Here is a 54415-nt window from a genome sequence, read left to right on the forward strand (position 1 = left end):
ACCCCCCACCCCCCGCGAATTGGCTTTTCTACGGCCTTTAAACCCCCCCCACCAAAACAAACCGGCCCCCACCCCCCCCAAACCCCCAAAACACCCCCCCCCCCCCCCCCCGCCCCCCGCCCCCCGCGGCAATGATTGCCGCGCTCGATACTGCCGCCAACCCGTCATCGGTCCATGCCGAAGGTCGTGCCGCTCGGCGGCTGATCGAGAATGCAAGGCGCGATGTGGCGGCGCTGGTCAACGCCAGCGCCCAGCATGTCGTGTTCACCTCAGGTGCGACGGAAGCCGCCTCGACGCTGCTTACGCCTGATTGGCAGATGGGGCGCGGCACTGTCCGCATGAGCCGGCTCTACGTCTGCGAAGCCGATCATCCTTGTGTGCTGAACGGCGGGCGTTTTCCGGCAGCCCAGGTGACGCACTTCGGTGTCGACGCCGACGGCGTCGTCAGGCTGGACGCGTTGGCGGCGGCGCTCGGCGCCCACGACAAGGCAGACGGCCTGCCGCTGGTGGCGATCCATGCCGCCAACAACGAGACCGGCGTCATCCAGCCGGTCGAGCGCATCGCCGAAATCGTCAAGGCGGCGGGCGGCATCCTGGTCGTCGACGCCGTGCAGGCAGCCGGTCGCATTCTGCTCGATATGTCAGCGGGTTATGCCGATTACTTGATTCTGTCTTCGCACAAGATCGGCGGTCCCAAGGGCGTTGGTGCCATTATCGCCGCCTCGGACCTGATGATGCCCAGGCCCTTGATATCAGGCGGTGGCCAGGAAAAGGGTCATCGCGGCGGCACCGAAAACCTGGCCGCGATCGCCGGTTTCGGCGCGGCGGCGCGCGAAGCCCTGATCGGATTGAAGCGCATCGAAGCGGTCGGCAGCCGTCGCGACGAGATCGAGGCCATCGTGAAAACACTGGTGCCGGATGCGGAAATCTTCGGAACCGGCGCGCCGAGGCTTGCCAACACGACATTCTTCGCTATTGCGGGCATCAAGGCCGAGACGGCGCAGATCGCCTTCGATCTGGCGGGCGTGGCGCTGTCGGCCGGTTCCGCCTGTTCGTCGGGCAAGGTCGGCCCGAGCCATGTGCTGAAAGCCATGGGATACAATGACAGCCCTGGCGCCTTGCGTGTGTCCATCGGCCATGCAACGAGCGCCGAGGACATCGAACTGTTCCGCACTGCGCTGGCAGGTATTGCCTCACGCCGCGCAGGCAGGGAAGAAGCCGCCTGAGCGCGGCAAACAAACGCAGGCTTTTTGGCCTGGTAGAGCCGTGCGTTTCATGGTGGCCGGGTGAATTCCCGGCAGGGACGCACTATATGGAACTTACGCCGCGTCGGTCGCCTTAAGGCGCTCGTTTCGGGGTGCCATAGTTTGAAAACTGCCGGGCCTTGACCCCGGCGTGGATGGAGAACGCTAATGCCTGCTGTGCAGGACACGATCGATCGGGTCCGAAAGATCGACGTCGACCAATACAAATACGGATTCCAGACCGAAATCGCGATGGACAAGGCCCCGAAGGGCCTGAGCGAAGACATTATCCGCTTCATTTCGGCGAAGAAGGACGAGCCGTCCTGGATGCTGGAATGGCGTCTGGAAGCCTATCGGCGTTGGGTGACGCTGGACGAGCCGAAGTGGGCGCGCGTCCATTATCCGAAGATCGATTTCCAGGACCTCTACTATTACGCGGCGCCCAAGAGCACGCCGGGACCGACATCGCTGAGCGACGTCGATCCTGAACTGTTGAGGGTCTATGAAAAGCTCGGCATCCCGCTGAGGGAACAGGAGATCCTCGCCGGTGTGCAGAAGACCGACGCATCGGAACTCGAGGAAGCCAGCGACAACGTCTACAAATCGGGCCGCGTCGCCGTCGACGCCGTGTTCGACTCCGTGTCCGTCGTCACCACCTTCAAGAAGGAGCTGGCGCAGGCCGGCGTCATCTTCTGCTCGATCTCGGAAGCCATCCGCGAGCACCCGGAACTGGTGAAGAAATATCTCGGCTCGGTCGTGCCGACCTCCGACAATTTTTACGCCACGCTGAATTCGGCGGTGTTCACCGACGGTTCCTTCGTCTTCGTGCCCAAGGGCGTGCGCTGCCCGATGGAACTGTCGACCTATTTCCGCATGAACGAGAAGAATACCGGCCAGTTCGAGCGCACGCTGATCATCGCCGAGGAAGGGGCTTACGTCTCCTATCTCGAAGGCTGCACGGCGCCGCAGCGCGACGAGAACCAGCTTCACGCGGCAGTGGTCGAACTGATCGCGCTCGACGATGCCGAGATCAAATACTCGACGGTGCAGAACTGGTACCCCGGCGACGCCGAGGGCAAGGGCGGCATCTACAATTTCGTCACCAAGCGCGGCGACTGCCGCGGCCACCGCTCGAAGATTTCGTGGACGCAGGTCGAGACCGGCTCGGCGATCACCTGGAAATATCCGAGCTGCATCCTGCGCGGCGACGATTCCAGCGGCGAATTCTACTCGATCGCCGTGTCGAACGGCTACCAGCAGGTCGACAGCGGCACCAAGATGATCCATCTCGGCAAGAACACGTCGAGCCGCATCATCTCCAAGGGCATCGCTGCCGGCTACTCGCAGAACACCTATCGCGGCCAGGTCTCGGCGCACCGCAAGGCGACCAACGCCCGCAACTTCACCAATTGCGACTCGCTGCTGATCGGCGACCAGTGCGGCGCCCACACCGTGCCCTACATGGAAGCCAAGAACGCCACGGCACAGTTCGAACACGAGGCGACGACGTCGAAAATCTCCGAGGACCAGAAGTTCTACGTCATGCAGCGCGGTATCCCCGAAGAAGAGGCGATCGCGCTGATCGTCAACGGCTTCGTCAAGGACGTCATCCAGCAACTGCCGATGGAATTCGCGGTCGAGGCGCAGAAGCTTATCGGCATCAGCCTCGAGGGCTCGGTCGGCTGACCGGACAGAAAATTTTCAGGAAAAGAAAAAAATGCTTGAAATCAGAAATTTGCATGCACGCATCGTCGATGACGGCACCGAAATCATCCGCGGCCTAAACCTGACGGTGAAAGCCGGCGAGGTCGCCGCCATCATGGGGCCAAACGGCTCGGGAAAATCGACGCTGTCCTACATCCTCGCCGGGCGCGAGGACTATGAGGTGACCGAAGGCGATATTCTCTACAACGGCCAGTCGATCCTCGAAATGGATCCGGCCGAGCGCGCCATATCAGGCATCTTTCTCGCCTTCCAGTATCCGATGGAGATACCGGGCGTGGCGACGATGGAATTCCTGAAAGTGGCGATGAACGAGCAGCGCAAGGCGCGCGGTGAGGAGCCGCTGAAGATCCCGGAATTCCTGAAGCGCGTTAAGGATGCCGCTGCCTTGCTCGACATGGACATGGCGATGCTGAAGCGGCCGCTCAATGTCGGCTTTTCCGGCGGCGAGAAGAAGCGCGCCGAGATCCTGCAGATGAAGCTGCTGGAGCCAAAACTCTGTGTGCTCGACGAGACTGATTCCGGCCTCGACATCGATGCGCTGAAGATCGTTTCGGAAGGCGTCAACGCGTTGCGCGCGCCGGATCGCGCCATCGTCATCATCACCCACTACCAGCGGCTGCTTCAGTACATCGTTCCGGATAGTGTGCACGTGCTGTACAGGGGCCAGGTGGTCAAGTCCGGCGACAAGTCGCTGGCGCTCGACCTCGAGGCCAATGGCTATGCCGGCGTGATCGGCCAAGCCGCGTGACATGCCAGAAGGCCAAGAAGGCAAGCCAGACAAGGCGAAACTGATGAACATACACACCACACCCCAGCGGACGCCGGCCGAAACGGCGCTGATCGACGCCTTCGGCGACCGGCTGTCGCTGCTGCCCGGCGACGGCACGGTGATGCTGAAGCGCGACGACGCCATCGAGGCGATCAAGAGCGGCCTGCCGACGCGGCGCGTCGAATCCTGGCACTACACCGACCTGCGCCGCCTGCTGACTTCGGTGCCGGAGTTCGATCCCGCAGCCGCCCCGAAAGCCATTGCGCCCGTAGTCGAAGGGTCCGCTGTCCTGCCGGTGCTGAACGGCGTGTCGAGCACGAAACTGCCTGATATCGACGGTATTGCCGTGCAGCGCCTGTCGGAAAAGCTGACCGACGGCAGCATCGCGCCGGGGCTCGATGCCTATGGCGCCGACGATGCCATCGGCGCGCTGAACACGGCTTTCGTGGCCGACGGCTATTTTGTCGACATCGCCGACGGCACCGAACTGGACAAGCCGATCGAATTGCAGAACCTGCAGGCCGGCGGCCAGACGCATGTGCGCTTCAGCGTCCGCGTCGGCGCCGGCGCCAAGGCCGTTATCGTCGAGCGCCAGGCGGGCGAGGGCGCCGCACTCGTCAGCTCGGTCAGCCAGCTTCTGCTTGAAGAGGGCGCCGACGTGATGTGGCTCATCGTGCAGGAGCAGGCGGATACGGCCACGCATCTTGCCCAGTTCAAGGCGCATCTCGGCAAGGATGCGAAGCTGACCCTGTTCGTGATGAATGCCGGCGGCAAGCTGGTGCGCCAGGAGGTCGTGGTCAGAACGACCGGCGAAGGCGCCGATTTCACGCTGCGCGGCATCAGCCTGCTTGCCGGCGACACCCATACCGACGTGACCATGGTGCTCGACCATGCCGTGCCGCACACCGCCTCGACGGAAGTGATCCGCAACGTGGTGACGGGAAGAGCGCGCGGCGTCTTCCAGGGGCGCATCAACGTCCACCAATATGCGCAGAAGACCAACGCCAAGATGGCCTGCAACACGTTGCTTCTGTCGGATGACGGCGAGTTCTCGACCAAGCCGGAGCTCGAAATCTTCGCCGACGACGTCGTCTGCGGCCATGGCGCGACCGTCACCGAGATCGACCATAGCCACCTGTTTTACCTGATGGCGCGCGGCATCGACGAGAAGTCGGCCCGTGGCCTGCTCGTCAAGGCGTTCGTCGCCGAGGTGATCGAGGAACTGGACGACGAGGCGATCGTCGAGGCGCTGGAAACCAGGCTCGACGGCTGGTTCGCGGCGCACGGGTGACAGTGGGAGGGTTTGGCGCTTCGGCCAGCACCCCTCCGTCGCCTTCGGCGACACCTTCTCGCACAAGGGGAGAAGGAAGGGCGCCTCTCCTTCTCCCCTTGTGGGGCCCGAAGGGCGGGCGAGGCGCGTGACTCGCCCCGGGGCGGTGGCCGAGTGAAGCTCGGTCGGATGAGGGGTGCTGGACGGAATGAGGCGATGCCTCGAGAGAGCTTATGATGGACCAGAAAGTCGAAAACATCCCCTACGACGTCGAGGCGATCCGCCGCGACTTTCCGATCCTGTCGCGGGAAGTCTACGGCAAACCGCTGGTCTATCTAGACAACGGCGCCTCGGCGCAGAAGCCGCAGGCCGTGCTCTACGCCATCCAGCACGCCTATTCCCAGGAATATGCCAACGTCCATCGCGGGCTGCATTTCCTGTCGAATGCCTCGACCGACGCCTTTGAGAACGCGCGCAAGATAGTGCAAAGATTTCTCAACGCGCCAAGCACCGACAACATCGTCTTCACCTCGAACACGACCGCGGCGATCAACACCGTTGCTTATGGTTATGGCATGCCCAATATCGGCGAGGGCGACGAAATAGTCCTGTCGATCATGGAGCACCATTCCAACATCGTGCCGTGGCATTTCATCCGCGAGCGCCAGGGCGCAAAGCTGGTCTGGGTGCCGATCGACGATCTCGGGGTCTTCCACATCGAGGAGTTCGAGAAGCGGCTGAGCGACCGTACAAAACTGGTCGCCATCACGCACATGTCGAACGCGCTCGGCACGGTGACGCCGATCAAGGAGATCGTCCGCATCGCGCATGCGCGCGGCATTCCGGTGCTTGTCGACGGCAGCCAGAGCGCCGTGCACATGCCGATCGACGTACAGGACCTCGACTGCGATTTCTTCGTCTTCACCGGCCACAAGGTTTATGGGCCCTCGGGCATCGGCGTGCTCTATGGCAAGAAGGACATGCTGGAGCGCATGCGCCCGTTCATGGGCGGCGGCGAGATGATCGAGGAGGTGACACAAGACATCGTCACCTACAACGATCCGCCGCACCGTTTCGAGGCCGGCACGCCGCCGATCGTCCAGGCGATCGGGCTGGGTGCTGCGCTGGAATACATGGAAAAGATCGGCCGCGAGCGCATCGCCGCGCATGAGGCCGATCTGAAGGACTATGCCCATCAGCGGCTGCGCGCCATCAATTCGCTGCGCATCTTCGGTGATGCGCCGGACAAGGGCGCCATCATCTCCTTCGAGCTGCAGGGCATTCATGCCCACGACGTGTCGATGGTGATCGATAGGCAGGGCGTGGCCGTGCGCGCCGGCACCCATTGCGCCCAGCCGCTGTTGAAACGTTTTGGCGTAACCTCCACATGCAGGGCATCGTTCGGCATGTATAACACCAGGGCCGAAGTCGACGCTTTGGCCGATGCGCTCGAAAAAGCGCGAAAGTTCTTCGGATGACGATCATGGATGATTCAGGCCACACCGCAGAGACCGCTTCGGAAACGGCAGCCAATGAAGTGGTTTCCGCCTCGGCCATTCCCGCCGACGAACTGGCGCGGCTGACCGACGACATCGTCTCGGCGCTGAAGACGGTCTACGACCCGGAAATCCCGGCCGACATCTATGAGCTCGGCCTGATCTACAAGATCGACATCGAGGACGACCGCTCGGTCAAGATCGACATGACGCTGACCGCGCCGGGCTGCCCGGTGGCCGGCGAAATGCCGGGCTGGGTGGAGAATGCCGTCGGCGCCGTCGAAGGCGTTTCAGGCGTCGAGGTCAACATGACCTTCGATCCGCCCTGGTCGCCCGACCGCATGTCGGAAGAGGCGCAGGTCGCGGTGGGCTGGTATTGAGGCGCACTTGCGCCAGGCAGAAAACTTCACCATTTTAGGTGAAGACTCATTCCGCAGGCCTTGAACCTGCGTGAACGCGGAGACTAAAGAATGGGACGCTTCGCCGTCATCACGATGACCGAAAAGGCTGCCGACCGGGTTCGCGAGATCGTCGCGACCCGTGAGAATGCGCATGGCATTCGCCTTGGCATCAAGAAGGGCGGCTGCGCCGGCATGGAATATACGGTCGACCTGGTGACCGAACCCAACACCAAGGACGATCACATCGAGCGCGACGGCGCCCATGTCTATGTCGCGCCTGAGGCAGCGCTTTTCCTGTTCGGCACCGAAATGGATTTCGAGCAGACGACGCTTCGCACCGGCTTCACCTTCCGCAATCCGAACCAGAGCTCGGCCTGCGGCTGCGGCGAATCGGTTGAACTCAAGCCGGCCGATTTGAAGGCCTTGGCCGAGGCGCGCGCGTCGGCCTGATCTTCTCCCCGTGCCCCCTCATCCGGCCCTTCGGGCCACCTTCTCCCCGCTGGGGAGAAGAGGCTTGCATCAACGCTGGCGACCTCCTCTCCCCTCGGGGAGAGGTCGGATTGCCCCGAATTGCCCTTCGCAATTCGGTTGGCAATCCGGGTGAGGGGCTTAGCCTATGCGAGCGGGGAGAAGGACCTAATCCACCCACATCCCCGTCCGCTTGTGCCAATCGGCGATCGACTCCTCGGGATAGACGTCGAAGCTCTTGTCTTTCCTGCCGATGTCGGGCTCGACCCAGTTCGCCTTGTATTTCAGCATGAGATGCACCTTTTCAGGCGGTTTCGGCAGGTCTGTGTCGATCGCCGAGGCGAAGGGGTGGACCAGTTCTGGCCAGGTCCGGTCATAGAGCCACAGTGCCGAACCACATTTTTTGCAGAAATTCCGCTCGCCTGACGAGATCTCGCATTGCGGATGCTCGTCGTCCTCGATCTCGGCCTGGTAGACGCCAAGATTGCGCTTGCCCTTGATTTTCAGCGTCTCGTAATCGGCGCCGAGATTGATGGCAAAGCCACCGCCACCCTGCTGCTTGCGGCAGATCGAGCAGTAGCACAGCATGAACGGCACCGGCGTGTGGCTCTCCACCTCGAAGCGGACGGCATTGCACCGGCAGGACCCTTTGAGCAGAAGCGGCATGAAAAACCTCCGACGAAATTTGTTCCAACTGTCAGGATGGTGCCGGTTGCGGCGATGACAAGGGGAAATCCGGATGACATGATCGCGGCATGGACAATGAACGCATTGCCGAACTGTTCGAAGGCCTCGGCCCGGTCAGCATTCGCAAGATGTTCGGCGGCAAGGGCATCTATTTCGACGGCGTCATCGTCGCCATCGTCATTCGCGGCGAATTGATGCTGAAAGCCGACGCGGAAAGCGCGCCCGAATTCGAGGCGGCCGGCTGCCGGCAATGGACCTACACGGGGTCGCGGCATGGCAAGCTGGTGTCGATGCCGTATTGGAGCGTTCCCGACAGCGCCTTCGACGATCCGGATGAGATGGCGGTCTGGGCACGCCGGGCCTATGAGGCGGGGCTGCGGGCCGGCAAGTAGGTATGTCCGCTAGCCGCTCAGCTTTAGATAATCGCTTCAGGTTGTTGAGGGGCGGCGCCAACATCCGGGATTTCATGCCAGGTCGCGCGCCTCGGGCACGAATGCCAGCGCCTCGGCAAAGACAGCGCTCGTGAAGGCGGCGCTCTCGACGGCGAGCTGTGCTGCGGCAACGCCTTCGCGTAACGCTGCGCGCAGCGTCAGGCCGCGCAGCAGGGCGGCCATCGTCGCGCCGGCCAATGCGTCGCCGGCGCCGGTCGCATCCGCCGGCTTTTGTGACGTAGGCGGCAGGATCGAGAAGGCGCCGGCTTCGTCGAAACCGAGCACTGGACCCTCGCCAGCGGTGACCACGCCGCTTTTCAGGCCGTCGCGTCTTAGGCCGTCGACAATGCCACGATCGTCAGCATCGACGTCGGCGCCGGTAAGCGCGCCGGCCTCGCGCCGGTCCATGAAGGCCAGCGCCAGGCTGCCCAGCACCGGCGCGAGCCGCGCCGCCTTGTCGGGCGAGACTGCGAGGCCGAACACCGGCTTGCCGGCGGCGAGCGTCACCAGCCGCTCCAGCGCCATCGGCGGCAGGTTGGCGTCGCACAGGACCGCATCGGCGGTGCTGATCGCCTCGCGCACCTTGGCACGGCGGATCTGCTTGGCAAGCGCCAGGTCGTAGAGCGCCATGTCGGCAAGGCTGGCGATCAGGGCGCCGTCGCCGTCGATCAGCACTGTGGTGCTCGGCGTCGTGCGATCGAGGAACACCACGGAAAGATCGGCAATACCGGCCGCAGCGACGGCGCGCGAGACCATGTCGGCCAGAACATCGCCGCCGCGAACCGAAAGCAGCGCGCCGGAGACGCCGCGGCGCACGGCGCAGCGCAGCGCATTGAAGACGGCGCCGCCGACAGCCTCGCGCATCGTGCCGGGATTCGACACCGCCGGCACAAAGGCGCCCAAAACTTGGCCGCGCCGCTCGATATAGGCGCCGCCTACGGCCAGAACTGTCGGCGACTTCAGCATGCCCGGTGAGATGACCTTGTTGCCCGGGTGAAGACTAGGTTGTCCGGCGGAACCCGGCAACCAGAAGCCGCGATTCGGAAGATGCCCAGCCGAATCCTGCGGGCGAAGCGGGATACATCCTGGGGTGGAAATCCAAAACAAAAAAAGAACAAATACGGATATTGTTGGTTTTTCAATTGGTTGTCTCCCCTTGCCAAACGAGAACAAAAAACGTACAAATTGATAGGGATTACGGATTGTCCGGCCTTCATTGACGACCACGGGGTGATGTATCATGGCTCAGAATTCTTTGCGGCTTGTAGAGGACAAAGCAGTGGACAAATCAAAGGCTCTGGATGCGGCGCTGTCGCAAATCGAGCGTGCCTTCGGCAAGGGCTCGATCATGCGGCTCGGCGCAAACGAGCAGGTCGTCGAGATCGAAACGGTGCCGACCGGTTCGCTTGGCCTCGACATCGCGCTCGGCGTCGGCGGCCTGCCGCGCGGCCGCATCGTCGAGATCTACGGGCCGGAAAGCTCGGGCAAGACGACGCTGGCGCTGCACACGGTGGCGGAGGCCCAGAAGAAGGGCGGCATCTGCGCCTTCGTCGATGCTGAGCACGCGCTCGACCCGGTCTATGCCCGCAAGCTCGGCGTCGACCTCGAAAACCTCTTGATCTCGCAGCCCGATACCGGCGAGCAGGCGCTGGAGATCTGCGACACGCTGGTGCGTTCCGGCGCCATCGACGTGCTGGTAGTCGATTCGGTCGCGGCGCTGACGCCGCGCGCCGAAATCGAAGGCGAGATGGGCGATTCGCTGCCCGGCCTGCAGGCCCGCCTGATGAGCCAGGCGCTGCGCAAGCTGACCGCCTCGATCTCGCGTTCCAACACCATGGTCATCTTCATCAACCAGATCCGCATGAAGATCGGTGTCATGTTCGGTTCGCCCGAGACCACGACCGGCGGCAACGCGCTGAAATTCTATGCTTCGGTGCGCCTCGACATTCGCCGCATCGGCTCGGTCAAGGACCGCGACGAGGTCGTCGGCAACCAGACCCGCGTCAAGGTGGTCAAGAACAAGCTGGCGCCGCCCTTCAAGGTGGTCGAGTTCGACATCATGTATGGCGAGGGCGTGTCCAAGACCGGCGAGCTGGTCGACCTCGGCGTCAAGGCCGGCGTGGTCGAAAAGTCGGGCGCCTGGTTCTCCTACAATTCGCAGCGTCTCGGCCAGGGCCGCGAGAACGCAAAACTGTTCTTGCGCGACAATCCCGACACGGCGCGCGAGATCGAATTGGCACTACGGCAGAATGCCGGGCTGATTGCGGAGAAATTCCTCGAGAATGGTGGTTCCGAAGGCGGAGACGATGGTTTCGAGGACGAAGCTGGCGCCATGTAGGCTTCGGCATTGGTCGGAGTTTGGCCATGAGTCCGGCTCATCACCTCCAGCCTGTGTCTGTATTGTTGCGTTTCGAACCGCCGGCCTAGCGCCGGCGGTTTGCATTTGAGATGACCGGCAAGCCCCGCAAATTGGCCCAATTCCGTGTTTCTGGACAGGCTGCGACGCGGCGGCTAAAAGGCCATGTCCATTTGTCATCGGCCGGGCCGACGGCTCTCTCCAAAAACTAAAAGGCAGTATTATTCATGAGTGGCGTGAACGAGATCCGGTCGACATTCCTCGACTATTTCCGCAAGGAGGGTCACGAGGTCGTCGGGTCGAGCCCGCTGGTGCCGCGCAACGACCCGACACTGATGTTCACCAATGCCGGCATGGTGCAGTTCAAGAACGTTTTCACCGGCCTGGAAAAGCGACCCTATTCGCGTGCCACGACGGCTCAGAAGAGTGTTCGCGCCGGCGGCAAGCACAACGACCTCGACAATGTCGGCTACACCGCGCGCCACCTGACCTTCTTCGAGATGCTCGGCAATTTCTCGTTCGGCGACTATTTCAAGGAGCGCGCCATCGAGCTTGCCTGGAACCTGATCACCAGGGAGTTCGGGCTGAAGAAGGACAAGCTGCTGGTCACGGTCTATCACACCGACGACGAGGCTGCCGGCTACTGGAAGAAGATCGCCGGCTTTTCCGACGATCGCATCATCCGCATTCCGACCTCGGACAATTTCTGGGCAATGGGCGACACCGGACCTTGCGGTCCGTGCTCGGAGATATTCATCGACCGTGGCGAGCACATCTGGGGCGGCCCTCCCGGCAGCCCCGAGGAAGATGGCGACCGTTTCCTGGAATTCTGGAACCTGGTGTTCATGCAGTACGAACAGGTGACGAAGGACGAGCGCATCGACCTGCCGCGCCCGTCGATCGACACTGGCATGGGCCTGGAGCGCATGGCCTCGATTCTGCAAGGGGTCGAGAGCGTCTTCGAGACCGACCTGTTCCGTCACCTGATCGAGGCTGCGTCATCCGCGCTCGGCCGCGGTCCGGATGCCGACAGCGTCGGATCGTTCCGCGTCATCGCCGACCATTTGCGTTCGTCCTGCTTTCTGGTGGCAGACGGCGTGCTGCCGTCCAATGAGGGCCGCGGCTACGTGCTGCGTCGCATCATGCGCCGCGCCATGCGCCATGCGCAGCTTTTGGGCGCCGGTGATCCTCTGATGTGGCGGCTGGTGCCGGCGCTGGTGCGCGAGATGGGCCAGGCCTATCCGGAGCTGGTGCGCGGTGAACAGATGATCACCGAGACGCTGAAGCTTGAAGAAACCCGTTTCCGCAAAACGCTGGTGCGCGGCTTGGGCCTGCTTTCGGAGGCGACGGAAAAGCTGGGCGCCGGCGACACGCTGGATGGCGAGACCGCCTTCAAGCTCTACGACACCTATGGCTTTCCGCTCGATCTGACCCAGGACGCGCTGCGTCAGCGCAACATCTCGGTCGATCTTGCCGGCTTCACCAATGCGATGGAGCAGCAGAAGGCCGAGGCGCGCAAGAGCTGGGCTGGTTCCGGCGAGGCCGCGACCGAAACAGTGTGGTTCCCGGTGCGCGAGAGGCATGGCGCCACCGAGTTCCTCGGCTACGAGACCGAGCAGGCGGAAGGCCTCATCCAGGCGCTGGTCAGGGACGGCAAGATCGTCGACAGCGCCGCCAAGGGCGACGCGGTTGCCGTAGTCGTCAACCAGACGCCGTTCTACGGCGAATCCGGCGGCCAGGTCGGCGATACCGGCGTCATTTCAGGCGAAGGGTTCTTGATCGAGATCTCCGATACGCAGAAGAAGGCCGATGGGCTTTTCGTGCATCTCGGCAAGGTGGCCGACGGCACGGTCGACACGGGCGCGACCGTCGAGCTGAAGGTCGACCATGCGCGCCGCTCCAGGCTGCGCGCGAACCATTCCGCAACGCATCTGATCCACGAAGCGCTGCGCGAGGTGCTAGGCACCCATGTCGCGCAGAAGGGCTCACTGGTCGCGCCCGAGCGTCTGCGCTTCGACATTTCGCACAACAAGCCGATCTCGCCTGACGAGATCGAAGAGGTCGAGCGGATGGCGAACGAGATCGTCGTCCAGAACAGCCCGGTCACCACGCGGCTGATGTCGGTCGACGATGCCATTGCCGAAGGCGCCATAGCGCTGTTCGGCGAAAAGTACGGCGATGAAGTGCGCGTCGTTTCGATGGGCACGGGCTTGCATGGCGCCAAGGCCAACCGGCCCTATTCGGTCGAGCTATGCGGCGGCACCCATGTCAGGGCGACCGGCGATATCGGCCTGGTGCGCATCGTGTCGGACAGCGCCGTCGCTGCCGGCGTGCGCCGCATCGAGGCGCTGACCGGAGAGCCGGCCAGAAAGCATCTCGACGAGCAGGACAAACGGCTGAAGGCGGCCGCGGCCGCGCTGAAGATCTCGCCGGCCGACGTGCCGGCGCGCGTCGAGGCGTTGTTGGACGAGCGCAAGAAGCTCGAGAAGGAACTGACCGAAGCGCGCAAGAAACTGGCGCTGGGCGACCGCTCGCCAGCTGGCGTGCCTGCCGAGAACGAGACCATTGCCGGTGTCGGCTTCCTCGGCAAGGCGGTATCGGGCGTCGCGCCGAAGGATTTGAAGCCGTTGGCCGATGCCGGCAAGAAGTCGCTCGGCTCCGGCGTCGTCGTCTTCGTCGGCGCCGGCGAGGACAACAAGGCCAGCGTCGTGGTCGGCGTCACCGACGACCTGACCGGCCGCTTCAGCGCTGTCGATCTGGTGCGTGTGGCGTCGGCGGCATTGGGCGGGCAGGGCGGCGGCGGTCGGCCTGACATGGCCCAGGCCGGCGGCCCGGACGCCTCGAGGGCCGAAGACGCGATCGCTGCGGTGAAGGCCGCCCTGGAGGCGGCCTGATCGGTTTGCTGGGGATTCTTCCCTTCTCCCCTTGTGGGAGAAGGTGGATCGGCGCGCAGCGCCGAGCCGGATGAGGGGTGCTGGCCGGAGTGCTGTTGGTGCCAAGCTGGAGCACCCCTGCCATGAAAGTAACTTCAAACTCTGTTTCATTTCAATCAGATAGCGGCTTGGGCCAAGGGCTCGATTTTAACCGAGAAACCGAGCTTTTCGAGGTACTTGACGTGGCGGGCGGCGGATCGCTTGACGTTGATTTTGTCGAGATAGGTCTCGCCGAGATCGCGGAAGGGTGAGCCGCGCAGCACGTGATAGACGGCCAGCAGCAGCTTGTGGGCGAGGGCAAGCGCGGCCTTGCCGCCGCCGCGGCGGGCCTTGAGCTTGTGGTATTTGGCCTTGTAGTAGCTGCCGGTCTTCTTTGAGGCGCTGATGGCAGCATTGCACAGGGCGGTCTTGAGATGGCGATTGCCCTTGCGCGCTTTGGTCGGCTTGCTCTTGCCGGCGCTCTGATGGTTGCCCGGACAGACGCCGGCCCAGGCGGCAAGATGAGCAGCGGTCGGGAACATCGAGACGTCGATGCCGATCTCGGCGATCACGGTGATGGCCACCACGCGGTCGAAGCCAGGCATACGCAGCAAGGCCGCCACCTGCTCGGCATAGGGATCGAGGCGGCGATCGATCTCGACGTCAAGCGCGGCGATGTCGGCCTCGGCGCTCTCGACCCGCTGCAGCTGGCATTCCAGCATCAGGCGCTGATGACCTTCGAGCCGCACATCGAGGGCCTTAACAAGGGCTGCATACTTCTTGCGCGCTGTGCCGCGGGCGAGCGCTGCCATTTGCTGCGGCGTATGGGTGCCGGCAATCAGCGCCCGCACGATGGCCCGGCCGCTGATACCGAACACGTCACTGAGCACGCCGGCCAGCTTGATGCCGGCGCCTTCCAGCAGCTTGATCAGCCGCTGCCGCTCCGACGCCTGGGTCTCGACGAGGCTGCGCCGATAGCGCGTGAGCTCGCGCAGCTCGCGGAACGGCCTGTCCGGCACGAAGCTGTTGCGCACCAGGCCCAGGCGGACCAGATGGGCAAGCCACTCGGCATCCTTCACGTCGGTCTTGCGGCCGGGCACGTTCTTAATGTGGCTGGCGTTCACCACGATCGGCGGCGCGACCGCCTCGCTCGCCTCCAGCGTGGCAAAGACCGGCATCCAGTAGACCCCGCTCCCCTCCATGCACGCATGGGTGACTTCTTCTGCCTTCAGCCATGCCACAAGCGACTGCAGCTTCTCGCGCGTCGTACCGAAGGTCCTGATCGTCTTGCCGGGGCGGCTTCTGCTCCCCCGGTTGCTCTTGCCGCCCAACACACAGGCCACGATCGTGCCCTGGTGCACATCAAGACCCGCGCAACAGTCGATGACAACGTCCACCATGCTTCCTCTCCTCGGTTCGGGTGGACGGGCGAGCTGCGCTGCGACGGTAAAGCAGAGCCTGCCATACGTGCTCGCCGGGTTCCCGGCGGCGACAATCGATGATACCTAAAAGCAGCGCGGGCCAGTCTCATCGCGTGCTCGCTAGCAACAATGGGTGTCGGCCTCGGATGCTCGCGCGTCCAAAGCCGATATACCAGAGAAAGCGGCCCGCGCACCTTTCATCTACGATGGCGCCCGGCGCCGGGCGATGTGTCTCATCCGACCTCGCTTCGCGAGGCCACCTTCTCCCACAAGGGGAGAAGGGGGAGCCGCACGGGACCCTCTGCTGTCACCCGGCGTTTTCAGTGGTGGCAAAACTCTCCCGTCCGGCGATGCGAGCCCACCAGGCCTGGATATCGGCGAACTCGGCCAGCAGGTTTTGTCCGTCGGCCACCTTGGCGAAATAGCCGATGATCGGTGCTGCATGCAGGTCGGCCAGCGTCAGTTGCGATCCCAACAGCCATGGCCCCTCGGCCTTCAGCGATGAGAGCGCCTTAAGCGTCGTTCTCGCCTGCAGAAGCCCATTGGCGATCAAAGCCTCGTCAGGCGTCGTCTTTTCCAGCCGCTCGACGGCGACATCCCAGACCATGGCCCGATAGGCATAGGCGTCGAGCATGCCGATGATCTGGTTCATGCGCGCGCGAGGCCGGGCATCGATCGGTTGCAACGCCGGGCCGTCGAACGCTTCGTCGACATAGCGGGTGATCGCGCTGGTCTCGTGGAGGCGGAACCCGTCATGCTCGAAGGCCGGGATGCGGCCGAACGGCTGATGGTCGAAATACCAACTGGGAATGCCGTCCGCCGCAAAGATGTCGACCGGCACAAGTTCGTAGCCGATGCCTTTTTCCTCGAGTGCGAGGCGGACGATGCGCACATAGACGCTGTAGTCCGCCCCGTAGACGACGGGCCTGCTCACAACGCGGCCTGGTCAGGCCATCGCCTTCTGCAGGTTCTCGTCGATCTTGTCGAGGAAGCCGGTGGTCGAAAGCCATGGCTGGTCGGGACCGATCAGCAGCGACAGGTCCTTTGTCATGAAGCCGGCTTCGACGGTCTGGATGCAGACTTTTTCCAGCGTCTCGGCAAAACGCATCAGCTCGGCATTGTCGTCGAGTTTGGCGCGGTGCGCCAGGCCGCGCGTCCAGGCGAAGATCGAGGCGATCGAATTGGTCGAGGTTTCCTCGCCCTTCTGGTGCTGCCGATAATGACGGGTGACGGTGCCGTGCGCGGCCTCTGCCTCCACCGTCTTGCCGTCCGGCGTCATCAGCACCGAGGTCATCAGGCCGAGCGACCCAAAACCTTGCGCCACCGTGTCCGACTGCACGTCGCCATCATAGTTCTTGCAGGCCCAGATATAGCCGCCCGACCATTTCAGGCTGGAGGCAACCATGTCGTCGATCAGCCGGTGCTCGTACCAGAGCTTCTTGGATTTGAACTCGGCTTCGAACTCTGCCTCGTAGACTTCCTGGAAAATGTCCTTGAAGCGGCCGTCATAGGCCTTGAGGATGGTGTTCTTGGTCGAGAGGTAGACCGGGTAGTTGCGCAGCAGGCCGTAATTGAGCGAGGCGCGGGCGAATTCGCGGATCGACTCGTCGAGATTGTACATGGCCATGGCGACGCCGGCGGCCGGCGCATCGAACACATCATGCTCGATCACCTCGCCGTCCTCGCCGACAAACTTGATCGTCAGCTTGCCCTTGCCGGGAAAGCGGAAGTCGGTGGCGCGGTACTGGTCGCCGAAGGCATGACGGCCGACGATGATCGGCTTGGTCCAGCCGGGCACCAGCCGCGGCACGTTCTTCATGATGATCGGCTCGCGAAAGATGGTGCCGCCGAGGATGTTGCGGATGGTGCCGTTTGGCGACTTCCACATCTTCTTCAGCCCGAATTCCTCGACACGCTGCTCGTCGGGCGTAATCGTCGCGCATTTCACGCCGACGCCATGCTTCTTGATCGCATTGGCCGAATCGATGGTCACCTGGTCGTTGGTAGCGTCGCGGTGCTCAACGCTGAGGTCGTAATATTCAAGCTTGAGGTCGAGATAGGGGTGGATCAGCTTGTCCTTGATGAACTGCCAGATGATGCGGGTCATCTCGTCGCCGTCGAGTTCGACGACCGGGTTCGCCACCTTGATCTTCGCCATGGAAAGAATGCCTCATTGTTGGGGATCGGAACGGCCTTGCCCGCATGGTTTTGGCCGGGGATGCGGCCCGTATATCAAAGCATTTTTGGCCGCGCAAACGGCGATCCGCGCCAGCGGGCTCGCCTTGGCGTCGGGCGTTGCCTGCCAAAGCTTCATTTTCGCGGCCGGATATGGCAGGGGACGCTGAAATGCCGCAAACAGCAGTTCATTGAGACAATGCAAGCCAGCAACGACGTCCTTCCTGCCACCGGCCCGGCGATCATCCTGGTCGAGCCGCAGCTCGGCGAGAATATCGGCATGGTCGCGCGCGCCATGGCGAATTTCGGCCTTGCCGAGCTGCGCCTCGTCAACCCGCGCGACGGCTGGCCAAGCGAAAAGGCGCGCGCCGCCGCAAGCCGCGCCGATCACGTCATCGATGCCGCTGTAGTGTTTGACGATCTGGCCTCGGCGGTCGCCGACCTGAACTTCGTCTTCGCCACCACGGCGCGAGCGCGCGACAATTTCAAGCCGGTGCGCGGACCGGTCGAGGCGGGCAGGGCGCTTAGAGCGCGGCAGCGATCCGGACAGCGCACCGGCATCCTGTTCGGCCGCGAGCGGTTCGGGCTCTATAATGACGAGGTCGGCCTCGCCGACGAGATCGTCACCTTCCCGGTCGATCCCGCCTTCTCCTCACTCAACATCGCCCAGGCCGCCCTGCTGATGTCCTATGAGTGGATGAAGTCGGGCCTGGAAGATGAGACCAGAACCAATTTTTCCAGCCCCGACATGATGCCGGCGACCAAGGAACAATTGCACGGCCTGTTCGCCTATCTGGAAGGCGCGCTCGAAGCGCGCGGCTATTTCCGCCCGGCGGCGAAGAAGCCGAAAATGGTCGACAATCTGCGCGCGGTGCTGACGCGTGCCGGCTTCGCCGAGCCGGAGCTCAAGGTGCTGCGCGGCATAATATCATCGCTGGACAGGTTTTCGCCGGCCATGCCGCGCGGCGACGGATCGCCGGGCGATGATCCAAGGCGGCTTCCGGCAGCGGCCCGCGCCACCAAGGCGACAGACAAGGACCAGGCCTAAGAGACAGGCTTTAGCCGTAACCGAATGTTATTTGGTGTGGTCCATCATCCCAAAAATGATGGATCAGGGATTTGTGACCATCTTCCCGCCGCGGGCCCGCAGCCTTCTCCGCCATCTCCTGTAGACGATGACAATGACCGATCCTTCAAGCGCCCGCCCTGTCCTGATGTTCGATTCCGGCATCGGCGGCCTGACGGTGCTGCGCGAAGCGCGGGTGCTGATGCCCGACCGCCGCTTCGTCTATGTCGCCGACGACGCGGCTTTCCCTTATGGCGCTTGGGAGGAAGCGGCACTGAGGGCACATGTGCTGGATCTGTTCGGCAGGCTGCTCGACCGTTTTTCGCCGGCCATTTCGGTCATCGCCTGCAATACCGCCTCGACGCTGGTCATCGATGCGTTGCGCGAAAGATTTCCCGGTCATCCTTTCGTCGGCACGGTGCCGGCGATCAAGCCGGCGGCGGAACGCACGCGCTCGGGGCTGGTTTCGGTGCTGGCGACCCCCGGCACCGTCAAACGCCAGTATACCCGCGACCTGATCGGCAAATGGGCGCAGAAATGCCATGTCCGCCTGGTTGGCAGCGACAGTCTGGCGGGACTGGCCGAAATCTATATGCGCGATGGCTTTGTCGATGAAGAGGCGGTGCGTGCCGAGATCGCGCCGTGCTTCGTCGAACATGACGAACTGCGGACCGACATCGTCGTGCTTGCCTGCACCCACTATCCCTTTCTGGCCAATCGCATGCGCAAGACGGCACCTTGGCCGGTCGATTGGCTCGATCCCGCCGAGGCGATCGCGCGACGCGCGCTCTCGCTGCTCGCGGGTGCCGAGGCCAGCCACCGCGGCGAGGCGTTGCCGGAAGGCGCCGACCTTGCCGTCTTCACCTCGAAGCGGGTCGATTTTCCGACTCGCCGCCTGATGCAGGGGTTTGGGCTGGCGATTTCCTGATATCTGGGAACATCACCCCGACCGGTGCGTTTTTCCCTCATCGCAAGACGGGAGAAACGATCATGCCAGCCACTTCAAAAGCCCAGCAGAAAGCCGCCGGCGCGGCATTGTCCGCCAAGCGTGGCGAGACCAAGAAGAGCGAGCTCAAAGGCGCTTCGAAGGGAATGTACAAGTCGATGAGCGAAAAGCAGCTCGAGGAGTTCGCCGAGACCAAGCGTAAGGGCCTGCCCGAGAAGAAATCGAAACACTAGCCGCTCGTCCGCACCCGAGGTCCGGTCCCATGGTTGGATAGCCGTGGTCCAGCACACATCGCGCGCGGGGGAACCGCGGCGTATCATCACCGACGCCAGCCGCGAACTGCCGCGAGCTTGACACCAGTTAAATCTCCGTCTAATCAGCCCACCAACACCGGGCCGCAATGTCCGGTGGTTTGTTTATGTGTGCAAGACATTTGGGAAGCCGCTCTATTCCTCCCGGAGTCTTGTCTAGAATGACGTGTCCCGTGGGTTTCCGCCGCGTTGCGTGGGAGAACCCTGTCAGGCCTCGAAAACGGGGGCCAGAGGAGGGCGCGTTTCCTTCACCCGGACCATGAGGTGCCGGGTGTGTCTTTTTGAAAGGGAATGCGATGAGCAAGCGCGAATCCGCGAAATACAAGATCGACCGCCGTCTCGGCGAAAACATCTGGGGCCGCCCGAAGTCCCCGGTCAACAAGCGCGAATACGGTCCCGGCCAGCACGGCCAGCGCCGCAAGGGCAAGCTTTCCGATTTCGGCCTGCAGCTGCGTGCCAAGCAGAAGCTGAAGGGTCACTACGGCGACGTGTCGGAAAAGCAGTTCCGCAAGGTCTATGAAGAGGCGAACCGCCGTAAGGGCGACACCTCGGAGAATCTGATCGGCCTGCTCGAGTCGCGTCTCGACGCGGTCGTCTACCGCGCCAAGTTCGTGCCGACCATTTTTGCCGCTCGCCAGTTCGTCAATCACGGCCACATCAATGTCAACGGCAAGCGCGTCAACATCGGCTCGTACCGCTGCAAGCCGGGCGATGTCATCGAAGTGCGCGAAAAGTCGAAGCAGCTGGTGATCGTCCTGGAATCGGTAGGCCTGGCTGAGCGCGACGTGCCTGATTACATCGAGGTTGACCATAACAAGATGACGGCGAGCTTCGGCCGCATCCCCGGGCTGTCGGATGTTCCCTTCGCCGTGCAGATGGAACCGAACCTGGTCGTCGAATTCTATTCGCGCTGATCGATTTTCTTCATCTGCGACATCATCGAAGGCCGCCCTCGAGGCGGCCTTTTCTTTGGGCTTCCGAAAATCGATTTCGATTTTCGGACCGATGCGCTACTCCGGGCAGCAACAACGACTTTTGGGGCCGCGCCATGAACATGCTGCCAGAAACAATCGAACCGATCGCCGATGCCGCAGGCGGCTTTCATCCGCTGTTTGCCGACGTGCCGTCCTCCGTCGAATTCAACAAGCTGCGCAAACGACTGCTGCGTCTCGCCCGTCAGGCGATCGACGATTTTTCAATGGTTAGGCCCGGCGATCGCTGGCTGGTCGCCTTGTCCGGCGGCAAGGACTCCTACGGCCTGCTGGCGTTGCTGCTCGACCTCAAATGGCGCGGGCTGCTGCCGGTCGACCTGTTGGCCTGCAATCTCGACCAGGGCCAGCCGAACTTTCCCAAACACATTCTGCCCGATTATCTCAATGCATACGCCATTGCGCACCGCATCGAATATCAGGACACCTATTCGGTGGTGACCGACAAGCTTCCCCAAGGCAGCACCTATTGTTCGCTGTGTTCGCGGCTCAGGCGCGGCCATCTCTACCGCATCGTGCGGGAGGAGGGCTGCTCGGCTTTGGTGCTCGGCCACCACCGCGAAGACATTCTCGAAACCTTTTTCATGAACCTGTTGCATGGCGGACGCCTCGCCGCCATGCCGCCAAAACTGCTCAACGACGACGGCGACGTCATGGTGCTGCGGCCGCTCGCCTATTGCGCCGAGGCCGATCTCGAAAAATTCGCCGGCGCCATGAAGTTCCCGATCATCCCGTGCGATCTGTGCGGCAGCCAGGACGGCTTGCAGCGCAATGCGATGAAGGCGATGCTCGACGACCTGGAAAAGCGCATGCCCGGCCGCAAGGACACGATGATCCACGCCATGACCAATGTGCGGCCCTCGCATCTGCTCGACAGAAAGTTGTTCGATTTCGCCGCACTCAACGAGACCCTGACCGCAAGGCAAGACGTTCCCGATGACATTTGACGATACCGCGATCGACTGGCTCGCCAGGCTTCTGTCCGACGCTGCCATTGCCGAGATCATGCCGCGCTTTCGCCGGCTGGATGAGGGCGACGTCCGCCAGAAGACCTCGGCAGCCGATCTGGTGACGGAGGCCGATGTGAGTGCCGAGCGGCTCATCACCGTCAGGCTGCGTGAGCGCTACCCCCAGGCGATGATCGTTGGCGAGGAAGCCTCCTCGGACGACCCGGCGCTGCTCGAGGGGCTCGGCGAAGCCGATCTCGCCTTCGTCATCGATCCCGTCGACGGCACTTTCAATTTCGCCTCAGGCGTGCCGCTGTTCGGCGTCATGCTGGGCGTCGTGGTGAAGGGCGAGACCGTCGCCGGCATCATTCACGATCCCATCGGCAAGGACTGGCTGATCGGTGCCAGGGGGGCTGGCAGCCACATACGGCATGCGCATGGCACTTTGGAGAAGGTGCATGTCGCCGAGCCTGCGCCGATCTCGCAAATGACCGGCGCGGTTTCCTGGCAATACATGCCCGAGCCGGAACGGTCACGGCTGGCGCGCAACCAGACGAAATGTCTTTCGCAATTCGGCTATCGCTGCGCGGCTCACGAATACCGCCTGCTGGCGAGCGGCCACGCCCACTTCGTCGTCTACAACAAGCTGATGCCGTGGGATCATCTGGCCGGTGTGCTGATCCATGCCGAGGCCGGTGGTTACGCGGCGCGTTTCGACGGCAGCACCTATCGGCCTTCGCATGTCGGCGGTGGCCTTCTTGTCGCACCGGACGAAGCAAGCTGGCGCGAACTGCGCCGGGAACTCTGGGCGCAATAGGCCGTTTGGCATCGGCCCGGATGAAGCTGGCCGAGGATTATGCGCCGAGCTGATGTATTCGCGCGACATGGAGAACTTCAAGACCTATCGGACCGGCACGCAATTCTACGGCTGACCGCCAACGATGAGACAAAGACCATGCGTTATCTCGAACACGCCGAACCGGTCATCACGCTTACCGCCGGGCCGGTGAACGCCTATCCCGACGTGCTGCGCGGCCTCGGCCGCACCGTGCTCTACGATCACGACCCGGCGTTCCAGCTCTTTTACGAGCGTGTGGTCGACAAGGCGCAGAAGGCGATGCGGCTGTCGAACAAGCCGGTCATTCTGCATGGCGAGCCGGTGCTTGGCCTGGAGGCCGCGGCAGCCTCCCTGATCACGCCCGACGACGTGGTTCTCAACCTTGCCTCCGGTGTCTACGGCAAGGGATTTGGCAATTGGGCGAAGCGCTATTCGCCGCATCTGCTCGAAATCGAGGTGCCCTATAGCGAGGCGATCGACCCGCAGGCGGTTGCGGCAATGCTGGAAGCGCATCCGGAGATCAGCATCGTTTCCGTCTGCCATCACGACACGCCTTCGGGCACCATCAACCCGATCGACGCCATCGGCGCACTGGTTTCGGGGCATGGGGCCTACCTGATCGTCGATGCCGTTTCGTCCTTCGGCGGCATGAAAACGCATCCGGAGGACTGCAAGGCCGACATCTATGTCACCGGCCCGAACAAATGCCTCGGCGCGCCTCCCGGGCTGACGATGATGGGCGTCAGCGAGCGGGCCTGGGCCAAGATGAAGGCCAACGAGGCAGCGCCACGCGGATCGATGCTCAGCATCGTCGATTGGGAGCATGCGTGGTCGAAGGACAAGCCGTTTCCGTTCACGCCGTCCGTGGCGCAGATGAACGGGCTCGACGTCGCGCTCGACCTCTACCTCAACGAGGGACCGGCGGCGGTGTGGGCGCGCCACGCGCTCACCGCCAAGGCCATGCGCGCCGGCGTCGCCGCCATGGGTCTGTCGATCTGGGCGGCCAGCGACAAAATCGCATCACCAACCACGACTGCCGTCAGGACGCCCGAAGGCATCGACGAGGAGGCGCTTCGCCAGGCCGCGCGCGCCCGCTACGGCGTGGTGTTTTCGTCAGGCCGCGGCGAAACATTGGGCAAGCTGACGCGCATCGGCCATATGGGCCCGACCGCCCAGCCGATCTATGCGATCGCGGCGCTGACGGCACTTGGCGGCGCGATGAATGCTTTGGGCGAAAAGCTCGCGGTCGGCAAAGGCATCGATGCGGCGCTCGCCGTTATCGACGCCGACGTCTGAAAGGATCCATCCGCAGCGCTGATACTCGATGGAAGCTTTCGTCGAAAAATTCGAGTACATTTGTCCGCGCGAAACCGGAGACCCGAGATGAAACCTCGGTCCGCAATTGTCGCCCTTACCGTTGCCCTGGTTGCCGGTCCTGATGCGGCAACATCGCAGGAGCGCGCCTGTCGCAGTCCCGAACCCGTCGACACCATAAACGAGATGTTCTCCGCGATTGTCGCCTGCTGGGAGCCGCCGCCCGGAACCGGGGGCATGACCCTGACGCTGCAGTTCTCAATTCGCCGAAACGGCACACTTATCGGCAAGCCTCGCGCCACTTACTCCCGTCTAGGGGATGATGGCAGCCTCAACCGGGCCTTCGTCGCCTCTGTCCTCGAGGCTCTCGACAAGTCTCTGCCACTGCCGGTTTCGGACAGCATGGGTGGAGCGATCGCAGGGCGTTTGCTGTTCCCTCGCTTCACCGCAGCGAGCGGGAGTGAATCCTGAAGCGCGCCCGGCATTAAACCGGCGGGTTCTGCGGCTGGAAGAATTTCCCGCGCTCGGCAATCAGCACCATCACCAATGCGCCAAGCGAAACGCTGCAGAATCCGGCGGCCAAGGGCGTCACCGTGCCGTTGAAGGCTTGGCCGATCAGCGTGCCGAGCACGCCGCCGAGGAAGGTCTGCATGAAACCCAGAATGGACGACGCTGTCCCGGCCAATTGGCCGAGCGGCTCCATGGCGAGTGCGTTGAAATTCGCGCCGAGTGCGCCGAACGGGACCATCGTGCAGGCAAAGAAGGTGATGAAAAGCCAGAGCGGCATCTTCATTTGGATGGAAACGACCAGCCAAGCGAGGCTGATGGCCAGAAACAAGAGCAGCGCGCTTTGCGACAGGCGGCGCATGCCGATGCGTCCGACAAGGCGCGAATTCAGATAGCTCGAAAAGGAGAGCACGCCGGCGATCCCTGCGAAAATCACCGGGAACATCTCGCCGACGCCGAAGACGCCGACATAGATCTGCTGCGCCGAGTTGATGAAGCCGAACATCGCGCCGAAGGCAAAAGTGCTTGCGAAGGCATAGCATAGCGCGATGCGATTGGTCAGAACGATGCGGAAACCGCCAAGGACGGATGATGCCGTCAGCGGCCGGCGATATTCGGGATGCAGCGTTTCCGGCAGCCGCAGCAGCGACCAGGCTGAGACGACCAGTGCGCCTGCCGCCATTGTGATGAAGATCCAGTGCCAGGAGGCAAACAGCATGATGAACTGGCCGATGCCTGGCGCCACCACCGGAATGGCCATGAACACCATGAAGATCAGCGACATGACTTCGGCCATGCGCCGGCCGTCGAACGTGTCGCGTACGATCGAGACGGCGATGACGCGCGTGGCCGCCGCACCAATGCCTTGCACCACCCTGCACAGGATAAGGATGGCGAATGTCGGGGCGATCGCCGCCGCACTCGCCGCTGCGACGTAGATAACCAGTCCGACGACGAGCGGAGCGCGGCGTCCGAAGCGGTCCGAGATCGGCCCGAAGAAGAGCTGTCCGCCGCCAAAGCCGAGAATATAGGCGGCAATCACATATTGGCGATGGTTTTCATTTTCCACGCCTAGCGAGGCGCCGATCTGCTGCAGCGCCGGCAGCATGATGTCGATGGCCAGCGAGTTGAGCGCCATCAACGCCGCGCACAGCGCGATGAATTCCCAGCGCGGAATAGGCAAGGTATCCGCCTGTTGCTGCGCTTCTGCATGCTGATCCACGGCAAAGTCCGATCTTCAAACGAAAAAGCGCCGGCGCACCGGCGCATTCATTCGTCTTGTGCCCCGATACCGGGGAGATAATCAGCTTGGCGAAGTGCCCTACGTGTTCGTCAGGCGGCGCCTTTGACGCTGACGCCCTTTTCGACGAGGAACGTCTGCAGTTCGCCAGCCTGGAACATCTCGCGGACGATGTCGCAACCGCCGACGAACTCACCCTTGACGTAGAGCTGAGGGATCGTCGGCCAGTTGGAGTATTCCTTGATCCCTTGCCGCAGCTCGGCCGAGGTCAGCACGTCGACGCCCTTGTAGTCGGCCCCGATATAGTCGAGGATCTGCACGACCTGACCGGAAAATCCGCATTGCGGGAAACCGGGCGTGCCCTTCATGAAGAGAACGACCTCGTTGCCCTTCACTTCGCTGTCGATGTAGTCGTTGATACCGCTCATAGAGAATCCTTTCATGCCCGCGGGAGTCGGGCTCGAAACATACCCTTTCAAATAAACCCATAGGTTGCCTGAAACAAGACGTTTGCCGCGCCGTCGCGCAAATGGCGCAAAGGATGACCTGGGCCAAGAGCATCGGACGGCTATTTTTCCCAAGCCAGCAATGATAAAGGCAACAGACGGAGTACGTCACGAAGTGACGACCTCGTTCTCAAAATCCGCAGTGTCGCGCGTTCACCAAGGCGGGGAACCGTTGAGTAATGAATGAAATCCACGATCCAGGCCACAATCAGCCCTAAAAAGGCTTATTCCGGCACGCTGGTCTGCAAAGCGAGCGCGTGCAGCACGCCGCCCATATTGCCCTTCAGCGCGTCGTAAACCATCTGATGCTGCTGGACGCGGCTTTTGCCGCGAAAGCTCTCGGCCACCACTTCGGCCGCATAATGATCGCCGTCGCCGGCCAGGTCGCGAATCGTCACCTTGGCGTCCGGAATGCCTTCCTTGATCAGCCGTTCGATGTCGTGCGCGTCCATTGCCATGCGAGGATTCCTTGTTCAGGTCGTGATCTCATAGATATGATCGAAATGGCGGATGAACCACACCGAAACGGGCCCGCTCGATCAAATCAGGGGTCCACGACCTCATTTGCCATGAAGCGAGGAAACCAAGATTCGTGGGCAGCGGTCAATTCGCCGACAGGGATCGCCCGCGCCTCGCCGAGTTTCAGGTCGCTGCCGCCGGTAGAGCCGATCCACGGCGCGAAGATGCCGAGCTTGCTCTGCTCTTCGCGAATGGCGTCCCATTCCTTGCTTTGCGGATCGATCGACAGCGTCAAGAGGTAGCGGCCCTGATCCTCGCCGAACCAGACCGGGATCGGGTCGGTCCCGACCAGGCCGGGGACGGTCGCGCCGATGCCGGACGCCATCGCCATCTCGGCCAGCGCGACGGCAATGCCGCCATCGGAAACGTCATGCGCTGATGTGACGACGCCGGAGGCGATCAGGGCGCGCACATGGTCGCCGACGCGCTTTTCATGGTCGAGATCGACCGGCGGCGGCGCGCCGTCGGCGCGGCCATGGATGTCGCGCATATAGGCCGACTGGGCGAGATGCGTTCCCCACATCGATGGCGCGCCGACCAGCAGGATCATCTGGCCCTCGGCGGCAAAGCCGATCCGCGCCATCCTGGACCAGTCGGCGATCAGGCCGACGCCGCCGATGGTCGGCGTCGGCAAGATGCCTTGCCCGTTGGTTTCGTTGTAGAGCGAGACATTGCCGGAGACGATCGGAAAGCCGAGCGCGCGGCAGGCGTCGCCGATGCCTCTCACGGCGCCGACCAACTGGCCCATGATCTCGGGTCGTTCCGGGTTGCCGAAATTGAGGTTGTCGGTGGCGGCGAGCGGCAGCGCGCCGGTGGCGGTAAGGTTGCGCCAGCATTCGGCGACCGCCTGCTTGCCGCCCTCGTAAGGGTCGGCCTCGCAATAGCGCGGCGTCACGTCGGAGGAGAAGGCGAGCGCCTTGGTCGGATGACCCTCGACGCGCACCACGCCGGCATCGCCGCCCGGAAGCTGCAGCGAATTGCCCTGGATCAGCGTGTCGTACTGTTCCCATACCCAGCGGCGCGACGACAGGTCGGGCCCGCCGAGCAGTTTCAGCAGCGTCTCGGCGACATCCGCTTGCGGTGCATCGCCGGCCGCCAGCGGCGCCGGCTTCTTCGGCTCGGTCCAGGGACGGTCATATTCCGGCGCCTGGTCGCCAAGGTCCTTGATCGGCAGGTTGGCGACTTCGTCGCCCTGGTGCAGCACGCGAAAACGCAGATCGTCGGTGGTCTTGCCGACGATGGCGAAGTCGAGGCCCCATTTGTGGAAGATCGCCTCGGCTTGCTTTTCCTTTTCGGGGCGCAGCACCATCAGCATGCGTTCCTGGCTCTCCGACAGCATCATCTCATAGGCGCTCATGCGCTCCTCGCGCACCGGCACCTTGTCGAGGTCGAGTTCGATGCCGAGGTCGCCCTTGGCGCCCATCTCGACCGCCGAGCAGGTGAGGCCGGCAGCCCCCATGTCCTGGATGGCGATGACGGCACCGGACGCCATCAGTTCGAGGCAGGCTTCGAGCAGGCATTTTTCGGTGAACGGGTCACCGACCTGAACGGTGGGCCGCTTCTCGTCGATCTTGTCGTCGAATTCGGCCGAGGCCATGGTGGCGCCGCCGACACCGTCGCGGCCGGTCTTGGCGCCGAGATAGACGACCGGCAGGCCGACGCCCTTGGCTTCCGACAGGAAGATCGCATCGGTCTTGGCCAGCCCCGCCGCAAAGGCGTTGACCAGGATGTTGCCATTGTAGCGCGCGTCGAAATTGACCTCGCCGCCGACCGTCGGCACGCCGAAGGAATTGCCGTAGCCGCCGACGCCGGCAACGACGCCGGCAACCAGATGCCTGGTCTTGGGATGGTCCGGCGCACCGAAGCGCAGCGCGTTCATTGCCGCGATTGGCCGCGCGCCCATGGTGAAGACGTCGCGCAGGATGCCGCCGACGCCGGTCGCCGCACCCTGATAGGGCTCGATGAAGGAGGGGTGGTTATGGCTCTCCATCTTGAAGACGACGCAGTCGCCGTCGCCGATATCGACCACGCCGGCATTCTCGCCAGGCCCCTGGATGACCTGCGACCCGGTGGTCGGCAGCGTGCGCAGCCATTTTTTCGAGGATTTGTAGGAGCAGTGCTCGTTCCACATCGCCGAAAAGATGCCGAGCTCGGTAAAGCTCGGCTCGCGCCCGACCAGGTCGAGGATGCGCTGATATTCGTCGGGCTTCAGCCCGTGCGCGGCAATGAGTTCCGGAGTGATCGGCACGGAATTGGAAATGGTCATGGGCGGCAATTTATGTCCTTGGGATCGAGTCCCGTCTTATCGCAAGCTTTGCAGCCGATACACCCATCAAGCGACGAAAAACGATGGATAGGGTGAAGCAAGTAGCGAAAGATCGCCACTCGGCCCGCCGGTTTCAAGCCGGTTCAGGAGAAACTGTCGTAGCCGGCGCGGCCCTCGTCGAGCAGCCGCCGGATCACGCCGACGCCGCCCGCGATGTCCTCTCGTCGCTCCGGCTGTGAAACGCCAAACCGCACGCCGTGAAAAACCTGCTCGGAACGCCCCGCCTTGAACTCGTCCTCATCGTCGATGAGCACGCCATGTTCGAGACAGGCGTTCTTGAAGGTGCCGGAAAGCCATGGATCGGGCAGGGTGAGCCAGACGAAGGGCACATTGTCTAGTGCGTTGAAGTCGAATCCCGCCAGCGTCTCGCGTACGATCGCCACGCGCGCGTTGATCTCGACGATGCTGCGCTTGCGCATCTCGCTGGCCTGGCCGGACAGAACCAGCCGGCTACACACTTCCGCCAGCAGGAAGGGGAGGCCACCCGTCAGCATCTTGTGAGCGACCCGGATCCGGTGGCGATAGGCCGGCGGACAGGCGAGCCAGCCGCCGCGAACGCCCGCCGCAACGGATTTCGACAGGCCGCCGGCAACGATGGTCCGTTCGGGGGCATATTCGGCCAGGAGCGGCGTCGGGTCGTCGGTCAGGTCGCCATAGAGATCGTCCTCGATCAGGACGACATTGTATTCGCGCGCGACGCGCGCGATGGCCTCGCGGCGCGTCGCCGACAAGGTCGCCAGTGTGGGGTTCTGGGCCGTCGGCATCAGGAACATCATTTTCGGGTGTTTTTGCGCGCAGACGCGCTCGAAATCCTCCGGATCGAGCCCTTCCGCGTCCGACGTCACCAGCGCGGTGCGGCGGCCGATCAGGCCGGCGCTGCGTGAAATCTGCGAATAAGTGAGGTGCTCGAAGACGATATAGTCGCCGGGCGTGGTCAGCGCGGCAATCGCCGCCATAACCGCGGCATGGGTGCCGAGCGTCGGAACGATGCCATCGCGGCTCGGGCGAAACGAATTTCGCGCCAGCCAGTTGCAGCCGGCCTCGAACCAGCGGTCGGGAAAATCCCGCGTATAGCTTGAAATCTCGTACGGATGCTCCTGCGCGGTGCGCGAAAGCACATCGGCGACAATGGCGCCCTGGCCGGTATCAGGCGCAGCCGTGCTGTCGAAGCGCAGTTTGCCGCGAGGCGCGTCGATGTAGCGCGTGCCTTCCACGTGCGGGTCGGGCGCCAGCAGATCGGTCTTGGTGTCATGCCGGCCAAGCACATAGGTTCCGCGTCCGACTTCGCCGCTCACCAGGCCCCGCTCGCGCAACAATTGGTAGGCCCTGCCAACCGTGCCGATGGTCGCTCCGATGTCGTATGCAAGATCGCGCTGCGGCGGCAGTTTTGCCCCGGCCGCGATCACGCCACGGTCGATGTCCGTTTCGATGGAATCTGCAAGCCGCTGATAGAGGGGCCCGGAGCCGGCAGAAAGGTCGGGAAGCCAATTTGTCATGGTGACAATTTTCTATATTGCACCGTTTTGAGAGTCAATACATATGTGGCTGCGCAACAAATAGGTACAATCCCGAATTTTGGTAGCAAGAAAATGGCTGCAATCGATACAATCCGTCACACGAGAGCTGAATTGCTCGGAGCCCGCCCGTCTGGCCGGCAAGGCTATGTCCGTCGCTTGGTGCGTATGGTCAGCTCACTCGCAAACCGGATCGGCAGCTTGCTGGATCGCCGGCGCAGCCGGCTGGTCTTGCTGGAGATGACCGACGATCAGCTCAAGGATATTGGCATCTCGCGTGCCGACGCCCATCGTGAGGGTCTGAGGCCGTTCTGGGACTGAGAATACGTCTCGAGTGCCCCGTCTCGAATAGCGGCGTGGTACATCGCCGCTGCGATCTTCTTCATCGCCGGGAAGCGACCCTCTTTCTTCTTCCTTTCGATCTGGGAAGTGTATGGCGCACTGAGATCGGCCGCGGCAGCGAGGTCGCGAGCAGACAGACCACGATGCACCCGCAGACCTTCACTCCATTCTCGCCCTCGCGAGGTCTCCGATGGCTATTGCTGAAAACAGCTAATTCGCCTATTTTCGGGGTAATGAAGGGAGGTCTTTATGGCGAGTTTCACCCTCACAGATCTCGGCAACAAATCCGGCGAGGTTGTAGAGGCCGCGTTCCGGGGCCCTGTCGACATCACCAAGCGCGGCAAGCGCAAGTTCGTTCTCCTGACGGCGGAGCAGTTCGACCGTCTCGCCGGCCGTAGCGCCCAGCGGGCACACCGCGTCGAGGACCTGTCAGCCGAGGAACGGGAAGAGCTTCTCGCCGGCCTCGATGCCGTCGCGCGCGACGATGACCGGGATGACTGAGCCGGACCACGGACAGATCATTCTCTATTCCTATCTGTGGGCGCGGGAATATGACCGGGGGGAGGAGAGTGGACGCAAGGCGCGGCCGACCTGCGTGATGCTGATCGTTGCGGGCAAGAACGGCCGCCAGAAGGCTCTGCTCTTTCCAATCACGAGCCGGCCGCCGCGCGATGGCGCTCGCTGTGTCGAAATTCCCGAGACTGAGGCCCGTCGTGCCAAGCTCTATACGCCGGCATGGGTGATCGTCGACGAGTTCAACACCGATGATCTCGCTACCTCCTGGGCGCTCGAAGACGCCAAGCCGCTCGGCCGGTTCACGCGCAAATTCATGTCGCGGATCGCCGGCGAAGCCGCGGCGGCTATTCGCGCCGGTGGAGCGCGAACCGTGCCGAGACGATAGAGGCGGCCGGGGCTGAATGTAGCCTGCCCTCCGGATGCCCTCTCTTTTTCACTGCGGACGAACGCGTGCCACCCTGATCCGCGAGATGCCGTGGTCTGCAAGCACTGCAATGATGCACAGCACCAGAAACAGTCCGGTGATGCCGAGCGCCGAGACGGCGACGCTGGCCGCGCCGTTCTTGGCGACATCGAGGAACGGGTAGGGCAATTCGCCTGATATCGGCGCCCGCGCCAGTGCATAGGCCAGATAAGCGACCGGATAAATCATCCACCAGGAGATGTCGCGCCACCGCGTCGAGCCATCGGCGCCTGCCACAAGCCACCACAGCACGAAACAGCACCGGCGTTATATAGTGCAGCAGGATATCGCAGAGCAGGAACAGGCCCTGCGGCTGCCAAAGCTGCGCCAGGACCGTCGCATAGATGATGAAGACCAGACTTATGGCGACCGCCACGCCGGCGCGCATCCGGGGCCCGGCAAAGGCCGGAAACCAGGCGTAGCCGCCGGGTGACAGCAGCGAAACATGCACGAGCACCGCGCCGATATTGGTCAGGATGGTGAAGAAGCTGAAGTAGAAGACCAGCGAGCCGACAAAACTCCGGCCGGCTGCCATCGACGCTGGAACGGTGATGCAGATTTGCAGGACAAGCGCGGCCAGGCCGATGACCAGACCGGCGATCTGCAGGAACCGGCTCACCAGCCCTATGCAGCCGCACCGCAGGCTGGATTGCCAGCCTGCCAGCGGGCAATGTCCGAGCTGATGCGTGCGCCGAGCGGTTCGGCCATCAGCGGACCGTACACGTCCACCCGGCGTGAATTGCCCTGTGCCTGCACGACCAGCAACGGCTTTCCGCCATACTGTTTGACCGGGACAAGCAGGAAGCGCGGTGTGCCGGTGAACGAATTCAGCTCGTTGGCCATCTGATAGGGTTTGAAAGCGGGATCCTTGCTGGCGATCCAGCATTTGTGGGCGGCGATCGCCACCTGTTCCATCGCAAGCAGCGCCGCACTCTTGCCCGAAGGCGCCGGCGCGTTTTTCGGCTTCGACTGGCAGGAGGCGAGCACAAGGCCGGCGGCGGCGACAAGAGCGAGGCGGGCGATCGTCTGTCTCGGGCTCATGCGGCGCCTATTTCGAATTCGGAACAAGATGAATGCTGAAGATATCAAGCGGCGATGCCAAGCGCACTTTCGAACAGTGCCCGGCCGTCGCTGCCGCCATGCGCCGCTTCGATCAGGTTCTCGGGATGCGGCATCAGGCCGAGCACATTGCCCTGGCCGTTGATGATGCCGGCAATGTCGTTGATCGAGCCGTTGGGGTTGGTGCCTTCGGCATAGCGGAACACCACCTGGCCTTCGCCTTCCAGCCTGCGAAGCGTCTCGGCGTCGGCAAAATAATTGCCGTCATGATGCGCCACCGGCGAGCGAATGATCTGCCCCGGCTGATAGCGGCGGGTGAACATCGTGTTGGCGTTGGCGATCTGCAGCTTGACCTGCCGGCAGACGAATTTCAGCGACGTGTTGCGCATCAAGGCGCCTGGCAAAAGGCCGGCCTCGACCAGGATCTGGAAGCCGTTGCAGACGCCGATGACCATGACCCCCTTGGCCGCCTTTTCGGCGACCGCCCGCATCACCGGCATACGCGCCGCAATGGCGCCGCAGCGCAGATAATCGCCGAAGGAGAAGCCGCCGGGAATGGCGATCAGGTCGACGTCGGGAATTTCGGTGTCGGTCTGCCAGACCGTGACCGGCGGCGTTCCCGAAATCTTGGTCAGCGCCGCGATCATGTCGCGGTCACGGTTGAGGCCCGGCAGAAGAACGACGGCTGATTTCATTTCGGTTCGTAAGGCCTCTGGGCTTCGGCAAGTTCACGCAGGTCTAAGCGGCGTTCAATATGTTCCAGGCGCTCGTCCTGGCGAGCCAGCACACCGTAGATGTTCTTCACGTCACCCTCGGTGGCAATGAGATGGCGGCGGATAGAGCCAAGCTCGGACTTTACCTCCCCGAGCGTCAAATCCATCCTATCCAGCCGCGACTGAATGGACTTGAGGACTTCAAATATCAAGCTTCCATCAATCTCGGCCATCTGCCCTCCGGCACAACCTCAGGTAATGGCCACACTATAGTTCTCAATCACCGTATTCGCCAGAAGCTTGTCGCACATGGCTTTGAGATCGGCTTCGGCCTTGGCCTTGTCGCTCTCAGCAAGCTCGACGTCGAAAACCTTGCCCTGCCGCACCTGGCCGACGCCGTCAAAGCCCATCCCGGACAATGCGTGTTCGATCGCCTTGCCTTGCGGATCGAGCACGCCGTTCTTGAGGGTGACGGTAATGCGAGCCTTGATCACGCTGGACATGCTCCTGTTCGAAATATTGAGCGGCAAAAAATCTCAGTGCGGCTTGCCTTTGAGGCCATCGGTCGAGGCGACGAGCACTGGTCCGGCGGGACGCGGCGGCTCGTTCTCGTTCATGATGCCGAGGCGGCGGGCGACTTCCTGATAGGCTTCGACCAAACCGCCCATGTCGCGGCGGAAACGATCCTTGTCGAGCTTGTCCTGGGTCGCCACGTCCCACAGACGGCACGAGTCCGGCGAGATCTCGTCGGCAACGACGATGCGCATCATGTCGCCTTCAAACAGCCGGCCGCATTCGATCTTGAAGTCGACAAGCTGGATGCCGACGCCCATGAACAAGCCGGAGAGAAAGTCGTTGACGCGGATGGCCAGCGCCATGACGTCGTCGATCTCCTGCGGGCTTGCCCAGCCGAAAGCGGTGATGTGCTCTTCAGACACCATCGGGTCGTCGAGCGCGTCGGCCTTGTAATAGAATTCGATGATCGAGCGCGGCAGCACGGTGCCTTCCTCGATGCCGAGACGCTTGGCCAGCGAGCCGGCGGCGACGTTGCGCACGACCACCTCGAGCGGGATGATCTCGACTTCCTTGATCAGCTGCTCGCGCATGTTGAGCCGGCGGATGAAATGGGTCGGAATGCCCATCCGGTTGAGATGGTTGAAGATGTGCTCGGAAATGCGGTTGTTGAGCACGCCCTTGCCATCGACGATTTCGTGCTTCTTCTTGTTGAAAGCGGTTGCGTCGTCCTTGAAGAACTGGATCAGTGTTCCCGGCTCAGGGCCCTCATAGAGGATCTTGGCCTTGCCTTCATAAATGCGGCGGCGATTTTTCATCTGATCTTTTCTCTGGATTTCCGGGCAGGCGGCAAGCGACCAGTTCCTGTCCGTCCGCCTAAATTAGTGCGGCAACGGTAGGGGTTCAATGCCGGTGTCTATCCCAATCGTAGTGTTTGCTCAATCGGCAAATCCTTTCAATCACCGCTTTCCGGAATGAAATGCCGCAGCGCAGCAAGTAACGTAGCATATTGACCGGCCCGCGGCCTTTTGGTTTGTGCTGGGCAAGACACATATTTCGACTGCCAACCAAAATCGGATTTGACCCGGAGGGATGCCATGAGCAGCATGAAAGATCGCGAGGAGGGCTTCGAGCGCAAGTTCGTAATCGACGAGGAACTCCGGTTCAAGGCTGCGGCCCGCCGCAACAAGGCGCTCGGCCTGTGGGCCGCCGAAAAGCTCGGCAAGGCCGGGGCCGACGCCGAAGCCTATGCCAGCCAGGTCGTCCTCGCCGATATCGAGGAAGCCGGCGACCACGACGTTTTCCGCAAGATCCGCAAGGATTTCGACGAAGCTGGGGTCGTCCAGTCGGACCACCAGATTCGCCGCACCATGGACGATCTGATGGCGCAGGCAATCGAGCAGATCAAGAACACCTGACCCTTGCTCTGAGCCAATCGACAGGCTGGACCAATCGACCGCCTCGCCCCTCCGGGCGGTTTTTCTTTGCCTTTGCAGCTGTTTCCGGCTGAACTGCATTAGAGCGCCATGCATCCATTCCGACGCACGAAGTACGCTCAACTTTGACTCCTCGCATCGGGCCGAATTTGTCGCATCGGGCCGATTTTGGGCCGATGCGAGTCCGAATAAGGAAGGCGCCCATGTCCCTGAAATCACGCCTTGCGGCCGATGAAACTCTGTGCACCGCATGGTCCGGCGTGCCTGACGCGCTAACGGTCGAGATTCTTGCCAGACAGGGTTTCGATGCCGTCACTCTCGACATGCAGCATGGCGGACATCATGAGGACAGCGTGCTGCGCGGCCTTGGGCCGGTGCTGGCCGCCAACAAACCGGCGCTGGTGCGCATTCCGGTTGGCCGCTTCGACATGGCCAGCCGCGCACTCGATTTCGGCGCCGAGGCGGTTATTGCGCCGATGGTGAATTCGGTGGCGGACGCCAGGCTTTTCGCTGCCGCCATGAAGTATCCGCCGCTCGGCGAGCGTTCCTGGGGCCCGACTTATGCCTTTCCGCGCCATGGCAAGGGCGACTATGCCGACTGGCTGCGCGACAGCAACGCGCGCACCATGGCCTTCGCCATGGTCGAAACGCGCGCCGCGCTCGATGCGCTCGACGGCATCCTCGACACGCCGGGTATCGACGGCGTCTTCCTCGGCCCATCGGATTTTTCGATTGCCTGGTCGAACGGCGCCGCCGTCAACTCGACGCTGGAAAGCATGATGGAAACCGTCGCCTCGATCGCCGAGCGGACGCGCAAGGCCGGCAAGCATGCCGCGATCTACGTCATCGAGCCGACCATCGCCGGCCGTGTGGTGTCGATGGGCTATCGGCTGCTGGCGATGGGCTCCGAGCACGCGTTGATCGGTCTGGGGGCAAAGACCCTGCTGAAGAGCGTGAGGGACTCGATCAGCCCCTAAAGGTCCGTCAGGAATTTCGCAAAAGTCATCGAGCCTTCCGGCCATGGGCCGAAGCCGGCATCGGCGTTGAGATGTCCGGCCTCGCCAGCGTCGATGAACAGCGAGCCCCAGGCGCCGGCAATGTCCTCGGCCACCTCGAACGTGCAGAACGGGTCGTTGCGGCTGGCGATCACCACCGAGGGAAATGCCAGCGGCTCGCGCGGATAAGGGCCGAAGGTCATCAGGTGCCTGGGTTTTATCTCAGGGTTGGCGACGTCGGGCGGCGCCACGAAGAAGGCTCCGGCGACCGGACGCTGGAACTGGGGCATTGCCTGGATCACGGCGGCGACGCCGAGCGAATGCGCGACGACAACGACCGGTCGCTCGGCCTCGTTGACCGCCTTCGCCACGCTCGCCGTCCAGTCTTCGCGCACTGGCTTCGACCATTCCGCCTGCTCGACGCGGCGCGCCGTCGACAATTTCGATTGCCAGCGGCTCTGCCAATGGTCGGGGCCCGAATTGGTGTAGCCCGGCACGATGAGAATGTCTGCATCCCTGACTTTCATGGCGCGCATGTAGCGAGGGACACGGTTTCGTGCAACCGCGCATGATCCCAAAAGTGTGAAGGGGTTTTTGGACAAGATCATGCACAACTGGGTCTGATCATTTGCGATTGCTCATAATTGTGAACGCCATGTTCGCTTCTTGGCGTCTTGTGTGAACGATCGCGAAAGACGATCTGTCATCGGGAAAAGAAACAGCCGTGTAATAAGAACCAGGATTTTGGAACTGACACGACGTACGATGGTAGGTGGCGCCGGGCTCCTGGCTTTGGGGATCTCGTCGAAGGCCGCCCAAACGGAGACTTTGATGAGCGAATTGCCTTTTGCCGCCACGACCCCGGTCAGCGTTGCCCGCGTCGGGCTGCGCGCGCGGAATGCCGAAAGCCTGGCCGCTTACTATCGTGACGTCGTCGGGCTGCGGGAACTGAGCCGCGCCGGCGGCACGATCACGTTGGGCGCCGCCAATCGTTCCTTGCTCGACATCGAGGCGGATGCAGCGGCGAAGCCCGACGATCCGCGCAGTGCCGGCCTGTTTCACACTGCCTTCCTGCTGCCCAGCCGGGCCGACCTCGGGCGCTGGATCAACCACGCCATCGCCAACAATATCGGCATCGACGGCGCTTCCGACCATCTGGTCAGCGAGGCGCTCTACCTGACCGATCCTGAAGGCAACGGCATCGAGATCTATGCCGACCGCCGCCATGAGGACTGGAAGTGGAATGGCGACAAGATAGCGATGGCGACCGAACGGCTGAATATTTCGTCGGTCGTCGCCGACGTGCCGGCCGGCGATGCCGGCTGGCATGGCATGCCGGACAACAGCATCATCGGCCATGTCCATCTGCGCGTCGGTCGCCCGGAAGACGCCGAGGCCTGGTGGCACCAGGAACTCGGCTTCGATACCATGGCGAAATATGGTGACGCCGCGGTGTTCCTGTCATCAGGCGGCTACCACCACCACATCGGCGCCAATGCCTGGCAGAGTTCCGGTGCCGGCCGGCGCGATCCTTCCCGGTCCGGCCTCGCCTGGGTCGAAATGCGTTCGAACAATGTGACTGATGCAACGACCCGCGAGGACCCATGGGGAACGGTGATCAGGACCGTTCCCGGCAAGGCTTGATTCTTCGAACCTGACGGTGCGGCGAGGTCTATGCCGTCTTACCTTCTCCCCTTGTTGTGGGAGAAGGTGGCCTCGCCCACGGGTCTTGCCTCCGGCAAGCCCGAGGACAGGCTCCGCGAGGTCGGATGAGGGTGCTCCAGCCTGGCGCCGGCTAGGACCGGTCAAATCCGCGTAGCCTCACGCTTCTCCGAACACGCGCTTGAAGATCGTGTCGACATGCTTGGTATGATAGCCAAGGTCGAATTTTTCACGAATTTCGGCCTCGGGCAAGGCTGCGGTGACCTCCTTGTCGGCCAAAAGTTCCTCAAGGAAATCAGCGCCTTGCTCCCATACTTTCATGGCGTTTCGCTGCACCAGCCGGTAGGCGTCCTCACGGCTGACGCCGGCCTGGGTCAGCGCCAGCAGCACACGCTGCGAATGCACAAGGCCGCGGAACTTGTTCATGTTCTTCAGCATGTTGTCGGGATAGACGAGCAATCTGTCGATGACACTGGTCAGCCGCGACAGCGCGAAATCGAGCGTAACAGTCGCATCCGGGCCGATCATGCGCTCGACCGACGAATGCGAAATGTCACGCTCGTGCCAGAGCGCCACGTTCTCCATCGCCGGCATCGCGAACGAACGCACCATGCGCGCAAGCCCGGTGAGGTTTTCGGTCAGCACCGGGTTACGCTTGTGCGGCATCGCTGACGAGCCCTTTTGCCCGGGCGAAAAATACTCTTCAGCCTCCAGCACCTCGGTGCGCTGCAGATGGCGGATTTCTGTCGCCAGCCGTTCGATCGACGAGGCGATGACACCGAGCGTCGCAAAGAACATCGCATGGCGGTCGCGCGGGATCACCTGCGTCGACACCGGCTCCGGCTTCAATCCGAGTTTCTTCGCCACATGCTCTTCGACATAGGGATCGATATTGGCGAAGGTGCCGACAGCACCTGAGATGGCGCATGTCGCAATATCCTCGCGCGCGTGCACCAGCCGCTCGCGGCAGCGCAAGAATTCGGCATAGGCCTGCGCCAGCTTGACGCCGAAGGTGGTCGGCTCGGCATGGATGCCGTGGCTGCGACCGATGGTGACGGTATCCTTGTGTTCGAAGGCGCGGCGCTTGAGCGCCGCAAGCAGGCCGTCGATGTCGGCCAGAAGGATGTCGCTAGCGCGGGTGAGCTGCACGGCAAAGCAGGTGTCGAGAACGTCCGAGGACGTCATGCCCTGATGAATGAAGCGGGCGTCCGGCCCGACGAATTCGCTGAGGTGGGTGAGGAAGGCGATGACGTCGTGCTTGGTGACGCGCTCGATCTCGTCGATCGCCTCGACGTCGAACCTCGCGGCCGCGCCTTTTTCCCAAATGGTTTTGGCGGCCTCCTTCGGGATCACGCCGAGCTCCGCCAGCGCGTCGCAAGCGTAGGCCTCGATCTCGAACCAGATGCGGAACCGGGTTTCGGGCGACCAGATGGCCACCATTTCCGGCCGGGAGTAGCGAGGGATCATCGGTCAGTCCTGACTTGCGAGGGCGTTCGCCCGCGTCGTAACAGAGGCAGACAAAATGCTCAACGCTGCTGCCGCGCAAACCAGATGCTGGCGAGAGCAAGCGCGATGAAACCGAGCGGAAAATAAAGCCGGATGCCCAGCACGATGAATTGATAGAACGCCGTTGCCATGGTGTGCACGAACTGGATGGACCAGCCAATGGTCAGTGCAGGTTCATGCCACTGGGCATAGTAGGACCGGTATTGCAGCGCAAAGAGCCCACCGGTGAAGCCGATCGTGGTGGCAAGAAGGCAGACAAACGCGGCCGCCAAGGCTACTTGCCAATGCCTTCCGAGCGAGACGAGCCGCGCCAGGAACAGGCCAATCGGAAAGGCCAGCGCACCGCCCGCCGCATAGAGCAACGAGACGAAGCGGATATTTGCCGGGGTCACCCAGTCGTCCAGCAGCAGATTGACAAGCGCGCTGGCGCCCATCGCTGCGGCCCACAGCAGGGCGCCGCAAACTGCGGCGCCCGGCAATGGCAAGGCCTTGCGGATACGATCCAGGACGCCGTTGCGTATGGCGGGGAGCGACGTCACAGCCGGCCGGTCACCGCGATCCAGCGATAGTCCGGCCCTTCGAAGCCGTGCTGGCGCACCGCGATCAGCACGGCATAGGCGCTGAGACCCTGCAACGAAAATGTCTGCACCGCGCCGATTCGATAGCCGTTCGGGCAGCCCCTGCTTTTGGGGATCGACTTGTCTTCGTGCAGGAGCTCAGTCTTGCCGCCGTCTTTCGCCTCGATGCGCAACAGGCGAAAGCCGTTGATCTCGCCAAGGCTCTGGCAGGTTTCGGTATCGTTCATGCCGATCTCGTCGAGCCGGAACTCGAGCGGATCATCGACCGGCGAAAAGATCGGCCGCGGGTTGACCACCATGCGGAACGGATCGGCCGAAAGCTCGGTCACCGGGTTGGAGCCGGCGGTGATGCCGCGATTCGCGGTCAATTCCGCCTGTTTGATGATAGCTTCACCTTTCTGCCGGGCTGCAAGGCGCGCCGCGTCGAGCGTTGCGTTCTCGTCGTCAAGCCGCACCCTGATCGGTGTGCCCTTGAGAAAACTGTCGTCGGCGGTGTTGATGTAATAGCGATTGGCATAGGGAAACCCCGACCCGTCCTGGACACCATACTCCTCGAAGGCGAAGGCGCCGCCATCCCCAGTAAAGCCGAGGATTTCAAGCTCGGCAACATCGCCGGCATGCGCGGCGAGCGAAGTTGCAAACTGGGCAAGGAGGGACACAGCAAACAGGACGAGAATTCGCATCGGATTTCCGTTGAGCAGCCAGCGTTGTTTCGATCACTATCACGACATCGTCAAATCGTCGTGCCCTCTGAGACGCAAACCCGATGCATCCAATCGTGCCGTCATTTGTTTATGTTGGCAGCTTGAAATGGAGAACCCACAATGACCGATGCAGCCAGCATTCGCGAACATATGGAAGTGATCGGCGCCGACGGCGTCCATGTCGGCACTGTCGACAAGGTTGAGGGACAACGAATCAAGCTGACCAAGCGCGACAGCGGCGAGGGCGCCCACAGGGGGCATCATCACTTCATTCCGCTCAGCCTCTTAGCCGAAGTCGAGGGCCAGAAAGTGCGGCTGTCGGCAAATTCGGATGTCGCGGTCACGTTCGAGGAAGAAAAATCCGACCCCACCTGATGACGGGCCAGGCAGCCCGCATTCAGCGCGACGACCAGACCGGAAACAGGTCGCCATCGGCGGGCGTCGCGGCAAAGACGCCGCGGCTGATGGCGCGCGCCATGGTGGCGCCGGCCGCGGCGTAAAGCTCGATGGCGTCGTTGGGCGCGAGCTCGATGCCGCTCTTGCCGGTCGCCAGCGCGAAAACCAGATCCCCGTCGGCCGGCGTGTGTGTCGGCCAAATGGCGCGCACGAAGCCGTCATGCGCTGATATCGCCAGGCGTTTGGCGGCGGCCTTGGTGAGGACGGCGTCCGTGGCGATGACGGCGATGGTCGTGTTGCCTCCGACGTGCTTGTCGCGAAATTTCAGCAGGATTCTTTTTGCATCCTCCGGCATCGGCGCGGGATAACCAAGCCCGCCGAACTCGTCGCCGATCTCGAAGGGCGCTGCCCAGAAGTGCCTGCTTCGGGCGATCGTCACCGAGCCGGTCGGATTGACGGCGGCGAGTGCGCCGATGGTGACGCCGCTGTCGAGCACCGTCGAGGCCGATCCGAGGCCGCCCTTGAGGCCGGAACTCAGGGCACCGGTGCCGGCGCCGACCGTGCCAAGCGGAAAATCGATGCCGACTGCCTGTGCCGCCTCATAGCCGAGTTCGCGGTAGGGCGGATAGCGGCCCCAGTCCTTGTCGCCGCCGTTGCGCAGGTCGAACAGGATCGCCGCCGGCACGATCGGCACACGAAAGCCGCCGACCTCCACGCCGACGCCGTTTTCGCGCAGTGCCGCCTGCACGCCGGAGGCGGCATCGAGGCCGTAAGCCGAGCCACCCGAAAGCACCACGGCATGGATCACCTCGATCGAATTGTGCGGCTCGAGCAGGTCGGTCTCGCGGGTGCCGGGCGCGCCGCCCAGGATCTGCACACCGGCCACTGCCGGCTCGTCGCAGACGATGGTGGTCACCCCTGATTTCAGCCTCGCATCGGATGCGTTGCCGACACGCAGGCCGGCGACGTCGGTGATGAGATTGCGCGGCCCTGGGCGAAACATCATTTGGCCTCCGCCGGCACGAAACTTGCGCCGTTGAAACGGAAGACCCGATAAAGGTTTTCGGTCAAGTCGCCCTTGCCGTCAAAGCGGATCGGTCCGATCGCGGTGCTGAAGTCATGCGCGGCGAGCGCATCGGCCAGTGGCTTGCCGGAGGTTTCCGCCAGGGCCGTCGCCGCCTTGGCGATCTCGACCGCCGCATAGGCCGGCACCGTGTAGCCGTCCGGCACGATCTTTTGTGCGGCAAAGCTTTCGAGCACCCTGGAATCGGCGACATCGGCCCATTCGGGCGGCGCAATCATCAGCGTGCCCGTGGCATAAGGCACCTCGCCGGGCGCTGTGCGCAGCGCTTCGCCGCCGGCAAAAATGATGCCGGCATCGAGCTGGCCGGCGTCGTGGCCCATGATGGCGATGTCTTCGCCGTCGCCGCCGGCGAAGACATGCGTTGCGCCGGCCTTCCTCAGCCGCCCGATCAGTCCGATCTGGTTGTCGAGCTGCGGCCTGAATGTGTCGACGAACACCGGTTTCAGTGCCGCCTGCTCGGCTGCCGCCCGAAGCGTCTCGGCGATTTCGCGGCCGTAAATCGTGCCGTCGTCGATGATGGCGAACAGCTCGTTCTGCCATTGGCGGGTGAGGTTGGAGGCGACAGCGTTGCGCTCGTCATCGCCGCGCGGCCCAAGCCGAAAGATCGGCCAGCCGGTCTTGGCGCGCCGGTCGGTCAGGCTTTCAGTGCGCACGCCGACGGTGATGACCGGTATGTTGGCGTCCTTCAGGATCGGCAGTGCCGCCTCGATCGCCTCGGTGCAGAGGAAGCCGACGACCACGCCGACTTTCGCCGCAACGAATTCCCTCGCCGCGGTAGCCCCGCCATTGGCCGTGCAGGCGTCGTCGACAACCTTGAGTTGAGCGTCATTCGCCGCTGCCGCCAGGACGGCGCCCGCCTCGATCTGTTTGCCAAGCATCGCCGACGGCCCGGACAGTGGTGCTGCGACGCCGACCAGCAGCGTCTCAGCGTTCGCATCACCGGCGAGAGACAGCCAGGCCAGCACCGCTATTGTCGTTGTCGTGCCTATTGTCCGGGGTCGCATGCGTGCGAAGAATTCCTCCGCGCCGGTCGCGTGTTTGCCGGCGCCACTTCCTGCCAAGACCTAAAGGCTGGTCAGCTTTCACGCAACACGCGAAATTCAGGATGCATGTCAACCACTTCGCTTGTGGCATGCAATATGCCGCCATATATAACGGTTCGGTTCATCTCGCTTCAAACCAATGGAAATCGCCGGTGCTGAAGAAGAACGACATAGGGCCGCAGGCCTATCGCGACGCGATGGCCCATTTTGCCGGCCACGTCCATGTGGTCACCACCGATGGTTCCGCCGGCAGGCGCGGTGCGACTGTCATTGCAGCCTGTTCGGTGTCGGACACGCCGCCGACCATCCTGGTCTGCCTCAATCGCGAAAATCCCAAGAATGAGCCGTTCGTGAAGAATGGCAGGTTCGCCTTGAACACGCTGGCTTCGGACCAGGAGGCGCTGTCGGTCGGCTTTTCCGGCCTCACCGGCCTGCCCGTCGCCGAACGCTTCGCGCTCGGCGAGTGGGATATAATCTCGACCGGCGCGCCGACGCTGAAGGGCGCGCTCGCCGTGTTCGACTGCGAACTGATCGATACCAAGGATCTGGCCACCCACCGCGTGCTTTTTGGCAAGGTGACAGGCCTGCGTATCGGCGATAATTTGCGGCCGCTGATCTATCACGACCGCGGCTATCACGCTCTGTAGAGGCTCTGGATGGGCCGCACCCACGGAGAGAGAATGACTGGGTTGAAACCACGCCCTACGCCGCGGACGATCGACGAGACGCTCGATCTCCTGACCGGTGCGGACTATGTGGCGGACCGGTCGCTGGCGACCGTGCTGTTCTTGTCGCTGCGCATGAATCGGCCGCTGTTCCTCGAGGGCGAGGCCGGCGTCGGCAAAACCGAGATCGCCAAGGTGCTGGCGCAAGCGCTCGGCCGCCGGCTGATCCGCCTGCAATGCTATGAAGGCCTCGATGTCTCCTCGGCCGTCTACGAGTGGAATTACGCCGCGCAGATGATCGAGATCCGCATGGAGGAGGCGGCCGGCAAGGTCGACCGCTCCGACATGGAGCGCAACGTCTTTTCCGAAAAATACCTGATCCGCCGCCCGGTGCTCGACGCGCTGACAGGCAAGGCGGGCGCCGCCCCGGTCTTCCTGATCGACGAGCTCGACCGCACCGACGAGGCCTTCGAGGCGTTCCTGCTCGAAATCCTCTCCGACTTCCAAGTGACGGTGCCCGAGCTCGGCACGGTCAAGGCGGAGGAGCCGCCGATCGTCATCATCACCACCAACCGCACCCGCGAGATCCACGACGCGCTGAAGCGCCGCTGTCTCTATCACTGGGTCGACTATCCGAATGCCGAGCGCGAGCTGGAAATCGTGCGCCGGAAAGTGCCGCAGGCCAACAGCCGGCTCTCGGCCGAGGTGGTTTCGTTCATCCAGAAGCTGCGCCAGATCGAGCTGTTCAAGGTGCCGGGTGTTGCCGAGACCATCGACTGGGCCGGCGCGCTGACCGAACTCGACAAGGTGGCGCTCGATCCGGAAACCGTTTCCGATACGATCGGCGTGCTGTTGAAATACCAGGACGACATTGCCCGTATCGAACAGGGCGAAGGCCGGCGCATCCTCAACGAGGTGAAGGCCGAGCTTTCGGCGGCGGAGTAGGGCGATGGCAACGCCGCATCCCGAGCCGAAAGAGGCCGCGCCGGACGGGCGGATCGCCGATAACATCGTCTATTTCGCCCGCACCTTGCGGAAGGCCGGCATGCGGGTCGGCCCGGCCTCGGTCAAGGATGCGATCGAGGCGGTGCTGGCCGCCGGCATCGGTTCCCGCGACGATTTCTACTGGACGCTGCACGCCGTGCTGGTGTCGCGGCACGAGGACCACCCCACCTTCGACGAAACCTTCCGGCTGTTCTGGAAATCGCACGAGCTGATCGAAAAGATGCTGGCGATGTTTTCGCCGGTGGCGCCGAACAATCGCGAGAAGCAAAAGCCGCGGGCTGCGGAAAACCGCGTCAGCCAGGCGATGTTCGAGGGCCACCAGAAGAACCAGCCGGCGCAGGAAATCCCCGAGATCGAGGTCGACGCCCGCTTCACATTTTCCGGCAACGAGGTGCTGAGGGGCAAGGATTTTGCCCAGATGAACGCCGCCGAGATGATCGACGCCAAGAAGGCGATCGCCGAGTTGCGGCTGCCCTTCGACATGGTCAGGACACGCCGCTTCAAATCCAATGCGCACGGTCGCCGTATCGATCCGCGCGCCATGATGCGTTCCGCTGCGCGCACCGGCGGCGAATTGATCCTGCCGAAATTTCGATCGCCGCGCGAGGTTCACCCGCCGCTGGTCGTGCTTGCCGATATTTCCGGTTCGATGAGCCAGTACACGCGCATCTTCCTGCATTTTTTGCATGCGCTGACCGAAAAGCGCCGGCGCGTGCACGCCTTCGTCTTCGGCACCAGGCTGACAAATCTGACGCGGCAGATGCGCCATCGCGATCCCGACGCAGCACTCGCCGACTGTTCGGCGGCTGTGATGGACTGGTCGGGCGGCACCCGCATCGGCGATACGATGGGCGAATTCAACCGGCTGTGGTCGCGGCGTGTGCTGGGGCAGGGTGCGGTGGTTCTCCTGATCACCGACGGGCTGGAGCGCGACGACGTTGCCGGCCTGTCGGCGGAAATGGAGCGCCTGCGCAAATCCTGCCGGCGGCTGATCTGGCTGAACCCGCTGCTGCGCTTCGACGGCTTCGAGGCGCGCGCCCGCGGCGTCAAGGCGATGCTACCGCATGTCGACGAATTCCGCTCGGTGCACAACCTCGATGCGCTCGCCGATCTGTGCGCGTCGCTGGACAAGACTTCGGCGCGCTCCGTCGACCCACGCAGATGGATTGAGGGTGGCGCGAGAGGCGCAGCATAGTCATATGTTTTCTCAGGGAGAAACGGTGATGGAAAACAGCATTTATCTCGATGAGGCGCGCGATCCGCTGATCATCGCGGAAGGCTGGATGAAAGACGGCAAGGATGTCGCCATTGCCACCGTGGTCGAGACCTGGGGCTCGGCGCCGCGCCCGGTAGGCAGCCACCTTGTCATCGACGCGGAAGGCAATTTCCACGGCTCCGTCTCGGGCGGCTGCGTCGAAGGCGCGGTGGTCACCGAGGCGATCGACGTCATCGACAGCGGCAAGGCAAAGATGCTGGAATTCGGCGTTGCCGATGAAACCGCATGGCAGGTCGGCCTGTCCTGCGGCGGCCGCATCAAGGTCTATGTCGAGCGGTTGGGTTAGAAGCATGATCCCGCAAAGTGGGAACCGGTTTGCGGACAAGAATCATGCTTAAAATAGAGAGCATGATCCCGCAAAGTGGGAACCGGTTTGCGGACAAGAATCATGCTTAAAAAAGAGAGCATGATCCCGCAAAGCGGGAACCGGTTTGCGGACAAGAATCATGCTTGAACAAGAGATATTTCGATGGATCCCTACGCGCTGAAGACGCTGAACGCCGAACGCCGCGCCCGCCGCGCGGTGATCCTGGTCACCGATCTCGGCGATGACCGCGATCGTATCGTTCGGGAGGGCGATCAGGTCGCCGGCGAATTGGGCGCTGCGATCGCCAAGGCGTTTCGATCAGGCAATTCCGGGTCGGTCGAGGCTGAAGGGCGAACCTTCTTCCTCAACGCCTATCTGCCGCAGCCGCGCCTGGTGGTGATCGGCGCAGTCCATATCAGCCAGGGATTGGCGCCGATGGCCAGGATCGCCGGCTATCCCGTGGAGATCGTCGATCCGCGCACGGCCTTTGCCACCGCAGACCGCTTTCCCGATGTCGCGCTGCATGCCGAATGGCCGGAGGATTTCCTGAAGCGCCAGCCGCTCGACAGCTTTACGGCGCTGGCCGCCGTCACCCATGATCCGAAGATCGACGATTTCGCGCTGAAGGCGGCGCTCGACGCCAACTGCTTCTATGTCGGTGCGCTTGGCAGCCGCAAGACCCATGCGAAGCGGGTTGAGCGCCTGCTGGCATTGGGCGCGACCGCCGACCAGATCGCCCGCATCCACGCGCCGATCGGTCTCGACATCGGTGCCGCGAGCCCGGCCGAAATAGCTGTGGCTGTGTTGGCGCAAACTATCCAGGCGTTTCGTTCGCGCGGCCTCGAAGCTACCGCATCGGCCCGAAAATCGGAATCGAGTTTGGAGAAGCACGATGCGTAGAGTCAAAGCAGTAAAGCGTCCTTTGCGCGTCCAAAAGGACGCACGGCGCTCTACGGACGCGGCGGCGTGAAGTTCGGCTCGATCCCGATCGACACAGCCGAGGGTGCGGTGCTGGCGCATGCCACCACGGCCGGAGAACGGCGCTTGCGCAAGGCACACAGGCTGAGCGCCGAGGATGTGTCTTTGCTCAAGTCAGCAGGGATTTCGCAGGTTGTCGCGGCTGTTCTTGCTCCCGATGATTTGAGCGAGGACGCTGCCGCCGAAAAGATCGCCGAAAGCATGATCCATCGCAATGTCGAGGCGAAGCCCGCCGCGACCGGCCGGGTTAATCTACACGCCCAGGCGGCCGGCATCTTCACGGTCGATGCCGCGATGATCAACGCCATCAACGCCGTCGATCCGACCATCACCATCGCCACGCTGGCGCAGCACGCGCCGGTCGAAAATGGCCAGATGGTCGCAACCGTGAAGATCATTCCCTTCGCCGTTGCTTCCGCCCTGGTCGACGCGGTGGCAAGGATCTGCGCCAGCGGCGAGATCTTTGCCGTCAATGCCTATCAACCGGTGCGTGTCGGCGTCATCCAGACGGTTCTGCCCGGCATCAAGCCGAGTGTGCTCGACAAGACGCTGCGGGTCACCGAAGCCCGTCTGGCGCGCTCGGGTGGCCGGCTGACGGCCGAGCGCCGCACGCCGCACGACGTTGGCGCTGTTGCGGAGGCTTCGGGCTCGCTGGCGCGTGACAACGACATCGTGGTGATCTTCGGCGCATCGGCGATGAGCGATTTTGGCGACGTCGTCCCGGCAGCGATCGAGAAGGCTGGCGGCACCGTCATCCGCGCCGGCATGCCGGTCGATCCCGGCAATCTCCTGGTGCTCGGCACGCTTGCCGGCAAGCACGTCATCGGCGCGCCGGGCTGCGCCCGCAGCCCCAAGGAGAACGGCTTCGACTGGGTTCTCGACCGGTTGATCGCCGGCCTCGACGTAACGGCCAAGGATATTGCCGGCATGGGTGTCGGCGGTCTGTTGATGGAAATCCCGACCCGGCCACAGCCGCGCGAGCCGCTGCCGGCGCCAAAGTCTGAGAGTGCCGAGTTGAAGGTCGATATCGTGCTGCTGGCCGCCGGCCGCTCCAGCCGCATGGGCGGCCCGAACAAGCTGCTGGCGCTGTTCGACGGAAAACCGCTGGTGCGCCGCAGCGCCGAACGCGCGCTCGGCTCTAAAGCTTCTGATACCATCGTCGTCACCGGCCATCAGCGTGAGCGTGTACGCGCCGCGTTGTCGGGACTGGATGTGACTTTCGCCGATAATCCGGATTTCGCCGAGGGCCTGTCGTCATCGCTGAAGGCCGGCATCGCGCAGGTCAGCGACGATGCTGCCGGCGCCATGATCGTGCTTGGCGACATGCCTGGCGTCGCGTCAGCCGACCTCGACAGGCTGATCGATGCTTTCCGCAAATCCGAGGGCCGATCGGTCGTGCGCGCCTCGCATAAGGGAAAGCGAGGCAACCCTGTGTTGCTGCCGCGTTCGCTGTTTGCGGCGAACGCTCATCTGGAAGGCGATACCGGCGCGCGCCATCTGGTCGAGGCCGAGGGGCTCGATGTCATCGATGTCGAGATCGGCAAGGCAGCGTCCATCGATGTCGACACCCCCGAGGCGCTGGAAGGCGCCGGCGGCGTGCTGCAGGATTGACAAACCGGGGCCGAAAAACGCATGCCTGAGGGATGGCTATTCGAACCGTCCTATGCGCTCTACTGACTTCAATATTTTTCCTGTTTTCTTGCGCCGTTTACACCGATGCCGTCGAATTAAAGCCGTTCAAGGATGATCTGTTCGCCTATCCGGCCATCCTCTCGTCCGAGGGCGCCTATACTGTCGTTGACTATCGCGAGCTGCGCGATATCAACGCTCGCGACAAGGTGCCGGAGCGTCGCGCGGAGGCGCAGTATGTCGACACCGGTGTGCGCAAGGTGCAGCAGGATCTGCTGCTGAAGACCGACGCCGGCAATATCCGCCACGTCGCCGTCGGTCGCACACAAGGCGCCGGCATCATCGTGCTCTATTTGCACGGGCAGGGCGGCAGCCGTAAGCAGGGCGTCGACGATTTCACCTTCGGCGGCAATTTCAACCGCATCAAGAACCTGATGGCCGGCAATGGCGGCCTCTATCTGTCACCGGACTTTTCCGATTTCGGCGACACAGGTGCTGCCCAAATCGCCGCGCTGATCGGCCACTATGCCGAACGGTCGCCGGGCGCGAAGATCTTTGTTGCCTGCGGCTCGATGGGCGGCGCACTGTGCTGGAAGCTAGCCGCCCGCAAGGATACTGGCGGCCGCATCGGCGGGCTGCTGCTGCTCGGTTCGCTGTGGGATGAAAGTTTCTTCTCGAGCCCGGCCTTCAAGCGCCGTGTTCCGGTCTTCTTTGGCCAAGGCAGCAAGGACCCGGTGTTTCCAGTCGGGCAACAGGAAGCCTTCTTCCGTTCGATCCAGGCCAAATCGAAAATCTATCCGGCCCGCTTTGTCCGCTTCGAGACCGGAACGCACGGTACACCGATCCGCATGACCGACTGGCGCGGCACACTTAACTGGATGCTGTCGAAGGCCCCTTAAGGCGCGGTGTTGTAGTCCACCACTGTCTGCGGGTTGATCTCGCCGTCATAGGAGGCGTCGACATCGTACTGCACCAGCGAGAATTTGCCGTTGCGAAACAGATAGGTGCCGGCCGACGCGGCATCGCCGACACCGCGCCACTTGTTGAGCGACGAGATCGTCTTGGTGGCGTCGTCATACTCGGAATTGACCAGCTGGTCGTCGGTCTGGAAGCCGGTGACGTTGATCGCCTCGACCTTGCCTTCGCTATCGTCGTTCTCATAGTGGATATCGAGCTCCGGCGAGGCGAACTGCAGCTGCCGGACGCCTGACACATCGTCGTAGACATAGTAGACGGCACTCTCATTGTAGGCAGCCATCGAGCAGAAGAAGCGAAACAGCCGCATCTCGCGTTCGGGCTGATCGGCCTCGGCGCCCGCGTCCTTGTAGCGGAGGGAGTAGGCGTCCGGCTCCCCCAAGGGCTCGCCGCCAGGCATTTCCTTGTCGCACTGGTCGCCATAAGTGGCAGCAAACGCCTTCTTGGCCTGCTCCAGCGCCGCATCCTTCTTCGGCGGCGGCGGTGCGTCGCCGCAGCTTGCCGGCACGGCGTCCTCGAATTCGGCCTTGGACGGTTTCAGCGCGCCCTTGTCGATAAGGATCGGGCGGAATGGCGGTTCCTGGATCGAGGCGTTGACCTGGCGCAGCGTGTAGCAGCCGGCAAAGACATTTTCGCTGCCGTCCTTGACTGTCGCCCGGATGGCGACCGGAACATTGTAATAGATGCTGCCGGCCGCACCGTCTTCGGACACGCCACCGGTTTTGACCTCGACTCTTTCGGTGCCGTCATAGCCCTTGACGAAGGCGTCGAAATCCTTGGCCGGCCTGGTGTCGCCGAAATAGTCCCAGGCGCGCGCGAATTCTTGCCGGTTGATGGCGCTGTAGAACGAGCGGATGACCGCTTCTGCGTCCGACCTGTCGTCGACATAAGGCGCTTCGGCGGCGAGCACTGGCTGGCCTGTCACGGCAAGGGAGAAAAAAGCGGTCGCTGCGAAAAAGGCGCTTCTCATCGGGAATCTCCACCGGATGGGAAATCCTATCATACCGATTGCGGCGACGCGGTGACGCTTGAAGATTCGCCCGCGGAGGCGCTAGGTCACCGCCGTCGGCGTTCCCGCCGGGATAGGAGAGTCTCGTGACCATATCGATGTACGAAGCGTCCGTGCCGGTGTTTTCGGCCAGGTTGAAGGCGCTATCCAACGTGCTGAACATCGCCGAGCAGAATGCGCTCGACCGCAAGATTGATCCGCAGGTATTTTTGACGTCGAGGCTGGCGCCGGACATGTATGCGTTGACCAGACAGGTGCAGATCGCGACCGACCACGCCAAGGGCGCGCCGTCGCGGCTTGCCGGTCGCGAGGTGCCGAAATATGAAGACAACGAGGCGAGCTTTGCCGATCTCCAGGCGCGCATCGCCAAGACCGTCGACCTTCTGGCGACATTCTCGGCTGCCGATATGGACGGCTCCGATGACAGAATGATCGAACTGAAGCTTGGCCAGCGCGAATTCTCGATGGCCGGCATGCAGTATCTGCTGCATCTCGCCATCCCCAATTTCTATTTCCACGTGACCACCGCCTACGACATCCTGCGCCACAATGGCGTGCCGCTGAGCAAGGCGATTTTCATGGGATCGCGTTGAAGAATTGGCGAGGAGATATCCCGGTCGAGCCGGGATATCCGTGACTAACGTGTGGACATTTCGCGAGCGACGCGCGGAAAATCGGCTGGTTTGATGCCGATGTCGGCACGGTCGGCATTGCTCATCGAATGAAGCAGCGCCAGAGCCGCGCGGTAGCGCAGATGTTCCTGTGGACGCGGACGGGCGAACATTTCAGTGAGGAAACCCATGATCGAAGCCCCTGGTTGGTCCTCCCCGAGTCGCAATATAGGCAAATCATGACAATTGTGCAGTGCAGCATTTGCATGGCAGCCATGCCGCACTGATTTTTTGACTTCGTCGAGCGCCTGCTTCGGCCTCTCGGAAAAGGCGCTAGCCCCTGGCGGCGGGGTTGGAGACAGCCCGCGCATTCCTGTATGCTGCGGCTTCCTTCCCGCGCAACCGCGCAAAAGAGTTCCCGCCGGAGAAAATTCCATGCAAAAACGCCGCCTTGGTCGGACCGATCTTCTTGTTTCCCAGATTTGCCTGGGATCGATGACCTGGGGTCAGCAGAACACCCAAGCGGATGGCCACGCCCAGATGGATCTGGCATTTTCGCGCGGCGTCAACTTCATCGATACTGCCGAGCTCTACCCGATCCCGCCCAAGGCGGAGACGCAAGGCTGGACCGAGAAGATCATCGGCAGCTGGATGAAAGCGAAGGGCAACCGCGATCAGGTGATCCTCGCCTCGAAGGTGGTTGGCCGCACCGCCAACACATGGTTTCGCGGCGATCGCCCGTCGAAGCTGGTGCGCGCCGACATCTTCGATGCCGTCGAAAAATCGCTGACCAGGCTCAACACCGATTATCTCGATCTCTATCAGATCCATTGGCCGGAACGGGACGTGCCATGGGGCGCCAATCCGAACCGCGTCGGTGCCGTGCCGCTGCGGGCCGATTCCGCCGCTACACGGGGCGGCGAGACGCCGATTCCCGAGACGCTCGCGGTCTTCGACGAATTGGTGAAGACCGGAAAAATCCGCCATTTCGGCCTGTCGAACGAGAGTTCCTGGGGCGTCATGCGGTTCATCGCCGAAGCCGACAAAGGGGTCGGCCCGCGCCTGGCGTCGCTGCAGAACGCCTATAATTTCGTCAACCGCGGCTTCGAGGTGAATCTTGCCGAGGTCTGCGAGCGCGAACAGGTTTCCCTGCTCGCCTATTCGCCGCTGGCGCAAGGCTACCTGACCGGCAAATACGACCATGGCGCGCGGCCGCAAGGCTCGCGTTCTCAGCTTTTCAACCGCGGCCAGCGCTACGAGACGCCCAATGCCGCGGAGGCGCAGCTCGAGTACAACGAACTGGCGCGCTCTTTCGGCATGGAGCCGGCATTGTTTGCCAACGCCTATGTCACAAGCCGGCCCTTCGTCACTTCGAGCATCATCGGCGCGACGACCCTTCCGCAGCTCGAAATGGCGCTGTCTTCCGCCGATGTCGTCTGGACCGAGGATATGCAGAAGGCGGTCGACGCAATCCACCAGCGTGTCGGCAACCCGTGTCCGTGAGCTGCTTCCCGGCGATTGCAAGGTGCGATTGCTCAACGATTACAGTAGGGAGAGGGAAAAAGTGAATTTTCCGATTGAGGTCGTGCGCGAGAAATTTCCGGCACTGTCGCTGACCGACAAGGGCCGTCGCCGCATCTATCTCGACAACCCAGCCGGCACGCAGGTGCCGCAAGCGGTCGCCGACGCGGTGTCACGCTGCCTGCTGACCACAAACGCCAATCTTGGCGGCTTCTTCGAAACCACGGTTGCGGCGCAACAGATCGTCGACGACGCCCATGCGGCGATGGCCGATTTCCTCGGTGCTGCAAGCCCGCAGGAAATCATCATCGGCGCCAACATGACGACACTGACTTACCACATGTCGCGCACCCTCGGTCGTACGATGAAACCCGGTGACGAGATCGTCCTCACCCGCATGGACCACGAGGGCAACGTATCGCCATGGCTGCAACTCGCCGAAGATCTTGGCCTCGTCGTCCGCTGGCTGGCTTTCGACCAACAGAGCTGGCAGATCGAGGAGGCGGCGCTGGCTGCGCTGCTCACCGACAGGACGCGGCTTGTCGCCTTGAAACACGCCAGCAATCTGACCGGATCGGTCAACCGGGTGAAGGCGCTGACCCGCATCGCCAAACAGGCCGGTGCGCTGGTCTATGTCGACGCCGTGCAGTTCGCGCCGCACGGCCTGATCGACGTCAGGGACCTCGGCTGCGATTTCCTGGTCTGTTCTGCCTATAAATTCTTCGGGCCGCACATGGGCATAGTGTGGGGCAGGCTCGATGTCATCGACGCGCTAAAACCGTACAAATGCCGCTGTTCGTCCAATGCTCTGCCGGAGCGCTTCGAACTCGGCACGCCGCAGACTGAGTTGATGGCCGGATTGACGGCCGCGATCGATTACTTTGCGGAGCTGGGCGGAACGGTAGGCGAGAATGCGTCGCGCCGCGCCAAGATCGCCAGGGCGTTCGAAATATCAATCGCTTACGAAAACCAGTTGACGCAAAAGCTGATCGACGGCCTGTCGGCCATTTCGGGCCTGACCATCCACGGCATCACCGATCCGGCGCGTGTC

Annotated in this window: 57 protein-coding genes and 2 pseudogenes (1 of these 59 running past the window's edge); 35 read left to right on the top strand and 24 right to left on the bottom strand. The window is 62.8% G+C overall.

Going from position 1 to position 54415, the window contains the following annotated elements; translation table 11 throughout:
* Positions 1-128: 128 nt before the first annotated feature.
* The 7 genes and pseudogenes from AC0L16_RS08180 to sufA all read left to right on the top strand — a co-directional run.
* Positions 129-1226: pseudogene (locus AC0L16_RS08180) on the top strand (cysteine desulfurase family protein); the annotation flags it as partial.
* Positions 1227-1412: 186 nt separating this feature from the next.
* Entirely contained in the window at positions 1413-2930 is a 1518-nt protein-coding gene (gene sufB, locus AC0L16_RS08185; protein ID WP_287072412.1) for a Fe-S cluster assembly protein SufB, read from the top strand.
* 31 nt (positions 2931-2961) lie between these two features.
* A complete protein-coding gene (gene sufC / locus AC0L16_RS08190; RefSeq protein ID WP_473620059.1) occupies positions 2962-3717 on the top strand; it encodes a Fe-S cluster assembly ATPase SufC in 756 nt (251 codons plus the stop codon).
* A gap of 43 nt (positions 3718-3760) precedes the next feature.
* Positions 3761-5029 (top strand): Fe-S cluster assembly protein SufD, encoded by a 1269-nt coding sequence (gene sufD / locus AC0L16_RS08195; protein WP_473620061.1) that lies wholly within the window; start codon positions 3761-3763, stop codon positions 5027-5029.
* Positions 5030-5244: 215 nt separating this feature from the next.
* Positions 5245-6486, top strand: a complete 1242-nt coding sequence (locus tag AC0L16_RS08200) for a cysteine desulfurase (RefSeq protein ID WP_473620261.1) — start codon at positions 5245-5247, stop codon at positions 6484-6486.
* Between the two features lie 5 nt (positions 6487-6491).
* Positions 6492-6884 (top strand): SUF system Fe-S cluster assembly protein, encoded by a 393-nt coding sequence (locus AC0L16_RS08205; protein WP_473620063.1) that lies wholly within the window; start codon positions 6492-6494, stop codon positions 6882-6884.
* 90 nt (positions 6885-6974) lie between these two features.
* Positions 6975-7355, top strand: a complete 381-nt coding sequence (gene sufA, locus AC0L16_RS08210; protein WP_006206001.1) for a Fe-S cluster assembly scaffold SufA — start codon at positions 6975-6977, stop codon at positions 7353-7355.
* 186 nt (positions 7356-7541) lie between these two features.
* Here sufA and AC0L16_RS08215 read toward each other — a convergent pair whose 3' ends face one another.
* Positions 7542-8039 (bottom strand): GFA family protein, encoded by a 498-nt coding sequence (locus AC0L16_RS08215; RefSeq protein ID WP_473620065.1) that lies wholly within the window; start codon positions 8037-8039, stop codon positions 7542-7544.
* An 89-nt stretch (positions 8040-8128) separates the two neighbouring features.
* Between AC0L16_RS08215 and AC0L16_RS08220 the strand changes: the two genes are divergently transcribed.
* On the top strand, positions 8129-8452 hold the full coding sequence (locus AC0L16_RS08220; protein ID WP_202362833.1) for a TfoX/Sxy family protein: 324 nt from the start codon (positions 8129-8131) through the stop codon (positions 8450-8452).
* A gap of 72 nt (positions 8453-8524) precedes the next feature.
* On the opposite strand, the gene AC0L16_RS08225 is transcribed toward AC0L16_RS08220, so the two are convergent.
* Positions 8525-9457: a carbohydrate kinase family protein gene (locus AC0L16_RS08225; RefSeq protein WP_473620067.1), complete on the bottom strand. Its 933-nt coding sequence runs from the start codon at positions 9455-9457 to the stop codon at positions 8525-8527.
* Positions 9458-9731: 274 nt separating this feature from the next.
* Between AC0L16_RS08225 and recA the strand changes: the two genes are divergently transcribed.
* Both recA and alaS read left to right on the top strand, forming a co-directional pair.
* A complete protein-coding gene (gene recA / locus AC0L16_RS08230; protein ID WP_008875470.1) occupies positions 9732-10829 on the top strand; it encodes a recombinase RecA in 1098 nt (365 codons plus the stop codon).
* 245 nt (positions 10830-11074) lie between these two features.
* Positions 11075-13741: an alanine--tRNA ligase gene (gene alaS / locus AC0L16_RS08235; protein WP_473620069.1), complete on the top strand. Its 2667-nt coding sequence runs from the start codon at positions 11075-11077 to the stop codon at positions 13739-13741.
* Positions 13742-13896: 155 nt separating this feature from the next.
* On the opposite strand, the gene AC0L16_RS08240 is transcribed toward alaS, so the two are convergent.
* From AC0L16_RS08240 to AC0L16_RS08250, 3 genes are all read right to left on the bottom strand, one after another.
* Entirely contained in the window at positions 13897-15159 is a 1263-nt protein-coding gene (locus AC0L16_RS08240; RefSeq protein ID WP_473620071.1) for an IS110 family RNA-guided transposase, read from the bottom strand.
* A gap of 328 nt (positions 15160-15487) precedes the next feature.
* Positions 15488-16114, bottom strand: coding sequence for a glutathione S-transferase family protein (locus tag AC0L16_RS08245; protein ID WP_473620073.1), 627 nt, complete (start codon positions 16112-16114; stop codon positions 15488-15490).
* A gap of 12 nt (positions 16115-16126) precedes the next feature.
* Positions 16127-17338: an NADP-dependent isocitrate dehydrogenase gene (locus tag AC0L16_RS08250; RefSeq protein WP_473620074.1), complete on the bottom strand. Its 1212-nt coding sequence runs from the start codon at positions 17336-17338 to the stop codon at positions 16127-16129.
* Between the two features lie 216 nt (positions 17339-17554).
* Here AC0L16_RS08250 and AC0L16_RS08255 point away from each other — a divergent pair, with 216 nt between their 5' ends.
* The 8 genes from AC0L16_RS08255 (at position 17555) to AC0L16_RS08290 (ending at position 24237) form a co-directional block, all read left to right on the top strand.
* A complete protein-coding gene (locus AC0L16_RS08255) occupies positions 17555-18403 on the top strand; it encodes an RNA methyltransferase (protein ID WP_473620076.1) in 849 nt (282 codons plus the stop codon).
* A gap of 133 nt (positions 18404-18536) precedes the next feature.
* On the top strand, positions 18537-19349 hold the full coding sequence (gene murI / locus AC0L16_RS08260) for a glutamate racemase (protein ID WP_473620078.1): 813 nt from the start codon (positions 18537-18539) through the stop codon (positions 19347-19349).
* Between the two features lie 62 nt (positions 19350-19411).
* Entirely contained in the window at positions 19412-19600 is a 189-nt protein-coding gene (locus tag AC0L16_RS08265) for a DUF3008 family protein (protein ID WP_023717374.1), read from the top strand.
* 374 nt (positions 19601-19974) lie between these two features.
* The gene (gene rpsD / locus AC0L16_RS08270; protein ID WP_023798277.1) at positions 19975-20592 is read left to right on the top strand and encodes a 30S ribosomal protein S4; all 618 of its coding nucleotides are present in this window, start codon (positions 19975-19977) and stop codon (positions 20590-20592) included.
* Positions 20593-20726: 134 nt separating this feature from the next.
* Positions 20727-21614 (top strand): tRNA 2-thiocytidine(32) synthetase TtcA, encoded by an 888-nt coding sequence (gene ttcA / locus AC0L16_RS08275; RefSeq protein ID WP_473620080.1) that lies wholly within the window; start codon positions 20727-20729, stop codon positions 21612-21614.
* Entirely contained in the window at positions 21604-22431 is an 828-nt protein-coding gene (locus AC0L16_RS08280; RefSeq protein ID WP_473620082.1) for an inositol monophosphatase family protein, read from the top strand. The genes ttcA and AC0L16_RS08280 overlap by 11 nt, the downstream gene beginning before the upstream one ends.
* A 138-nt stretch (positions 22432-22569) precedes the next feature.
* Positions 22570-23748: a pyridoxamine--pyruvate transaminase gene (ppaT, locus tag AC0L16_RS08285; RefSeq protein WP_473620083.1), complete on the top strand. Its 1179-nt coding sequence runs from the start codon at positions 22570-22572 to the stop codon at positions 23746-23748.
* An 87-nt stretch (positions 23749-23835) separates the two neighbouring features.
* On the top strand, positions 23836-24237 hold the full coding sequence (locus AC0L16_RS08290; protein WP_473620085.1) for a hypothetical protein: 402 nt from the start codon (positions 23836-23838) through the stop codon (positions 24235-24237).
* A gap of 13 nt (positions 24238-24250) precedes the next feature.
* Here AC0L16_RS08290 and AC0L16_RS08295 read toward each other — a convergent pair whose 3' ends face one another.
* The 5 genes from AC0L16_RS08295 to AC0L16_RS08315 form a co-directional block, all read right to left on the bottom strand.
* Positions 24251-25495, bottom strand: a complete 1245-nt coding sequence (locus tag AC0L16_RS08295) for a multidrug effflux MFS transporter (RefSeq protein WP_473620087.1) — start codon at positions 25493-25495, stop codon at positions 24251-24253.
* Between the two features lie 110 nt (positions 25496-25605).
* Complete coding sequence (grxD, locus tag AC0L16_RS08300) at positions 25606-25941, bottom strand: Grx4 family monothiol glutaredoxin (RefSeq protein ID WP_287182380.1); 336 nt, start codon at positions 25939-25941, stop codon at positions 25606-25608.
* Between the two features lie 302 nt (positions 25942-26243).
* Positions 26244-26477, bottom strand: coding sequence for a BolA/IbaG family iron-sulfur metabolism protein (locus AC0L16_RS08305; RefSeq protein ID WP_023798252.1), 234 nt, complete (start codon positions 26475-26477; stop codon positions 26244-26246).
* Between the two features lie 86 nt (positions 26478-26563).
* On the bottom strand, positions 26564-28804 hold the full coding sequence (gene purL, locus AC0L16_RS08310) for a phosphoribosylformylglycinamidine synthase subunit PurL (RefSeq protein ID WP_473620090.1): 2241 nt from the start codon (positions 28802-28804) through the stop codon (positions 26564-26566).
* A 143-nt stretch (positions 28805-28947) separates the two neighbouring features.
* Positions 28948-30360 (bottom strand): aminotransferase-like domain-containing protein, encoded by a 1413-nt coding sequence (locus tag AC0L16_RS08315; RefSeq protein WP_473620092.1) that lies wholly within the window; start codon positions 30358-30360, stop codon positions 28948-28950.
* Between the two features lie 186 nt (positions 30361-30546).
* Here AC0L16_RS08315 and AC0L16_RS08320 point away from each other — a divergent pair, with 186 nt between their 5' ends.
* The 3 genes from AC0L16_RS08320 (at position 30547) to AC0L16_RS08330 (ending at position 31621) form a co-directional block, all read left to right on the top strand.
* Entirely contained in the window at positions 30547-30699 is a 153-nt protein-coding gene (locus AC0L16_RS08320) for a DUF1127 domain-containing protein (protein ID WP_473620262.1), read from the top strand.
* Positions 30700-30969: 270 nt separating this feature from the next.
* Entirely contained in the window at positions 30970-31221 is a 252-nt protein-coding gene (locus AC0L16_RS08325) for a type II toxin-antitoxin system prevent-host-death family antitoxin (RefSeq protein ID WP_473620094.1), read from the top strand.
* Positions 31214-31621: a hypothetical protein gene (locus AC0L16_RS08330; RefSeq protein WP_473620095.1), complete on the top strand. Its 408-nt coding sequence runs from the start codon at positions 31214-31216 to the stop codon at positions 31619-31621. The genes AC0L16_RS08325 and AC0L16_RS08330 overlap by 8 nt, the downstream gene beginning before the upstream one ends.
* A 48-nt stretch (positions 31622-31669) precedes the next feature.
* Here AC0L16_RS08330 and AC0L16_RS08335 read toward each other — a convergent pair.
* From AC0L16_RS08335 to purC, 6 genes and pseudogenes are all read right to left on the bottom strand, one after another.
* A pseudogene (locus AC0L16_RS08335) lies at positions 31670-32318 on the bottom strand (Pr6Pr family membrane protein).
* A gap of 5 nt (positions 32319-32323) precedes the next feature.
* Entirely contained in the window at positions 32324-32740 is a 417-nt protein-coding gene (locus tag AC0L16_RS08340; protein ID WP_473620097.1) for a hypothetical protein, read from the bottom strand.
* 44 nt (positions 32741-32784) lie between these two features.
* Positions 32785-33453 (bottom strand): phosphoribosylformylglycinamidine synthase subunit PurQ, encoded by a 669-nt coding sequence (gene purQ / locus AC0L16_RS08345; RefSeq protein WP_023798248.1) that lies wholly within the window; start codon positions 33451-33453, stop codon positions 32785-32787.
* Positions 33450-33704 (bottom strand): hypothetical protein, encoded by a 255-nt coding sequence (locus tag AC0L16_RS08350; protein ID WP_473620098.1) that lies wholly within the window; start codon positions 33702-33704, stop codon positions 33450-33452. The genes purQ and AC0L16_RS08350 overlap by 4 nt, the downstream gene beginning before the upstream one ends.
* Positions 33705-33722: 18 nt before the next feature.
* Positions 33723-33965: a phosphoribosylformylglycinamidine synthase subunit PurS gene (purS, locus tag AC0L16_RS08355; protein WP_023798246.1), complete on the bottom strand. Its 243-nt coding sequence runs from the start codon at positions 33963-33965 to the stop codon at positions 33723-33725.
* 42 nt (positions 33966-34007) lie between these two features.
* Entirely contained in the window at positions 34008-34802 is a 795-nt protein-coding gene (gene purC, locus AC0L16_RS08360; RefSeq protein ID WP_023798245.1) for a phosphoribosylaminoimidazolesuccinocarboxamide synthase, read from the bottom strand.
* Positions 34803-35081: 279 nt separating this feature from the next.
* Between purC and AC0L16_RS08365 the strand changes: the two genes are divergently transcribed.
* Complete coding sequence (locus AC0L16_RS08365) at positions 35082-35402, top strand: DUF1476 domain-containing protein (protein WP_091591813.1); 321 nt, start codon at positions 35082-35084, stop codon at positions 35400-35402.
* Positions 35403-35623: 221 nt separating this feature from the next.
* Positions 35624-36397, top strand: coding sequence for an HpcH/HpaI aldolase family protein (locus AC0L16_RS08370; RefSeq protein ID WP_473620099.1), 774 nt, complete (start codon positions 35624-35626; stop codon positions 36395-36397).
* Here AC0L16_RS08370 and AC0L16_RS08375 read toward each other — a convergent pair.
* Positions 36394-36942 carry an RBBP9/YdeN family alpha/beta hydrolase gene (locus AC0L16_RS08375; protein ID WP_287247701.1) on the bottom strand — a complete coding sequence of 183 codons (549 nt, stop codon included), beginning with the start codon at positions 36940-36942 and terminating at the stop codon, positions 36394-36396. The two genes, AC0L16_RS08370 and AC0L16_RS08375, sit on opposite strands and share 4 nt — an antisense overlap.
* 304 nt (positions 36943-37246) lie before the next feature.
* On the opposite strand from AC0L16_RS08375, the gene AC0L16_RS08380 reads away from it, so the two are divergent.
* Positions 37247-38059 (top strand): VOC family protein, encoded by an 813-nt coding sequence (locus tag AC0L16_RS08380; RefSeq protein WP_473620100.1) that lies wholly within the window; start codon positions 37247-37249, stop codon positions 38057-38059.
* 177 nt (positions 38060-38236) lie between these two features.
* On the opposite strand, the gene purB is transcribed toward AC0L16_RS08380, so the two are convergent.
* The 3 genes from purB to AC0L16_RS08395 are packed head-to-tail and all read right to left on the bottom strand — an operon-like array spanning position 38237 to position 40844.
* Positions 38237-39544 carry an adenylosuccinate lyase gene (gene purB / locus AC0L16_RS08385; RefSeq protein ID WP_473620101.1) on the bottom strand — a complete coding sequence of 436 codons (1308 nt, stop codon included), beginning with the start codon at positions 39542-39544 and terminating at the stop codon, positions 38237-38239.
* A 59-nt stretch (positions 39545-39603) separates the two neighbouring features.
* Positions 39604-40122 carry a hypothetical protein gene (locus AC0L16_RS08390; protein ID WP_473620103.1) on the bottom strand — a complete coding sequence of 173 codons (519 nt, stop codon included), beginning with the start codon at positions 40120-40122 and terminating at the stop codon, positions 39604-39606.
* Positions 40119-40844, bottom strand: a complete 726-nt coding sequence (locus AC0L16_RS08395; RefSeq protein ID WP_473620105.1) for a DUF2259 domain-containing protein — start codon at positions 40842-40844, stop codon at positions 40119-40121. The genes AC0L16_RS08390 and AC0L16_RS08395 overlap by 4 nt, the downstream gene beginning before the upstream one ends.
* Before the next feature lie 141 nt (positions 40845-40985).
* Between AC0L16_RS08395 and AC0L16_RS08400 the strand changes: the two genes are divergently transcribed.
* A complete protein-coding gene (locus AC0L16_RS08400; protein ID WP_473620107.1) occupies positions 40986-41240 on the top strand; it encodes a DUF2171 domain-containing protein in 255 nt (84 codons plus the stop codon).
* 22 nt (positions 41241-41262) lie between these two features.
* Here AC0L16_RS08400 and AC0L16_RS08405 read toward each other — a convergent pair whose 3' ends face one another.
* The gene (locus AC0L16_RS08405) at positions 41263-42264 is read right to left on the bottom strand and encodes a P1 family peptidase (protein WP_473620263.1); all 1002 of its coding nucleotides are present in this window, start codon (positions 42262-42264) and stop codon (positions 41263-41265) included.
* On the bottom strand, positions 42264-43349 hold the full coding sequence (locus AC0L16_RS08410) for a branched-chain amino acid ABC transporter substrate-binding protein (protein ID WP_473620109.1): 1086 nt from the start codon (positions 43347-43349) through the stop codon (positions 42264-42266). Before AC0L16_RS08410 ends, AC0L16_RS08405 begins: the two co-directional genes overlap by 1 nt.
* 191 nt (positions 43350-43540) lie before the next feature.
* Here AC0L16_RS08410 and AC0L16_RS08415 point away from each other — a divergent pair, with 191 nt between their 5' ends.
* The 7 genes from AC0L16_RS08415 to AC0L16_RS08445 all read left to right on the top strand — a co-directional run bounded on the left by AC0L16_RS08415 (position 43541) and on the right by AC0L16_RS08445 (position 50147).
* The gene (locus AC0L16_RS08415) at positions 43541-44035 is read left to right on the top strand and encodes a flavin reductase (RefSeq protein WP_473620111.1); all 495 of its coding nucleotides are present in this window, start codon (positions 43541-43543) and stop codon (positions 44033-44035) included.
* Between the two features lie 33 nt (positions 44036-44068).
* Positions 44069-44998 (top strand): AAA family ATPase, encoded by a 930-nt coding sequence (locus AC0L16_RS08420; RefSeq protein ID WP_473620112.1) that lies wholly within the window; start codon positions 44069-44071, stop codon positions 44996-44998.
* Between the two features lie 4 nt (positions 44999-45002).
* Entirely contained in the window at positions 45003-46253 is a 1251-nt protein-coding gene (locus tag AC0L16_RS08425; protein WP_473620114.1) for a vWA domain-containing protein, read from the top strand.
* Between the two features lie 28 nt (positions 46254-46281).
* A complete protein-coding gene (locus AC0L16_RS08430) occupies positions 46282-46620 on the top strand; it encodes an XdhC family protein (protein WP_065008152.1) in 339 nt (112 codons plus the stop codon).
* 183 nt (positions 46621-46803) lie between these two features.
* Entirely contained in the window at positions 46804-47541 is a 738-nt protein-coding gene (locus AC0L16_RS08435) for an XdhC family protein (RefSeq protein WP_473620116.1), read from the top strand.
* Positions 47542-47607: 66 nt separating this feature from the next.
* The gene (locus AC0L16_RS08440; RefSeq protein ID WP_473620117.1) at positions 47608-49230 is read left to right on the top strand and encodes an NTP transferase domain-containing protein; all 1623 of its coding nucleotides are present in this window, start codon (positions 47608-47610) and stop codon (positions 49228-49230) included.
* Between the two features lie 32 nt (positions 49231-49262).
* A complete protein-coding gene (locus AC0L16_RS08445; RefSeq protein ID WP_473620118.1) occupies positions 49263-50147 on the top strand; it encodes an alpha/beta hydrolase family protein in 885 nt (294 codons plus the stop codon).
* Here AC0L16_RS08445 and AC0L16_RS08450 read toward each other — a convergent pair.
* Positions 50144-51193 (bottom strand): DUF1176 domain-containing protein, encoded by a 1050-nt coding sequence (locus AC0L16_RS08450; protein WP_473620120.1) that lies wholly within the window; start codon positions 51191-51193, stop codon positions 50144-50146. The two genes, AC0L16_RS08445 and AC0L16_RS08450, sit on opposite strands and share 4 nt — an antisense overlap.
* Before the next feature lie 125 nt (positions 51194-51318).
* Between AC0L16_RS08450 and AC0L16_RS08455 the strand changes: the two genes are divergently transcribed.
* Entirely contained in the window at positions 51319-51825 is a 507-nt protein-coding gene (locus AC0L16_RS08455; RefSeq protein ID WP_473620121.1) for a DUF1993 domain-containing protein, read from the top strand.
* Positions 51826-51869: 44 nt separating this feature from the next.
* Here the strand turns inward: AC0L16_RS08455 and AC0L16_RS08460 are convergent, their stop codons facing one another.
* A complete protein-coding gene (locus AC0L16_RS08460; RefSeq protein ID WP_473620280.1) occupies positions 51870-52280 on the bottom strand; it encodes a hypothetical protein in 411 nt (136 codons plus the stop codon).
* Between AC0L16_RS08460 and AC0L16_RS08465 the strand changes: the two genes are divergently transcribed.
* Both AC0L16_RS08465 and AC0L16_RS08470 read left to right on the top strand, forming a co-directional pair.
* On the top strand, positions 52279-53346 hold the full coding sequence (locus AC0L16_RS08465) for an aldo/keto reductase (protein WP_473620123.1): 1068 nt from the start codon (positions 52279-52281) through the stop codon (positions 53344-53346). The two genes, AC0L16_RS08460 and AC0L16_RS08465, sit on opposite strands and share 2 nt — an antisense overlap.
* A 61-nt stretch (positions 53347-53407) precedes the next feature.
* Positions 53408-54415 carry the 5' portion of a cysteine desulfurase-like protein gene (locus AC0L16_RS08470; protein ID WP_473620125.1) on the top strand. The gene runs 258 nt beyond the window's last position, so the window shows 1008 of its 1266 coding nt (coding positions 1-1008); the start codon lies at positions 53408-53410; its stop codon lies beyond the right edge, outside the window.

This window comes from Mesorhizobium sp. WSM4848, from assembly GCF_055811375.1.

Excerpts from the sequence above, each read along its gene's own strand:
- AC0L16_RS08465 (WP_473620123.1), top strand. The coding sequence starts at position 52,279 with ATGCAAAAACGCCGCCTTGGTCGGACCGATCTTCTTGTTTCCCAGATT.
- purC (WP_023798245.1), bottom strand. The coding sequence starts at position 34,802 with ATGAAAAATCGCCGCCGCATTTATGAAGGCAAGGCCAAGATCCTCTAT.
- AC0L16_RS08460 (WP_473620280.1), bottom strand. The coding sequence starts at position 52,280 with ATGGAATTTTCTCCGGCGGGAACTCTTTTGCGCGGTTGCGCGGGAAGG.
- AC0L16_RS08400 (WP_473620107.1), top strand. The coding sequence starts at position 40,986 with ATGACCGATGCAGCCAGCATTCGCGAACATATGGAAGTGATCGGCGCC.
- AC0L16_RS08250 (WP_473620074.1), bottom strand. The coding sequence starts at position 17,338 with ATGGCGAAGATCAAGGTGGCGAACCCGGTCGTCGAACTCGACGGCGAC.
- purL (WP_473620090.1), bottom strand. The coding sequence starts at position 28,804 with ATGACCATTTCCAATTCCGTGCCGATCACTCCGGAACTCATTGCCGCG.
- AC0L16_RS08370 (WP_473620099.1), top strand. The coding sequence starts at position 35,624 with ATGTCCCTGAAATCACGCCTTGCGGCCGATGAAACTCTGTGCACCGCA.
- AC0L16_RS08450 (WP_473620120.1), bottom strand. The coding sequence starts at position 51,193 with ATGAGAAGCGCCTTTTTCGCAGCGACCGCTTTTTTCTCCCTTGCCGTG.
- sufC (WP_473620059.1), top strand. The coding sequence starts at position 2,962 with ATGCTTGAAATCAGAAATTTGCATGCACGCATCGTCGATGACGGCACC.
- AC0L16_RS08215 (WP_473620065.1), bottom strand. The coding sequence starts at position 8,039 with ATGCCGCTTCTGCTCAAAGGGTCCTGCCGGTGCAATGCCGTCCGCTTC.
- AC0L16_RS08255 (WP_473620076.1), top strand. The coding sequence starts at position 17,555 with ATGCAAGCCAGCAACGACGTCCTTCCTGCCACCGGCCCGGCGATCATC.
- AC0L16_RS08220 (WP_202362833.1), top strand. The coding sequence starts at position 8,129 with ATGGACAATGAACGCATTGCCGAACTGTTCGAAGGCCTCGGCCCGGTC.
- AC0L16_RS08430 (WP_065008152.1), top strand. The coding sequence starts at position 46,282 with ATGGAAAACAGCATTTATCTCGATGAGGCGCGCGATCCGCTGATCATC.
- ttcA (WP_473620080.1), top strand. The coding sequence starts at position 20,727 with ATGAACATGCTGCCAGAAACAATCGAACCGATCGCCGATGCCGCAGGC.
- AC0L16_RS08265 (WP_023717374.1), top strand. The coding sequence starts at position 19,412 with ATGCCAGCCACTTCAAAAGCCCAGCAGAAAGCCGCCGGCGCGGCATTG.
- AC0L16_RS08435 (WP_473620116.1), top strand. The coding sequence starts at position 46,804 with ATGGATCCCTACGCGCTGAAGACGCTGAACGCCGAACGCCGCGCCCGC.
- murI (WP_473620078.1), top strand. The coding sequence starts at position 18,537 with ATGACCGATCCTTCAAGCGCCCGCCCTGTCCTGATGTTCGATTCCGGC.
- grxD (WP_287182380.1), bottom strand. The coding sequence starts at position 25,941 with ATGAGCGGTATCAACGACTACATCGACAGCGAAGTGAAGGGCAACGAG.
- AC0L16_RS08420 (WP_473620112.1), top strand. The coding sequence starts at position 44,069 with ATGACTGGGTTGAAACCACGCCCTACGCCGCGGACGATCGACGAGACG.
- AC0L16_RS08225 (WP_473620067.1), bottom strand. The coding sequence starts at position 9,457 with ATGCTGAAGTCGCCGACAGTTCTGGCCGTAGGCGGCGCCTATATCGAG.
- sufB (WP_287072412.1), top strand. The coding sequence starts at position 1,413 with ATGCCTGCTGTGCAGGACACGATCGATCGGGTCCGAAAGATCGACGTC.
- purQ (WP_023798248.1), bottom strand. The coding sequence starts at position 33,453 with ATGAAATCAGCCGTCGTTCTTCTGCCGGGCCTCAACCGTGACCGCGAC.
- AC0L16_RS08290 (WP_473620085.1), top strand. The coding sequence starts at position 23,836 with ATGAAACCTCGGTCCGCAATTGTCGCCCTTACCGTTGCCCTGGTTGCC.
- alaS (WP_473620069.1), top strand. The coding sequence starts at position 11,075 with ATGAGTGGCGTGAACGAGATCCGGTCGACATTCCTCGACTATTTCCGC.
- AC0L16_RS08280 (WP_473620082.1), top strand. The coding sequence starts at position 21,604 with ATGACATTTGACGATACCGCGATCGACTGGCTCGCCAGGCTTCTGTCC.
- AC0L16_RS08395 (WP_473620105.1), bottom strand. The coding sequence starts at position 40,844 with ATGCGAATTCTCGTCCTGTTTGCTGTGTCCCTCCTTGCCCAGTTTGCA.
- purB (WP_473620101.1), bottom strand. The coding sequence starts at position 39,544 with ATGATCCCTCGCTACTCCCGGCCGGAAATGGTGGCCATCTGGTCGCCC.
- AC0L16_RS08380 (WP_473620100.1), top strand. The coding sequence starts at position 37,247 with ATGAGCGAATTGCCTTTTGCCGCCACGACCCCGGTCAGCGTTGCCCGC.
- AC0L16_RS08425 (WP_473620114.1), top strand. The coding sequence starts at position 45,003 with ATGGCAACGCCGCATCCCGAGCCGAAAGAGGCCGCGCCGGACGGGCGG.
- AC0L16_RS08445 (WP_473620118.1), top strand. The coding sequence starts at position 49,263 with ATGGCTATTCGAACCGTCCTATGCGCTCTACTGACTTCAATATTTTTC.
- AC0L16_RS08320 (WP_473620262.1), top strand. The coding sequence starts at position 30,547 with ATGGTCAGCTCACTCGCAAACCGGATCGGCAGCTTGCTGGATCGCCGG.
- AC0L16_RS08200 (WP_473620261.1), top strand. The coding sequence starts at position 5,245 with ATGGACCAGAAAGTCGAAAACATCCCCTACGACGTCGAGGCGATCCGC.
- AC0L16_RS08410 (WP_473620109.1), bottom strand. The coding sequence starts at position 43,349 with ATGCGACCCCGGACAATAGGCACGACAACGACAATAGCGGTGCTGGCC.
- AC0L16_RS08340 (WP_473620097.1), bottom strand. The coding sequence starts at position 32,740 with ATGAGCCCGAGACAGACGATCGCCCGCCTCGCTCTTGTCGCCGCCGCC.
- sufD (WP_473620061.1), top strand. The coding sequence starts at position 3,761 with ATGAACATACACACCACACCCCAGCGGACGCCGGCCGAAACGGCGCTG.
- sufA (WP_006206001.1), top strand. The coding sequence starts at position 6,975 with ATGGGACGCTTCGCCGTCATCACGATGACCGAAAAGGCTGCCGACCGG.
- AC0L16_RS08350 (WP_473620098.1), bottom strand. The coding sequence starts at position 33,704 with ATGGCCGAGATTGATGGAAGCTTGATATTTGAAGTCCTCAAGTCCATT.
- ppaT (WP_473620083.1), top strand. The coding sequence starts at position 22,570 with ATGCGTTATCTCGAACACGCCGAACCGGTCATCACGCTTACCGCCGGG.
- AC0L16_RS08305 (WP_023798252.1), bottom strand. The coding sequence starts at position 26,477 with ATGGCAATGGACGCGCACGACATCGAACGGCTGATCAAGGAAGGCATT.
- AC0L16_RS08375 (WP_287247701.1), bottom strand. The coding sequence starts at position 36,942 with ATGAAAGTCAGGGATGCAGACATTCTCATCGTGCCGGGCTACACCAAT.
- AC0L16_RS08205 (WP_473620063.1), top strand. The coding sequence starts at position 6,492 with ATGGATGATTCAGGCCACACCGCAGAGACCGCTTCGGAAACGGCAGCC.
- AC0L16_RS08315 (WP_473620092.1), bottom strand. The coding sequence starts at position 30,360 with ATGACAAATTGGCTTCCCGACCTTTCTGCCGGCTCCGGGCCCCTCTAT.
- AC0L16_RS08365 (WP_091591813.1), top strand. The coding sequence starts at position 35,082 with ATGAGCAGCATGAAAGATCGCGAGGAGGGCTTCGAGCGCAAGTTCGTA.
- AC0L16_RS08325 (WP_473620094.1), top strand. The coding sequence starts at position 30,970 with ATGGCGAGTTTCACCCTCACAGATCTCGGCAACAAATCCGGCGAGGTT.
- AC0L16_RS08240 (WP_473620071.1), bottom strand. The coding sequence starts at position 15,159 with ATGGTGGACGTTGTCATCGACTGTTGCGCGGGTCTTGATGTGCACCAG.
- AC0L16_RS08330 (WP_473620095.1), top strand. The coding sequence starts at position 31,214 with ATGACTGAGCCGGACCACGGACAGATCATTCTCTATTCCTATCTGTGG.
- AC0L16_RS08405 (WP_473620263.1), bottom strand. The coding sequence starts at position 42,264 with ATGTTTCGCCCAGGGCCGCGCAATCTCATCACCGACGTCGCCGGCCTG.
- rpsD (WP_023798277.1), top strand. The coding sequence starts at position 19,975 with ATGAGCAAGCGCGAATCCGCGAAATACAAGATCGACCGCCGTCTCGGC.
- recA (WP_008875470.1), top strand. The coding sequence starts at position 9,732 with ATGGCTCAGAATTCTTTGCGGCTTGTAGAGGACAAAGCAGTGGACAAA.